This is a genomic window from Zobellia sp. B3R18 (assembly GCF_018860715.1).
Taxonomy (GTDB): domain Bacteria; phylum Bacteroidota; class Bacteroidia; order Flavobacteriales; family Flavobacteriaceae; genus Zobellia; species Zobellia russellii.
In genome coordinates this window covers 4,685-62,355 of the sequence record NZ_JAHKQG010000005.1, presented here as the reverse complement: position 1 = coordinate 62,355, position 57,671 = coordinate 4,685, and the positions used below count along the sequence as shown (strand labels likewise).

The window sequence follows — 57,671 nt, the reverse complement described above, 5'->3', positions numbered from 1 at the left end:
GAAGGTTGTTTGAGTTCAACTTCCAATTCGTCCAGTTCCGATTTTGCAATCGTAGCTGCAACATATTTCACAATCAGTTTATGTAATTTTTTCGCTTTCATTAATTAGGTAATTCATATTTATTACGAACCTATTTTAAGATACCCCTATTTTTTTCACATTTTTTTTTAATATTTGCCATAACACCCTACCAAGCCACAATATGAAAAAGAGTTTTAATAATAAGTCAAATTTGATTGAAGGTTTAAAAAGTGGCAATGAAAAGGCTTACGTATATCTTGTCGAAAACTACCATAATAGGCTATGTGCTTATGCCAACAGTCTTATTAGAGATGATTTATTGGCTGAAGATATAGTGCAAAATGTATTTGTACAGATTTGGGAAAAAAGAGCTAAGCTTAAAAATGAATTGTCTTTAGAAAGCTACCTATACAAATCAGTTCATAATAAATTTATTGATGAATATAGAAAGGGAAAGGCTGTTATGGCTTTAGAAAAAAAATACATGACTGCCCTAGAACTTGCCATAGAAGAAAAAGACGAGGCTCAAGAGCAAAAGATATTGAATATTCTTTTTGCTGCAATTCAGGAATTACCTCCAAAATGCAAGCAAATTTTTCTAATGAGTAAAAAAGAAGGGCTTACAAACATTGAGATTTCTCAATGCCTGAACCTATCCAAAAAAACAGTTGAGTCTCAAATAACCAAAGCCTTTCGAATTTTACGAAATAAAATGGGCGAGAAATATGAAACAATTTTGCTGTTGATTTTCGGGTCTAACTTTAAAAAACACGCAGCGGTTTCAAAGTAATAAAGAATAGGCTGATTGATTTTCTCTATTCTTATTGATGCCTAACTAACGTAATTTGCATTTTATAGACTTCCTTTTCTTTATAATTAGCTCATATTTCCCCTCTATGTAAAAACTATAAATAATTGCAAAAAGTTCTAAAAATGAAAATATTTTGATTTATTTGATTATCAATTGATTATGTTTTATATTTAAAAAAATATTAGTTTAACCAGAGTACACGGCGTAGTACAAAGGTTTAAGACGAATAGCGTGAAAAGCCCCTAAATACGGGCGTTCCGGCAAAATTCATAACCCGGAGGTCGGGGGATCGTGCCCCCCTCTCGCTACAAAGATTAAAATGCTGTAAACTAACGGATTGGGAACTACAATCCGTTTTTTTATGCCTTGTATTTCTTTTTTATTACGTTCCATAAACGAAAACGTAAACACGTTTAAAATGAAATTGAACTACACCGAACCTAAAATCTATACAGGTGGTGTTGATATCACACAGTGGTCGGCCCTTTCAAAAAACCAACGCAATGATGCCCTTTCTAAAGCTTGGTTCGTATATTTCTCTTTCAGGGACCCTGATACCGGAAAATTAAAAAAGCAACCCTTTATTAAGGCCGGAGCCAATCGCTTTAAAGGTAAAACCAAACGATTACAGTTCCTAAAAGTGCTACAGCGAAACCTCCTTCTATTGTTAGAAGCCGGGTTTGACCCTTACAAAGACAATTCAGAGTTGGAAGCAAAATTCAGAGGAAAATCAATAGAAAGAGAACACTCTATAAGTAAGGCTGGAGGAAATAATAAGGCAGACAAAGGGACTGCCGCAAAAGCAATACATAAAAGTATCACCACCGAAACCGCCAAACCCAAAATAGGGCCCATTCCCGAAATAGAAAACGATCCTTTAAAAAAACACAAAGTATCGGTTGCCGAAGCCTTGGAACTGGGGCTAAACATCAAAAAGAGCACCCTAAACGATAATTCGTTCAAGAAACAAAAAAGCCGAATCACGAAGTATCAAAGGTGGCTTACGGAAAATGATGTAGATGTCTCCGATATTAGGAATATTGATAAGAAAATCGTAGTACGCCACCTGAACGATGTATTGCGTACCTCCAGTCCTAGAAACAGAAACAATACTAGAACCGCCCTCAGTGCTCTATTTGGTACCTTGGAGAACAACGAATTGATAGATGACAACTTTATACGTAAAATAAACATTCTGAAATCCGTTCCGAAGAGAAACAAGACCTATACACCGAAACAGCTGGCGGAAATTGACGCCCACCTTAAAAAGAATGACCTTTTGATGCGTATGTTCGTTCAAATGGTAAGCTACAACATGTTGAGGCCCATAGAAATATGTCGCCTTAAAGTGGGTGATATTGACATAAACGACAAGAAAATATATGTCAAGGCCAAGAACAAACCTGTTAAGATAAAAATCATTCCAGATATAATGCTTGGGCAATTACCGGACCTTTCTCAAATGGACACTGAACATGCCCTGTTCACTCCACAAGGCTTTGGTGGAGAGTGGAACCTTGCCGATAATGATAAACGGAACTACTTTTCCAAACGATTTAAAAAAGTGAAGGACCATTTTAAGTTGGGCAATGAATATGGGCTGTACAGCTTTAGACATACTTATATTACCATGCTCTACCGCGAAATGATAAAGACGGGAACGCCTGAAGAGGTTAAAAGCAAATTAATGCTCATAACCGGCCATGCCACTCTTGACGCACTTGAAAAGTATCTTAGGGACATAGATGCAGAACTACCACAGGATTACTCAAATCTATTGAACCAATCCATCAACAAGACAGATAAATGAGCTATTTTGGGCTATTAAAGGACTTGCACTTGAACTCGTTGACAATGGACGAGCTCACTCGCCTGCAGGTCACAAGGGGAATACTCCAAGAGGTAACTAAGGTACCTCTCTCACTTGATGGAAAGCCTAATGCCATCACCAGTAAGAACAGTGAAACCCTTTATGTACCCAATGTAGAAATGACCAAGGAATTTTATGATTTTATCCTAGAGGTTTATGAGGATGTAATCGAAAATTCATTGATAGGGTTTTTCCATGCCTATGAAGAGGATATACTAGGACTGGACGAAATTGATAAGAGAAAGATTGCACTTGATTATTATAAAAAGGTGGCCCGACTTACGATAAAGGATGAATTTGATATATTAACTATTCGTAAATCCGCAACTGGACATCGACTCATAAACAGAGCAAAGAAATTGGAGCTTTTTAGTATGAGACAAGAAGTATTGCAAGAAAACCTTGCCGTTTAAAACCCAATGCCACTCACCTACTTCCTTATTGGAGATGCAGCCTATTTTGATGAACGGCTTATTGCCAAACTCCCCGTTCTGAACGAAGTACTGAAGTTTGAAGCCTCGTTAAGAATTCTACTGACCCTTAATGAGCAGTTCAATTTTGAAGAAGATGATTCCGGTTCAACTTCCAATAGCAAAAACTTGGATGCAACACAGCCGATACAAAAGAAGAATAAAGCACCAATGTTATCGGATGCCGAAGCCACTAACTTTTTGATAGATACCGTCTTTTCAAAACAATTGAAAAAGGACAGTAAGTTATAAGCAGGTGTCCTTTTAGGGTGTACGCAGATGTTGCACCCTATTCCTGACCACTTCTTGCACCGCACAAACACCGGAAATCACCATATATAACCTTTGACCCTAATGAAGGGTTTACAAAAAGTTACTACACCCTACTAACTGCATATCAGCACCACATAGAAATAAATTATCGAACAGATTGTCCTTGGACGAACGCACTTACCGTTAAACGTTTGTAAATGTATATTATACGTATAATAATTACTTATTTTCTGCATACATTGACAATATCCAAGATTTGAGTAAATTACCGTTAAAAGAGATATAAAGCAACCAGTTGTTTTATACAATTGTTACCATTTATTGTAGACAAACATTTTTAGAGACTTAAAGCGCCCGGTAAAAAATACAGCAGGAAAATATAATTGGAATTTGCAAATCCATAAAATTGCAACTCATGAAATTTATAGGAAAAACTATAAAGTTTAAATGCTTAAATCAAATAGACCTATAGAATCCAAAATAAGGATTAGATGAACAAACTTATCAATTTGATAATCTGCGTATTACCCTTATGGTTAGTTGGTTGTAAGAACAAAAAAGATATAGAAATATCACCAATCCTTATGGAGAAACTAGAGCTGATAATCGACAAATATCAGGCTCATTGTGAAGAGAATTTGAATATTAAACCCAATCCATCAGTATACATAGTAGATTTTAGAGAAGTCAAGGGAGATTGTTTCGTATTGATTGGAACCGATATAGTTTATTATGAAGCTGAAATGAACGGCTGTTTATTGTATAACGATATTTTAATATCATTCCAAGCTCTAAATGAGGATTGTAATAAATTCGTGGATTATAATCCTTCCACAAAATGTCAGGAAACGTCTGGTTTTGAAAAAGCTTTCGTAGGAATGGGGTCTTACAGGTCAACCAATTGGATATACAAGGTGGTCAATGATTCCTTAGTAATCTATGACCAAAAAGCTTTTCCCGTTGAATAGATAAAGTGATAACAAATTCAAATTTACAATGATTATTTACAGTAAATTTTAAAGAATACCAACTCTAAACAAGTAGCTATAAAAAACACATTTACTAAAATAACTCTGTTATTAAAATATATGAAATCTTAGTAAAAATGAAACACTCAGGCGGAAACAACAAATGGTAACAACGTATATAAAACATAGGGCTAGTCAGTGTCAGGCCCATTGGCCATTGCGTGTCGGCGGGGTCGCCGCACCTTTTGATTTGGCAACTGAAGAAAAAAGTTAGTCACAAAATGCAAAAGGTTCGGCTTGTGCAAGGCCGATAGGAAATCGCCCGTCCCCTGCCCTACGTTTCATATACAATCCCGTTGGGTGCAATTTTAAAAATACGTCTATAATGAAACAGAACATTTTTACAATCCTTTCTATCTTGCTTTTTACGAAGGCAGGAATTGCCCAATCAACTGGAACGTTTATTGACTCGCGAGATGGGCAAACATATAAAACTATCAGCTTCGAAAATACTAGAACTGGCACAACGGTTATCTGGCTAGCTCAAAACCTAAACTACAAAGTAGAGAACAGTTACGCTTATGATGACAACGAAAACAATCGCGATGAACTTGGCTTACTTTACACTTGGGAGGCTGCGAAAAAAGCTTGTCCCAAAGGTTGGCATTTGGCGTCGGATATCGAATGGTCTATGCTTGTGAGTGAATTTGGTGGAGCTGATAAGGCTGGGGAGGCCCTAAAAAGTGTCGAGAGCTGGAACGAAGATGGAAATGGAACTAATAGCAGCGGATTTAATGCGCTTGCAGGAGGTCAGCGCAAGCCCAATGGCACTTTTGGGCAACTGGGAATCTTCGCTGTCTGGTGGTCGTCAACTCCCACCAATGAAGAGAACAAAGCTTGGTTGTGGGACATTAGTTATGGTGGCCCCGACATGTCAATTAAATCAAAAGTGTGGCATTTTGATGCCGATATTCTTGGCGCAGTATCGGTTCGTTGCGTCTGTGATTGACTTATTTAATTTATCTAATATGTGCCGCGTAAGAGAAAACAATGGAAAGCATAATAAAACGGTACGCTCGAACGAAAAAACTGCACCCAACAAAACCTTAACGTAATGCGGACTTTAGAGCAAAACCGAAAGGTCTATGTATATTTATGATGTCGCTAAATCTTATGGATTTAGCTTTAAAATAAAAAAGTAAAAACAAAACATAAAAATTCGGCTCTGTGCTAAACTGAAACTTCCGTAGTTATTTATACGCTACGTTTCATGCACAAACACGTTGTGTGTCATTAAAACTGAACAAACATCAAAATGAAATTAAAAGAAAAAAATCCAGCTTTAATCCTTGTGGATGTTCAAAAAGCTTTTTTGGAAGAAGATTATTGGGGTGGAAATAGAAATAATAAAAACGCTGAAATCATTTGCGGAGAAATACTGGGGAAATGGCGTGAATTAAATTTGCCTATATTTCATATTAGGCACAGCTCTACAAATCCACAATCGAAACTCAATGAACAAAATAAAGGATTTGAATTTAACGAAAATGTCCTACCTGAGAAAAATGAACCCGTAATAACGAAAAATGTAAATAGTGCTTTTATCGGAACCAATTTAAAGGAGCAATTGGACGGATTAGGAATTAAAACCGTGGTAATAGTCGGAATTACTACAAATCACTGTGTATCGACCACAACACGAATGGCAGGTAACTTTGGCTATGAGACTTATTTAATTTCCGACGCAACAGCCACTTTTGACAGAATTGGAATTAACGGAGAAAAATACAGCTCTGAAATAATACATTTGACAACTCTTGCAAATTTGAGTGAGGAATTTGCAACTGTTTGGGATTCTGAAAAACTATTGAATGAAATATAAAAACGCCAAACAACAATATACAACCGCAATTACGGCGGATTCGACTTCGCCCGAATCCACTTGGAATTGCTAAAGTCTGTGCTAAACCGAAAATTAACATACACAAACTCGTAACTGACGGTTATACGAACCTTTATGTGCAACCTGAAAAACCAAAATGGAAAAAACTGAAATTAATACTATTTGGATTGACCTGAATGAAGAACTTTATAAGTTTATTTTGGAGAAAATAAAAGATGAACAAACGTCAAAAGATATTCATCAAGAGGTTTTTTTGAAAATTCAAACTAAAATTCATCAATTAAAACATACTTCTAAACTTACATCTTGGGTTTATCAAATCACCAGGAATACAATTATTGACTACTTTAGAAAAGTAAACCATAATAACATATCAATCAGTGATGTAGAAATTCCAGAATTGGAGGTTAATAGTTTTGATTACAAGAACTTAACTCAATGTATTAATCAAAAAATAGAAAGTCTTTCATCTCATCATAAAGAAGCAATTATTTTAACTTCATTTAAAAACTATTCACAAAAAGAGTTAGCAGAACATTTAAAAATCTCTTATTCGGGGACAAAATCAAGAGTTCAAAAAGCTAAAAAGATTTTAAAAGAAAACATTTTAGATTGCCCAAATGTAGAATCGGATAGTTCAGGTAAATTAATAGATTTTGAAAATAATTAAAATTTACAACGTCTTTTTCTAACTAATAGCGTCCATCTTATATAACATATAAAAAAATGAAAATGGACAGTTCAAAAAAAGTTATTAATGTACAAATTCTCAACGCTTTTGCAGAAAATGGCAAAGGCGGTAATCCAGCTGGTGTAGTTTTAAATGCAGATGACTTATCTGATAGAAATAAACTTGAGATTTCTAAAAAAGTAGGTTTATCAGAAACTGCTTTTGTTTCAAAATCTATGACGGATGATTTTAAGCTAGATTTCTTCACTCCAACTAAACAAATAGCGCATTGCGGGCATGCTACTGTAGCAACATTTTCTTATTTAAAACAAATAGGCGCCTTAAAAAATGATAATTCTTCAAAAGAAACTATTGATGGAAGTAGAAAAATAGAACTAATTGGTGATTTAGCATTCATGGAACAATTGGCTCCAAAATATACAGATGTAAGTAACAAAGAAAGTGTGGTTTTAAAATCATTAGGATTAAAGAAAACGGACTTGATTCCAAATGCACCAATTCAATTAGTAAATACAGGGAATTCATTTATACTTGTTCCGGTTAAAAGCAATGAAATTTTAAAGAATATAATTCCTGATTTTGATTTGATTAGTGAAGTAAGCGATGAGTGCGATTTAATCGGTTACTATGTATTCTCTACCGATACAGAATCTGACGCTACTTCGAGAATGTTTGGTCCTCGCTATGGAATATTAGAAGAATCAGGAACAGGAATGGCAGCTGGCCCTCTTGCTTGTTATTTATTTGACATTTTAAATATCAAGAAAAACTCTTTTCACATTCAACAAGGAAAATATATGAAAGAACCTTCACCTAGTTTAATCATTGTTAACTTACGAATCATAAATCAAGAAATTAAAGATTTGATGGCTGGCGGAAAAGGAATACTGAATAGACAATTAGAGATTGTAATTGACAATTAAAAGCCAGTTGACAAAACCATATATAATTTATTGCTAGTTCTAGCCTACTTACGAAAATCCTCGCGGATTTTCAGTTTGGTTTGTATTTGCTAAAATAGGTGCTTAAAACACGCAAGCAACTATATACAAAACCTTTACCAAACATTTGTTGAAATAGAATTAATAAAATTACATTAGAATAAATAGATGAATGTAATCAATTAGAAACCCAATATTAATAACAGTTTTGGATGACTTATTTTCAGGAACAACCCAATCAAAACCTTAAGGATTATGTAAGATGTTATTGGAAAATTGAAAACAAAAATAAAGATTTCCAATATTACACAATATTCCCTGATGGATTTTTCGATTTATTAATTTGTTACCATAATAACAATTTAGAAGACGTGTTTTTATCTGGTCTATGGAACCAAAAAACAAGTGTATTTATCGCGCCCGAAACCACAATATATGGTGTGCAGTTTAGGTTGCTTGCTATTGAGAATATAATTCGTGAAAATATTAGCGAAATACTCAATAATATAATAAGCATAGAAAAATCCTACACCCATCTTAATGACCTTAGTAAAAAAAAAGACACTAATGTTTTTGAGCACTTCAACCAATACTTACTATCATGTATTGAAAAACAAAGTTGTATTGACCCAAGAAAAGAACATCTTTTAAAAGCGATTAACCAAACAAAAGGTAACAATACCGTTCGGTACTATTCGGAAGAAGCTAATTGGTCTGACCGACAAATAAATCGCTATTTTCAATCCACTTTTGGCCTTTCATTAAAAGCTTATTGCAATATTAGAAAAGGAGCTTCCAACTTTAGTCAGATTAAAAAAGGAGAATTATATGCTCAAGAAGGTTATTTTGACCAACCCCATTTTATAAAAGGAATAAAGAAAATAACTGGATTTACACCAAAAGTATTATTGAAAAATGAAAACGACCGATTTTTACAATTTTCGATTATCAAAAATGAATAGATTACACTTCTAATAAAAATCTAATTCATTATGATATTACAAATAATCAAGTTGAAATCGAATTTACCGGAAGTTGAGTTATCAAAAAGAGCAAACGAAAGAGCATATAGTTTTAGAACCATTCCCGGGCTTTTACAAAAATATTACGTAAAAACAGGTAAAGAAGGAGAATATGGCGGAGTTTACATCTGGGATTCTATGGCATCTCTACAAAGTTACCAAAAGTCTGATTTAGCACAGAGCATCCCAGCCGCTTATGAAATTAAAGAAGCACCGAGTGTTGAGATTATGAATATTCTTTTCCAATTAAACAATTAACTCTAAGCTTTCCCCAACAGCTTAGACGTGTTGATATTCATAAACTTGTATATAGTTATATCTATATCTAGACGACTTGCACACAAATTAAAAAAATGAAAAAAACAATTCACCTAATGCTGTTTATTATTGGGACTTCTAATCTATTAAGTTGCCAAGAAAAACCATTAAGCCCAAAAAACAATCCTGCGAATATAAATTTACTCAAATCGGATACTTCGAAAATGTCATGGTTTATCATTAAGGATTCAATCGAGGTTAAAATAGGAGACATTCAGACTAAAATTAGTAAAGAAAAAGATAGAACTTCTATTATAACAACCGTAATGATCCAACAATCTGCAAGTAAATGGATTGATAGTACAATTGTTAGCACGAAAAACTTTGCCCCTATTTACCATTCTTCATTCAACCAACAAAGAGATATGGTTTTAAAATTTGACGAAAAAATAACGGGTTATTATTTAGATAAAATAACCAACACTAGAACTAAGATATCTGAAGAAGCTGATAAGCCATTTTTTGACAGTAATTTTTATCCTCAACTTATAAGGTTACTTCCTTTAAAAAATGGTTATTCTAACTCTATTTCTATATTTGATTATAATCCCAAATCAAAAATTGGAGTCATTACAGCAACAATCTTGAATACCGAAATGTCAGATATAAAACACCATGGAGAGTTAAAACAAATATGGAGGGTTGAAGCTACAGATGAGATTTCAAAAAATTCTACTATAAATACTTATTATATTGATATATCAACAAGAAAAACTTTAAAACAAGAAATTGAAGTTAGTGGTAGAAAAATGATTATGAAATTGGTTGAATAGAAAACACTATGTACAATAAAGTATTATAAATGATAGTGGTTTTGGTACTTCTTCGAAATCGCTTTGTTATATATAGGATATGTCTAAAATCAAAAAAAACAAGTACTTGTAAATTCGCTACTATTCTTTTACTAACAGTTGTGCTTGCTAACAAAAAATCACAGCTAAATCAAAAAATATGATAGAACCCTATTTTGTGAATGTGGACCAAGAAATTCTTGATGATTTAAACTTAAGAATTAAGAATAGTCGTTGGCCTGATGAAATTAATGATTCTGATTGGAATTATGGCGCCAATTTATCTTATATGAAAGAATTAAGTAGTTATTGGCTTAATGATTTTAGTTGGAAAAAGATTGAGAGTGAAATCAATTCATTCCCTAATTTTATGGCAGATATTGATGGCCATCAAATTCACTTTCTACATATTAGAGGTAAAAGTAAAAAATCTATACCATTAATTATAACACATGGATGGCCTGGATCATTTATAGAGATGTTAAAGCTCATACCACTATTAACCAATGATGAACAATTTTCTTTTGATTTAGTAATCCCTTCTGTTATTGGATTTGGATTTTCCAGCAAATGTGTAGAAAAAGGATGTGATAATGCTTACGTGGCTGATTTATGGCATAAATTAATGTTAGAGCTTGGTTATAATAAATATGGTGCACAAGGCGGGGATATAGGTTCAGGAATTAGTACTAGACTAGGTATGAAATATCCTGAGCATATAATAGGGATACATCTTAATTATGTCTCTGATTCTTTTACACCCTATCTTAAGGAAAAAGAAATTTCTGAGGATGTTATAAAATACAATCAAGGACTTAAAGAATGGTCGGCAAAAGAAGCAGGATATGCTTATATACAAAGCACAAAACCAATAACATTGGCCTATGGATTAAATGATTCTCCTATTGGATTATGCGCGTGGATAGTAGAAAAATTTAATAGTTGGAGTGATAATGAGGGTAACCTTGAAAACATATTTACAAAAGATGAAATATTAGCTAATATTACTCTCTATTGGGTAACACAATCCATTCATTCATCGGTAAGAATTTATAACGAAAACAGCAAAAACCCAATGAAGTTTGGCGTAAATGATTTCGTAAAACCTCCTGTTGCTTATGCTAATTTCCCTAAAGAATTATCAAAGCCTCCTAGGGCATACATGTCAAAAGGGTATAACGTAACACAATGGACAAACATGTCTAAAGGAGGGCATTTTGCAGCTATGGAAAAGCCATCATTATTGGCAGAAGATATTATAAAATTTTACAAAACTATTGATTCGTAGACTACTAAGAACAAACGAACAACAATGTATAAAAAAATATATAGGATTTTAGTATCTCAAAGGTCTGTAGTTATTGGCAAAGTCAACAATACAAAACATATCGTTTATCACCGGGGAGGTGCTTTCATACGAAGAAGAAACAGTAGAAGCTGGTACATTTATGGCCTATACTATTCAATACACCGGTAGAACTTCTAATTCTAGAGGTTACAACGCAGACGAAAAGGAGGTCTGGTTATATGCCCCTGCTGTATAAAATTTTGTCAAGCTCACTCAAGACCAAGGAGATTTCCATTATGTTGAAGAATTGATCGAATATTCAAAACCGTAAAATATTAATAGCTTAAAGCAGAATTTCTTTCGCCCACTTACAAGAAACAGAGGTGTACACTGCGATATGATCATCAAGCATAAAAAATGGACGAGCTTAGAAAGTTTATAGATGATATTTCCCCCATGAACGATGCCGATTGGAAGTTTTTTGCATCAAAACTTAAAGAAGTAAAGCTTGAAAAGAACACCGTCATCTTGCAAATGGGCAAAATTGAAAATCATATTTCCTTTATTGCTAAGGGAATGGTGAGATTCTATATACCGAGAGAGGAGTCCGACTTAACATTTGGATTTTTATTCGAAAAAGAGTTTGTAACAGGGTACGATTCTTTTTTGTCGCGACAGCCTTCAAAATATCAGATTGAAACCTTAGCGGAGAGTGTGCTTTGGAGAATTTCCAAAAACGACCTCGATGATGTCTATGAAAGAACCGCAAACGGAAACACTATTGGTCGTAAAATGGCCGAGAATATGTTTTTGATAAAGTCAAAAAGAGAAATTTCTTTATTGAACCAAACAGCGGAAGAACGCTATTTGAACCTATTCACTGACCGCCCAAAACTATTGCAACAAATTCCATTAAAATATATAGCCTCCTATATTGGCGTAACGCCACAAGCATTGAGTAGAATACGAAAACGTATTAATTAACCTAGGTTCATTCTTTTTGATTTTTCTTTTAAAACCTTTGTAGTCCATACAATTAAGAAAAATATGAAACCGCTCATTGTACTTGTGATAAGTTTTTCCATCTCTATTCTACTCATTAAAATGGTTCAAAAAGAATATGATTTTGCCTTATCGGCAAGAATTGCCATGTCCGTAATGCTAATATTTACGGCCATGGGGCATTTTGTGTTCACCAAGGGCATGACCATGATGATTCCAAAGTTCGTTCCCTTTAAAGAAGTTTTTGTTTACCTCACTGGAATCTTTGAAATTCTTCTCGCCGTAGGTCTATTGATTCCTAAGCTGAAAACTACTAGTGGTTGGGCACTGATTATTTTTTTATTGTTCATGTTGCCGGCGAATGTTTATGCCTCCATACATAATGTGAATTACCAAAAAGGAACCTTTGATGGAAATGGGCTTGCCTACCTATGGTTTCGTATACCCTTACAGATTTTATTTGTCATTTGGACCTATTTGAGTTCGATACGCGTTTAAAAGTATTATGCTTTTAACAATGAGAAGTAACCCTTAGCCAACAAAAGTTAATAAACATATCAATTTGATGGAGGTTTTAGTCAAAATTTTTAATTTAAGGTCCACCAAAACCAAATGAATATTGAAACCGGAAGGACCACAATTGCTAATTCTTAAAAATGTTGCCAGGTTCATTAACCTTACTCCTTTGGAAGAACAAAAATACCTCTCTTTACTTAGGGGAATAAAAGTAAAAAAGAGGGCATTCCTAATGCAGGCAGGCGATGTGGCTAAATATGAGTATTTTATTACCAAAGGTTGTTTAAAAGTGTATACGTTGGATGATACCGGCGCTCCCCATATATCGATGTTTGCAGTTGAGGATTATTGGACAGGAGACATGGCCAGTTTTATAACCAATAAACCTACCCGTTACTTTATTAAGGCTACCGAAGACTCGGAACTCTTAGGTATTTCCAGGGCAAACTACCAATTGCTTTTTCAGGAAATTCCAAAATTTGAAAGGTTCTATCGCATCCTGTATCAAAGGTCACTCATTAGCTATATCAAGCGCTCCAACCATGGCATCTCCTTAAGTGCCGAAGAACGTTATATCACCTTTAAAAAGAAATATCCCAACATCGTTCACAGAGTTACACAAAAAGACCTTGCGGCCTATATAGGCATTACCCCAGAGTTTATGAGCAAGATTATTACCAAAGTCAACAGAAGGTAAAAGTCTTAAACTAGTTCATTTTTTTTTATCTGCTCCTCACGCAATTTTGGGGCATGAAAAGAATACGACTCCTTTTATCCGTTGCAACTATTGCCTTTATAGGCAATCTGCATGCGCAAATTACCCAAGTAGAGTTGTTTAGTGGCTTTGATAAAACTGATTTCACTTTGTTCTCTAGCCAGCCTTTGAATATTAACCCGGCCCTTAGCATCAATACATTGGCTTTCTTTCAAAAATTCAGGCATGAAGAAAATCATGGTTTTGACGAACTAGGGGTTTTACCAACCTTATTCTGGAATTTTCATAAAAAAATTGCCGTTGGAGCCTCGTTATACTACAACAGTTTTGCCGGTTATTCCAAACGTTTGTCGGTCATGTACTCTCTTAAAAATTCACGATGGTTATTGGTTGTTATTCCTACGGTAGCTCATTCAGAGCAAAAGCACATCTTTCAGGGCGAATCGTTTGTACAGTTCCAGTTTCGTTCATCGCTAAACGATAAAATATCCATTTGGTTAAACGGTCAATTTTTGACCGTGTGGGACGAATTCAAGAGCCACTCAAGAAGCTTTCAGCAATTACGGGCCGGGGTATCATTCTACACCCATCAGTTTGGAGTTGGGGTAGATTTTGACCAATACGGACCCAATCTCATTAAAAAATCATCCTTCGGGATGTATTACCGAAAATCCATATAAACAATTTAATCTTAAAACGTATGAAACAGTTGACACAAAAACTTTTAAAAACACAGCCGAATATCGGATTTGGCATTTCGAGACTGACCCTTGGTCTAATCATGCTTCCACATGGGGCGCAAAAATTTTTAGGTCTCTTTGGAGGCTATGGCTATTCGGCCACAATGGATTCTTTAACGAATCAAATGGGACTGCCGAGTATAGTGGCATTTTCCATTGTTATGATTGAATTTTTTGGCTCCATTTCTCTGATCTTAGGATTTTTAAGCAGGTTCTGGGCATTATCAATTGCCGGAATGTTTGTAGGTATCATTTACTCCACTCAATGGCAACATGGTTTTTTCATGAATTGGTTCGGTAACCAAGCTGGCGAAGGCTATGAATATTCTCTTTTGATTATAGGCCTTGCATTGGCCACTTTGGTGAACGGCAGTGGGAACTGGTCATTGGATCATTTAATATCAAACAAAACAGCAGCATGAAAAAAGTAATCACTATGGCGGGTAGCAACAGCCAAAAATCAATCAACAAAAAATTACTTTCCTACACCTCTGGTTTATTGGAAAACACAAAAATCATTTCAATAGATCTAAACGATTATGTTTTACCCATATATGGGGTAGATTATGAGGAGGAAAATGGAATTCCCACTGCGGTTAGAAGATTAAACGAATTAATGGATGAGGCAGATGGCTTTATGATCTCCCTAGCAGAGCACAATGGGTCTTATACCGCTGTCTTAAAAAATACCATTGATTGGCTTTCTAGGGTAAACATAAAAATTTGGAGGGAAAAACCCTTACTCTTACTGGCAACTTCACCTGGAGGTAGGGGTGGCAAAACGGTATTGGAATCGGCCAAGGCCTATTTTCCTTTCTTGGGAGCGAAGGTGATAGCAGATTTTTCACTGCCTAATTTCTATGATAATTTTAAAGAGAAAAAAGTGGTAGCAGGTAATTTTAAAAAGGAAGTTGAAAAAAAATCAATAGAATTTTATAACCAACTCTAAATTTTCTTAAGGGTTAAGGGGGGATAGTATTCAAAAAATTTCCTCCCCCCTTAATTATAGTATCACTGAAAGGCTTAGACGAGTTGATTATATTATTTGTTCAAACCGAATTACTTATTTTATTTAACTTTAAGTTTTTGATTTAAATGATAACATGACACGTGATTTTATACATATCAATGATTTTATAATTTTGGTTGAAGAAGCTAATTCTACCAAAATAGAAGTTGATTCATGCCGATTTGATGAACCGATTGTAGGCGTTGCCTTTTATGGTTCTGGCAATGTGGACCTAACCGTAAAATATCATCAAAATCAAAAAAAATTTCAATACACCAAAGGACTTTCTCTATCCTTTTATGCAGACGAGCAAGTAGAGTTTGAACATACCGTAAGTCCAAATAAGAATTTAAAGTGCATCGTTGTAGCTACTAAGCTTAGTAATATGGAACTGTTGCCCAATCAAGAAGGCGAATTGTTTTCTGATTTATTGAAAGAATTGGTAAATCCTAAGGCTAGCTATGTAGAAGGGCCATGTTTCTATATGATCCCAGAGATGGAAAACATCGTGGATGCATTTTTCTCAAACAGTTACTCCGGTAAAACGAAAATGATGTTTTTTAGGAGCCATATAACCGCATTGTTATCGCACTTTTTTGGTCAGCTTGCCATCAAACAGGAAGAGGTCTCAAAACCAAAACATCGAAAGCAATTAGATAAGGCAAAAGACATTCTTTTGGAAAATTTGGATAATCCACCTTCACTTTCGGAGCTTTCCCAAGCTATTGGTTTTAATACTACCAGTCTTAAAAAAGAGTTTAAGGCCATTTTTGGAGTGCCCGTATTTAAATATCTTCAGAATGAAAGGCTTATTTCTGCCCATAAACTCATCAGTGAAAAAGAGGCTACAGTGCAAGAGGCCGCATGGCAAGTTGGATACGACAGCCTGAGCTCCTTCTCTAATGCCTTCGTGAAAAGGTTTGGTTACCGTCCTAGTCAAATTAAATAAACCTCCTTCTTCCATCCTGAAAATCATAGTAGGAAAAAAATTCCCGTAGAAATTTATTGACCATGAATTTGTTTGCCTCTCTTTTCTTGGGGCCACTTTTGGAACAAATCATACTTCTTTTGGAATAAGTGCTTAATTGGCCATAGACATAGATTTGTATCATAATTTAAACACTAAGATTATGACAACCAGCAGATTATTAAGTATTGTTATATGGCGCATTCGTATGGGTCTTGGGCGTAAGCGTTTACTTGTTTTCTTTTAGTTTCCAATTACTTGACAACGTAGAATTACAATCTAGCATAGCACTATTCTTAGGTATTATTCCCAGTGCGTGTCTAGGTACATATTTGTTTTACAAAAAGGGGCGAATGAGACCTAGTATATTGGCACTGACCTTTGTGCTCATCGCTACCATCTTGGATATATTCATTACGGTACCCGTGTTTATAATTCCTACAGGGGGTAGTTATGCAACCTTTTTTGGGGACCCCATGTTTTTTATCATTATTGTTGAATTCTTTTTCACTGTAGTGTACTTCAGAAAATATACGCTTCAAAAAACAGCATCGTGATAAGCTTAGTAAAATTCATTATTGCTTTAATTTTTGAATATATACTTGAATTATAGCTGTTTAATGGGAGGCTTTTAGAAAAATATATTTCCAAAGGCCGAAAAGTAAAACTCCCTTCTAATGAGTATCAAACATTGTTAATCTGGAGTTCATCCACAAAAAACCAACAAAATGGAAATAAAGTTTAAAATGATTGTTTTGATGCTGAGCATCTTGTATACGGGGCTCACCGCGGGATTGTGCTTCACATGGTCCAACGCCATCACACCGGGTATTGGTAGATTGGATGATTTGGGGTTCTTGCAATCCTTTCAAGCAATGAACCGTGCTATCATCAACCGTAGTTTTTTAGTAGTATTTTTTGCGCCCATAGTGCTGTTGTTCTTAAATGCCTTTCTGCACCGCAATGCATTTTCTATGACAATGTGGTCATTTACACTTGCTGCACTTTTATATTTCGTAGGTATCGGTTTGATTACGATTCTTAAAAATGTTCCCCTAAACGAAATACTTGATAAAACTACTTTGGAACAGCTTTCCGCTGCCGAACTCAAGGAACTGAGAACCAAATTTGAGCATCCATGGAATCGCTGGCATATACAGCGTACCATTGCTTCTTTCACATCTTTTGCCCTATTGCTGATAGGCCTCATTTACACAAAATAATACTGTAAAATTTATAAATCTTAAATCATGAAATCAGAAAACATTTTAGTTATCGGAGGAACCGGAAAAACCGGTCGTCGAGTCGCAGACAATTTGGCAAATACCGGACACAACGTTCGTGTTGCCGGCAGAAAAACAAGTCCTGCTTTTGATTGGGAGAATCCTGAAAGCTATACAGCCGCCTTAATAGGTATAGACAGGGCGTATATTGTGTATTATCCCGATTTGGCGGTGCCAGGTTCTAGAGATGCCATAAAAGCACTGACCGAAAAAGCTCTGGAAGCCGGTTTAAAGAAGGTAGTGTTACTTTCAGGCAAGGGAGAAGCCGAAGCGGAGGCTTGTGAGGCCATAGTAGCAAATTCTGGTCTTAACTATACTCTGGTTAGGGCCTCTTGGTTCAATCAAAATTTTAGCGAAGGTGCCTTTTTAGATTTTGTTTTGAATGGCACCGTTGCCCTGCCCATGCCAAAGGCTGAAATTCCTTTTGTAGATGTAAACGATATTGCAGATGTAGTGTCCAAAGTACTAATGGATGATTCCTATAACGGACAAACCATTACCGTAACGGGACCACAAAAGAGAACCTTTGCCGAGGTGGTAGAAATTATGGCCAAAGCCGCTGACAGATCCATTCAATATATTCCTATCTCTATTGAGGAATTTAAGGAAGGAATGCTCCAAGCCGGCCTACCCGATTCTTATGTATGGCTTTTGGGCTATCTGTTCAAAGAAGTATTGGGAAACCCTGATAACCAAGAAATTTCCAATGATGTGGCCAAAGTATTGGGAAGGCCCGCCATTGATTTCAAAAGCTACGCCTCGCAAACGGCAAAAAGCGGTATTTGGAACTAAAATTTAAATAGCAAAGACAAAATGAAAGATATGATTTTCCTTCTAATCTATATGATAGGATTTGCTTTTCAGGTTACAGCGCAAGAAATTCCATTAAGTCCTATGAACAATCCTGCAAATATTAATTTGCTTCAAACTGAAACCACAAAAATGTCTTGGACCATGCTTCAAGATTCAAAAGAAGTAAAAATCGGCGAAGTCGTAACGGATATCAAAAAAGGAGAAGACTCCGTTACTATTATAACGACGGCTGTTTTGAAACAGTCGCCCGTAACTTGGGTAGACAGTACTATAGTAAGAACTTATGATTTTGCACCTATTTATCATTCTTCATACAATCAACAAAGAAATTTGGTGTTAAGGTTTGGCGAAAAGATAACCGGTTTTTTTCTGGATAAAGATACTGGAGCAAAAACCCAATTAGAAGAAGAGGTCAGTATGCCTTTTTTTGATAGCAATTTTTATCCTCAATTGATTAGGTTGCTTCCTTTTGATGAGAACTTTTCAAAAACCATTTCCATTTTTGATTACAATCCTAAATCCAAAACGGGAGTCATAACGGCAACTATTAGGGGAGTTGAAGAAGTCAACTTTGAGCATGAGGGAAAGTCAGTGGCAGTTTGGAAGGTAGAGGTTACGGATGATATTTCGAACAATTTAACTACAAGTGTCTATTACCTAAATAAATACAACAGAAAAATATTAAGGCAAGAAATTCATTTGGGCGGTAAGATGATGGTAATGCGGATAGTAGGATAGACTATCTATTAACAAAAACAATTTATGAAAAATTGAACAACACAACTATTTCAAAAATCGCTCTAGGTGTCATATTTGTGAAACATTATTCTTACTTTCTAAGACTAGGTGATTCAAAGGTGGATGATTATGAAATTTTGATTAAATAGCTGTTCAAAATTTTGAATTAATTGTGAACACAAAACTGAACACGTTTTTGAACACGATTTTATAAGATAGCATCTCGGGAAGCCCTGTTTTCAAGCGTTCATGATTTTCAAAGTAGAATTATAACCCGGAGGTCGGGGGATCGTGCCCCCCTCTCGCCACAAAGATTAAAATGCTGTAAACTAACGGATTGGGAACTACAATCCGTTTTTTTATGCCTTTTATTTTTTTACGCTATTAGAATTGAACACGAAAGTGAACACGTTTTAGAACACGATTTGTCCTCTTTGGACAAATTATCCAACGGAAAGGTTAAAATTGTTCAATGTATTTTGCTATCGTTTTCACAATAAGAATATGTACACCCTACTCCTTAAGAAAGTACTGGAAGACTTGAGAATATACTATATGTAATGAAGTGCTTCCAACTATTTATTCGAAAGAAGAAAGGTGGGGAATGCGTTGTCCAGAATATACTGAAAATTGTAAAAGACATAGCTATTAAAGCAAAAGTAACACAAACTGTTATACCACATGTTTTGCGTCATAGTTTTGCCACCCATCTTCTGGAATCAGGTACCGATTTAAGACAGATTCAAGTGCTACTAGGCCATGTTCCATTAAAACAACAGAAATCTGCACTTATGCAGTTACAAACACTTTTTAAATAGTTAAAAATCATTTAGATTAGTAGGTACAAAGCTGAGAAACAAACTCTGAAATTTAAAATTGATGGAATAATGAATAGAAAGGAAATAGCAAAGCAATATATTACTCATCTTGAAAATGGAAATATTGAACAAGTAGTTGCATTATTCAATAAAAATGGAATGGTTGATTCACCACTATACGGAATAAAAAAAGCGAATGAATTTTATCGTGAATTAAATAGTGATACATCAAATTCTGAACTTCATTTAAAAGGAATTTTTGAAGAAAATGACTCAAACAATTTAGCTCTTTATTTTACTTATAAATGGACTTTAAAAAATAATCAAGAAGTGGAATTTGACGTAGTTGACATTATTGAATTCGATAATCAAAATAAGATTAGTAAACTGAAAATTATATATGATACTGTTACCGCCAGAAAACTAGTGGAACAGCTATAAAAGAACCTGCATACAATACTCTAAAAATAATTGAGGCTTAGTGCTTAATCAAAGGTCGTTGCGTGTTTGCTACTTCGGGTTTTTATTCGGAAAGTACTCGCACACAAATCCTCAACTATTCTTGTACGAAACCGCTAATAACAAAATAAATGAAGAATCTTATGAAAATAAAAAATTCAATTTTACTGTTGTTGATTTTTGTATCTACATCCGTATTTTCTCAGGATTCCGATTACAGTGTATCCTCATATCTTACCGAAGGAACAAAAGCTCCAAACACACATTATATTGGAGAAGCTTGGTTGAATGCTATTATTCACGATGACGCGGAATTGGGTTATAATATTACAAAAGCAACGTTTAAAGCTAACTCAACATTGGACTGGCATAAACATGCAACAGCACAAGTATTGATAATTGTAGATGGAGAGGCCTATTACCAGGAGAGAGGGAATGTGCCTGTAATTTTGAAAAAAGGCGATGTAATTAAATGTGAGAAAGATATTGAACATTGGCATTCCTCCACGAAGCTTAGTAATGTAACATATCTAGCTTTATATGGTGGCGGGCAGCCAACCACGTGGACTGAAGTGATTACACAAGAGTATTATGATGAAATAGCCGAAAAGCTAAAAAACAACTAATAAGAATCAGTGCTTATATATCAAGACAATCCAAGGAAAATCCTTGTACTTGGAGGAACGTTAAAATTACTTTGTTCGGTACTATTCATAGCTGTATCATTTATGGAAATTAAAGTAAAAAAAGAGCCGTAATTAACACAAGTAATTGATGAAAAAATTAATATGTACTACTATAATCTTATTCTCAATTCTAACTGTACAAGCGCAAACTACGCTTCCCAAAGTAATACATGGTAAGCTTGAACGTATTGAGAATTATGAGTCAAAGTTTATAACGTCCAGAAATATTGATGTATGGTTACCTGAAGGTTATTCTCCATTAAAAAAATATCCTGTATTATACATGCACGATGGACAAATGTTATTTGACCCTGAAAGCTCGTGGAACAAACAAGCTTGGAACGTAGATGATGTGGCTTCCAAATTATTTCAATCCAATAAAATTAAAAAATTTATAGTTGTTGGTATTTGGAATGGAGGAGAAACAAGACACTCTGATTACTTCCCACAAAAACCGTTTGAATCTTTGTTAGATAGGCAGAAGGACACGGTTAATACCCAACTTAAAAGCTCTCACGTTCCTATAGATGAAATGTTCAGTCCTCAATCTAATAACTACCTTAAGTTTATTATAGAAGAACTAAAACCATATATAGATAAAACCTACTCTGTTTACCCTGACAAAGAAAACACTTTTGTTATGGGCAGCAGTATGGGAGGATTAATCTCTATGTACGCTATTTGTGAATATCCCAACGTATTTGGAGGAGCCGCATGTTTATCAACACATTGGCCCGGTACTTTTACGCTTGAAAACAACCCGGTACCAGATGCATTTTTGAGATATCTAGATAAAAACCTTCCCAATCCAAAAAATCATAAATTTTACTTTGACTGTGGTGATGAAACTTTGGATAAGCTGTATCCGGAAATTCAAAAAAAAGTAGACCAGTTGATGGTCGAAAAAGGTTATAATGAAACTAATTGGTTCACTAAATTTTTTCCAGGGGAAAACCATAGTGAAAACGCTTGGAGTAAACGGCTCAATTTTCCTCTCGAATTTTTGTTTGAAAAGTAGTTCTTACCAGAATAAATGGTAACCATGCTATTTTAATGTTACGGTTTAAATTTTCATGGTTTTTAAGGGTGAGATTATAATATTTTTGTTCTTATTAAAAAAGGCAACAATTTCTTGTTGCCTTTAACATCACATAACTCAACTTTACAAACTACTGTTATCCAGTTTCTTTATAATTTCCTATTGAAGGTTTAGTTTTAAATCTACCTTCAAAAAATCATTTAATAATTGATTTATTACTCAACCTCTATAATCATCGCTGTTTTTCCTGAAACTTGCAGATGGTCTACGGCATTGTAAAGTTTTCCTGTTAAAATGTCCTTTCCGGAAAGCTTTCCTTTAAGTACTTCTTTATACTCTTGTATATCTACATTGATGGGGTCTTTATCTTTGTTCAATATCACCATAACCATTTCATCCTTTGTATACCTAAAGAAAACATAGGTGTTATTGACCGGGGCAAAATGAACGAGCTTACCGTTATGAATTGCCTTATTATCTTTTCGCCATTTAAAAAGTTGAGTGAGGTAATTCTTCGTTTCCACCTGTGACTCTGTAAGACCTTCTCCAGAAAAGGCATTTACCTTATCTTTTTTCCATCCGCCAGGATAATCCATACGGATAACTCCATGATCTTCTGTGCCTTTATTGCCCATTAATATTTCTGTTCCGTAATATATTTGTGGTATTCCACGAACAGTAGCTATATAGGTAAGGGCCAGCTTAACCAAATCTTCATCTTCATTCAATTGTGTATAAATACGGCTCATGTCATGATTATCAGGAAATACAACCAAGTTGTTAGGATCCGGGTACAAATAATCTTGACCTAATTCCTCGTAAACAGCATTCCATGAATTTGGGTCATTTAGTGAAGTGGTAAGTGCGTGTTGTACCGGGAAGTCCATAACACTTTTTAATTCTGATGTATAGCCATTGGCATTCTCTTTTCCCTTTTGCCAGTACGAAACAATCGTTGGACGTAATACCCACTCTTCTCCTACTATATTAAAATCAGGGTACTCGGTCATTACTGCTGCTGTCCAGTCTCGCATAAAATACATATCAGGATAAGGGTATGTATCCATACGGATGCCAGAAATACCTGAATACTCTATCCACCAAAGAGTATTTTGAATCAAATATGTGGCCATAGATTCATTACGCTGGTTTAAGTCTGGCATTGTTGGAACAAACCAGCCATCAAAAAATTCCTTCGTATCTTTTTTTGTTGCATATGGGTCCAGTACCACAGTTTTTTTATGGTTGGTTTGGGTATAAGTATCCCATTGATTTATCCAATCATCAGATGGCAAATCCTTCATCCACCAATGTTCTAGTCCACAATGGTTGGCAATCATATCCATAATTACCTTCATTCCCATTTCAGAAGCTTTATCACACATTGCCTTAAAGGATTCATTACTTCCGTAACGTGGGTCTACTTTATAAAAATCGGTGATTGCATAACCGTGATAGCTATAACTAGGCATGTTATTTTCTAGAATTGGGTTCGTCCAAATGGCGGTAAATCCCATATCCTTAATGTCTCCCAAATGATTTACAATTCCGGCTACATCACCCCCATGCCTTCCATCCTTATCATTTCGGTTAGGTTTTTCTACCATTCCTTTAACAGCATCGTTACTTGGGTCACCATTTACAAAACGGTCCGGTGTAATCAAATAGATGGCGTCCGAAGTATTGAAGCCTTCTATATTTCTACGGTTGTTTTCCCGCTCTTTTATTTCATAAGATTGTACAAAAATTGATGCTCCGTTTTTCTGGAAGTTTAACTGTAAATTTCCTGGCTTCGCAGTATTCCCGATATGTAACTTCAAAAATAAATAGTTTGGATTGGCTCCCTTTTTAGTGCTCAGCAATTGCACTTTTTCATAAGGTTTTAAGGTTACATCATGAGATGCAATATCATTACCATGAACCAACAATTCTATAGTATTATACTCCATCCCTACCCACCAGTTGGGCGGTTCTAATCTATCTATTGAATTTTGGGCTGTTAGTTGAGTAAAAGAAAATACCAAAGCCAACATTAAGGTTGTTGCAATTTTCATCTTATTTAGTTTTAGTTGAGAAAACTAAACTATAGAGAATTGGTTTCTATATCGACTTATATTATAACTTGGTCTATATATATTATAAAATGATACTTATTCTAAGTCTATAGACTAGTCCGCTTTCAGATCATTAAAATATTCTCTAGGCGATTTGTCGGTTACTTTTTTAAATGACCGGTTAAAGGATGATTTGGAATTGAAACCTACGGCCAAGGCTATCGCCAAGAAGGTCTGGTTCTTGTATTTTTGGTCTTGGGCGCGCTCTATAAAATCCTGAATTCTATAATAATTTACAAAATCCCTGAAATTTTTGGAATACCCCGCATTAATAGTTTTGGATAGGGTATGCACATTGGTATCCATTTTTTCGGCCAATTCCGGCAAACTTAATTCTGGATTTAAATAAACCTGTTCTTGAATCATTTTTAAATGCAATGCCTGCTTAAGTTCCTTCAACTCGCTTGTATTGATTTGCGAACGATTTTCTTCCGGTGTTGACACTTCTACTTCTACAACGGCCATTCTAAAAATTTCCGGTTGCTTTATAGCAAAATACCCCAATAAATAAACCACCACCGAAAAAACGGCCCATAATATATCTATCAATAAATTTGCTGTATAGTTTATGGGATAATTACTATAGGTACTATAGATATCAACTAGAACAATTACCGTCCATAATACTAAACACATCCCAAGCACCAACATAATCACATTCAAATATTTTATATTCTGATCCGTAGAATAATTGACTTCAATATTTCTAAAGTACATTTTAATTTTCCCTTTAATCCTAAACCAATACCATATATTAAACACTAATGCCAGCAGTACGATCACTTCGTAAAATGCGTATGGTGGAGATTCTAAAGATTGAAATAAATTTTGCTCAATAAAGGTATGTGTGGGATTAAAAGAAAAAGTGATGTATAAAGCAATCTGTACTAAAAAGGGTATAAAATGGGGCCAATAGGCCAAAAAGGACTTTTTACTATGTTGCAATAACCTTTCAATATATATAAGAAAAATGGGGCCGTATAAGAAAAACACCAAATCAGTCAATAGCGATAGTCTTGGATAATCTGTATAGATTACACGATCATATATTACTACTCTAGAAATTAATGTGAACGATATGATAAAAATGAGAACACTTAATGCCTGATTGGCCCACTTGTTATTGTTCCTACCGGAATTAATAATGAATATTAGAAAAAAGCCTTGTAAAGCCGTAAGAATTAAAAGTAAGGTATAAGGGTTAAATATACCATAAGACTGGTCTTCCCAATATGTTATTCTGTTTTTTATGGGCTGGTTCAGACTAATTTCTTTACTACTCAATATACGATTGGGTATAGGCCTGCCATAGCTATTACCCTCAACCGTTAACCAATTACCGCGGGTAAACTTATATTCCAACGGCGCTTTATAAACAGGAACTTCTATTTGATAGTTTCCGTTGGCAAGCTGTTTCATTTTGTAACGTTGATCTCCTGGTACCCAACCATTAAAATTACCACATATATATATTGAGGAATTTGGAGGAGTGTTTCGGGGTATTTCCGTTATAAGAATCGTTACTTTTTGAGGTTTGGTTAGTTCGTTAAAAGTGTCGGACCAACCCGCCACTTGTAAGACTAACGTTTCTTCTGTTGCATTGTTAAAAGAGTGTTTTCTTACCGTTAGCGGTGTTCCATCTTTTTTGACCTCTACAGTAGCCCAACTACCTCTAGTAATTTTATAGGATATCCAAGACCCATTAAAAAACTTATTTCTTAACTCATATGTTCCATCAGTTTTTCTTGTAAACTTGTAATTTACATCTGCAGGGTTCCAATTATTAAATGTTCCCGTTAAATACAGTATGTCTGATGGTTTGGTGTCTTTTGGCACATAATCTATCACAAAATTTGTTTGAGCGACCAAACTGCCTATGTTCAGATAAATTATGGCTATCCAAAAAAAATTGAAATAATTAGCCGTTAAAAAAATTTGTCCGAAAATTTTATTGAAAATCATTTAACCCAAAACTTTTAATAAATGTAAATGAACCGAGATTACCGTTCGTCCATATAAGTAGGTCAAAGCCATTAAGAACCTACTGCTCAAATATAGTATTTGGCTTGAAATAATATAGAAATAACGAATGACAATTGACAACCATAAATTTAATTTTTAAGATGGGGTAAACTAAAAAAATAAAGGTCGCCAAATGACAACCTTTATTAACTAATAAACTAACTAAACTAACTTCCTAATTCATATTAATAGTATACGTATTGGTCATAATATCTAAGTTGATTGTATAACTGCCTGCAGTTGATATCATAATATTATCTCCATCTTGACGTAATGAATTATCAGTTCCGGTATTACCTAAGTTTACATCCCACGTATCGTTAAACCTAAATTTCATTTCACCCGGCAACAAATCAGTAGTTATTGTCCATACATTATTGGTCATATCGTAAACCATATCCGTATCGGGGTCGTCCCATCCGTTAGGGGTTGCAGAACCTATAATTGCCCAAGTACCAAGACTAAAAGTTTTATTGACAACGTCCAAATCTATCTGATAACTACCGGCGGTTACAGGAATATTCCCACCTCCATCTTCTAACGAACCTTCAGCGCCAGCATCTCCAAGATTTACGTCCCAACCATTGTTGGCCCTAAACTTTAATTCTCCATCAGCAAGGTTCGCAGTAATTGTCCAAACATTTCTATCAAAATCATAAGACATGTCAGAATCTGGGTCATCCCAACCATTTGGCGTGGCAGAACCAATTATTGCCCAAGTGTTTGCAGAAAATGTATTATTAACTAAGTCTACATTGATTTCATAATCTTGAGGACCTGATAAAACAATATTATTTCCAGGAGAAACAAGTACACCCGAAGTACCGTCACCCTCATCACCATATATTCCATTGTCCCAGTTAGCTGCATCCGTAAGTTTAAATTCGTTACTCGCATCTGTAAATCTCACATGCCCCCTAAAGGTACCCGCTAGGTTTGGTAACTCTACCGCATTAAGCATTGGCGCAGAAACTGGATCCCAACCTTGATAGCCCCCAGGCACATATAACGCTTCGGGAAAAGCTAATTGTTCATCTTGCGTAGCCGCCCAGATTGCATACCCATTTGCAGGTGCTTTTAATGTTACCGTTCCATTAGCATCTGATTGCTCAAAAATTAAGTATTCTTCTGTGTAATCTTTGATGTTGGCATTGGCCCAATGGGTTTGAACCTCTCTTGTTACCTCTTCCCCACTAAGATTAATGTACAGTACCAAACCTGGCTTCTCTGCATCACCACCCCTAATCGCTACAAATTCCTCGTTAGAAACATGGTTTACAGCCCAAGCTCCTGCAGCTAGTTCTGAGCGAATCTGAATTAACTGATTGATTTTAGCTTTTTGTTCGTCTCCACTAGCCTCATAATGTGAATAAAAAACACATGGATATCCGGGAGCACTCATGATGTAGGCATAGGCATGCGTTTCAAACTCATCTGGAAATTCGTTACTACCATCCCTGGCTTCTGTATCATGATTACCTACAAAGGTCACTGCCTTGTCCGGTATGGTAGAAATTAAACTTGGTTTAACCAACTCATTTAAATTACCGTTCAAGAAAGCATTTCGCATGTTAAAGAAGTTAGGAAAATCAAAAGCATTGGCGCCCGTAGCTTCTATCCAAGGGCGTACAACGCCTTCAACATTTCCATCAAAATTCTCACCTACACTATACCCCCCTACGGTGGCTATCCAGTCTTTAACGACTTCAGTAGAAAACCCCTTTACAAAATCGAATCTCCAACCATCAATTTTTAGCGTATTCATATAGTAATTAGCAATGGACTCCTCCGAATTCCATAACCAATCTCGCACATACTCATTATTTAAATCTAAATCCGGGAAACCGCCAAAACGACCTTCGTCTTCCAAATTTTCTGCATTAGGCAAATAGTTTAACCAAGTTCTATTGAACAAACCTGATGCAGGCTCAAACAATGTATAGGTTTCAATTTGCCTAAACTCATTGTATTCTAACTGACCGCCCGAGTTATGGTTTAAAACAATATCCGCAATTACGGCAATGTTATTTTCGTGAGCCGTACCGATCATTTTTTCCAACTCTTTACGGTTACCAAAACGAGTCTCAACGGTACCGTGTTGCTGAAAATCACCAAAATCAAAGTAATCTGCAGGATCATACCCCATGGAGAAACCACCACTTTGACCTTTAGAAATAGGCGGTATCCAGATAGCATCAATACCATTAGCGGCCCAGCCATCCAATTTAGATTCAACATTGTCCCACCATATTCCTCCTTCGGTCACGTCCCAATAGAAGGCCTGCATCATAACGCCATTACCCGGCAATAATGCCTCCGTTCTACCGACTGCCGAACCAGAGGGTAAATCTTCGGTATCGTTAGCTTCCTTTACCTTTAGCTGTGAAAAATCATCATTAGTACAGGCTGCGAACAATATAGTTAGCGCAGCCAGACTTATTTTTATATAGTTTTTGATTTTCATAATTTTTTAATTTATTCGATAGTGTAGGTCGGGTTATCGGCATCTGCCAAGAAAAGTTTGATGGTGTAAGTACCTGCACTTACCGGAATATTAGCGCCATCTGATTCTAAGGTCCCGTCATTACCATCATCGCCATAATTTAAATCCCACGCATCATTAGTTCTGAACTTAATTTCACCATCTAAGACTGTCACGTTTTCTAGAATCCATACCCCTTCATTGGCATAATCTGGTGTAAAACGCATATTGGGACCATCCCACCCATTTGGTGCGGCATCACCTACCAATCCCCAAATATCCGTAGGCTCTATGGTATAAAGATTATTAGTAAAGTCTACAGAAACCAGATAGTTACCAGCCTCTACAAGAATGTTATCGCCATTTTCTTCTATGGTACCATCAGCCCCGGAATCCCCAAAGTTTACGGCCCAATCATTGTTCTGCCTAAACTTCATTTCACCATCGGTTAGAGTTACTACCGCTCTCCATTGGTCAGTAGAAGAGTCATATGTTAGTTCTGTATCCGGACCATCCCATCCAGTTGGCGTAGCATCACCCACCAATCCCCATGTAAACGGTTCAATGGCATAGCTAAAATCATTTAAGCTAAACATGACTTTATAAGTACCTGAGGTAACCTGAATATTATCACCATCTAGGTCTAGGGTACCGTCTGCCCCGGTATCTCCATAATTAACCGTCCAATCGTTGTCTCTTCTAATTTTTAGCTCGCCGTCCGTTAAGGTAACATATGCAACAAATTCATTTGCAATAGCCGTTGCATATACCGGCACATCTGGACCATCCCATCCGTTTGGCGTGGCCGAACCTATCAGTCCCCAAGGGGAACTTAGATCAAATGAGGTAGCATAACCTGTAATGGTCAATGCCCGCTCAGCCGAGGAAGCTACCACCTCCTTACCCAATAAAGCTTCTACCCAAATTTTAACTTCATTTTCCAAGCCTGCCAAAGCACCAGCATCCGAAATGGCTTCATTCAGTTCTTCCGCAAAGAAATTTTTGCTGAGTACATTGCCAACATTTATGCGCGCGGGCATTGCTTCCGTGTCCGTATCTACACCTAGAACTACGTTATAGGTAGGTACCGCTCCTGAGAAACCAAAATCAGGTGCCGACCAATTGAGGCTCAGTACAGTTTCACCCGTCATATCTCTCGTTAGATTAAGAGCGTCCGTGGAAGACAAAGTTAATTGGGTGCTAGCAGTATCGCTTACCCTAATATTTTCGTCATCATCGCTACAACCTGTCACTAAAAGTGCCATTGCTACGATGGATGTGTATATAAATACCAAATTTCTGTTCATCGTTTTAGTTTTTAGTTAGTATAGCCTGGGTTTTGTTCCAATAGCGGGTTTGCCTGTAAGGCTTCCAATGGAAACGGAAATAGATTGTAATGGTCCGGAATTGATGTTCCGTCTACCACATTACCTTTCCACGGCCAATTGTAAGTTCCTCCCGTAAAGCGATCAAAACGTATTAAATCCTGTCTTCTATGACCCTCATAATACAACTCTCGCGCACGCTCGTCTATCAAAAATTGCTCGGTAAGGTCTGCTTCGGTAATGTTACCGCTAGCATCTCCATATGCTCTTTCTCGCAGGACATTGATATAATCAACCGCCTGAACAGCAGAACCGCCGCCTCCCCTAAATTGGGCCTCCGCGTACATTAAATAGGCGTCTGCCAAACGGAATAAAGGAATGTCCGTATCCGAGAAATTACTTTGACCCGAACTACCATCCGAATATTGATTTTGAAACTTCGTAGTTGGGTAACCACTTTCCCAAGTACGATAATCATCCATCTCATAACTGTGGCCATCCGTCCAGAAGATAGCCCTGCTATCCGCAGTTGTTTCCAAATCCCCGAACAAACTGTAAATAGCTGGAGTACAACGGTGCCCGAACCAACTTTCAGAATTTCCAAATTCTGCAATTGGCATGGTCGTATCGCCTAAACTACCATTGGTAAGATAAGTTGCCGTACCAAAGGATTGTACGGAATTTCTATCTCCAATAATTGGAAAAATAATTTCTGGAGATGTAAAGTTATCTCCTTGAAAGATGGATTGGTAATCATCATCTAACGTAAACGACGACTCTAAAATTACCTTTTCACTATAGATCAAAGCATCTGAATACCTATCTGTGCCTGTGTATACTTGGGCATTCAAATAGATTTTAGCCAACAACATGTGTACCGCTGCTTTGTTTGCCCTACCATATTCATTACTCGCAGGAATAGTTTCTTCTACTGCCAATAGTTCGCTCTCCACAAACTCGAAAACTTCCGTTCGCGTACTCTTTGCTCTGCTCACACCTGTTACACCGTCTGCTTCCGTAATCATTACAACACCTCCAAAAGTGTCCATTAGATAGTAGTAGAACAAGGCACGTAAAAATCGAGCTTCAGCCACATATACATCTGCATTTGGCTCATCGGCTTTTTGCACTTCTATAATGAAGTTGTTTATCTGTGCAATGTTGAAATAACTTCTATTGTATAGATAGCCAAAGAATTTATTGGTAGGCACCCAGTTGGTTGCTGTAGTCAATGGGTCTAGCCCGCCGTCTCCCCATCGGTTTTTGGCAATATCGGTAGTGAGCTCTTGCATGTTCCAGATTGCCCTGAAGAATACGGTTTCCCCTGGGTCATCTCCAGCGATATCCGCTTGTTGGTTACTACTACCCGGTATACCAATACCGTGCAAGGCCAAGCCTCCATATAGTTTGCCAAGAATTCCTAAAGTGGCATTAGGGTCCGAATCCAATAAGTTATCCAAACTCTGCTCTACTCTTGGCTCTGTATTTAAATCGTCTGTACAGCCTACTAAAACCGTAGCTGTAAATAGTCCGAATATTATTTTTTTAATCATCTGTAGTTAGTTTTTAGAAGTCAAGATTTAATCCTAATGTGTAGGTACGTGGACGTGCATAGGGCGAAGTCTCTATACCATCAAAATTCTCAGGATCTAAACCATCATAATCCGTAATAACAAATACGTTGTTGGCCGAACCATAGAACCTTAGGCTCAACTTCTTATCTTCAAATGGTTTAAGACTATATCCAATGGTTATGTTATCCAATCTTAAAAATGAAGCGTCTGATAGGTAAAAGTCTGACAATGCTTGTGTATCCGAAGGAATTTCTGGAAACCCATTGTATTGCACACCATCGAACAAATCCAAAGTATTGTTGATAAAACCAGAATCTGTTTGTGGAATAGCCGCCTGTGCAAATCCTCTATTCAATAAGTTGGCATTGTAAACGTTACCCCCTAGTTGTCCTCTCAAATTTGCCGTTAAATCTAAGTTCTTATATTGCACAAAGGTTCCAAAGCCATACGTCCATTTAGGTTCAAAAGGAATAAATCTTCTATCGGTATCAGAGATAACTCCATCACCATTCTGATCTACAAAAGCATCCTCAATAACTTTTCCATTAGCATCATAAACCTGCTCATATAACCAAAACGTACGATTACGTTCACCAACCGCAGTTTGCCCAATATTTATACCGGTACCACGACCAATACCACCGCCGCTAGAAAACTGGGTGATATTATCCAAATCAGTTATATAGGTTTCATTAAAAGCTGCATTCGCATTGAACTCCAAAGAAAAATTATCTGTCTGAATAGGCCTGAACTGTAACGCAGCTTCAAAACCCTTACTCTCGGTCTCCCCAACATTACTAACAAATCTGTTTCTTAAGGCACCTTCGGACTGTGGTACCTCTGCTAACAAGTCAGTTGTATTACGGATATAACCATCCACACTACCACTCAAAATATTAGAGAAAAAATCAAAGTCAATACCAACGTTATAAGTGGAGGTTTTTTCCCAAGTTAAATCTGGGTTAAAAGCGTTAGCCCTGTAGGTGGTAACCACCTCATTTTCAAAAATATAACTTACTGTTGGGTCGCCATCATCATACAAAGCGGTATACGGAAAGTAACCCACCGGACCTGTAATATCCTGTTGTCCTGTGAGTCCCCAACCAATCCTTAATTTTAATTGATCTATCCAATTAGCTTCCTCTAAAAAACTCTCTTCATCTAATTTCCAAGCTAAAGCGGCGGCTGGAAAATATCCCCATCTATCGTCTTCCGAGAATAGAGACGAAGCATCTGCCCTCACAGAAGCCGTAAACAAGAAACTATCATAAAGAGTCAAATTTGCCCTGGCAAAAAACGATTGCAAATTTAATTCGGTGTAATATTTAAACGGTTGTTGTGGCTCACGAAAACCATTTTCTGTAGTTGTCGGAAAAGTAGTCCCCTGATTCGTAAAGTTTTGGTAAGCATAGCCCGCTTGCACATCTAATTTATTCAATGCCCCATTAAAATTCTTGGCATAGGATAAATACGCATCCAATAAGTGGTCTCTCTTTATTTGTTTTTCGCTGAAACTCTCACTAAAGTTGTTAAAAATTGGTAGACCATTAAATACCGTGTATGCCCCAACAGCACTTGGCAAAAAATATTCGTTTATACTAGATTCCGAGTAATCAATACCTGTGTTTATCACGGCCGTTAAATCTTCAAAACCATGTATCTTATACCTAAACTCAGCACTACCAATAAATCGGTCCGCGTCTTCGTTACGCTCACGTTGCTTCAACAAGGCCAATGGGTTTGCCGGACCAACAATACCTTGATCATCGGTCAACTGGTAATAACCGCCAAAAATTCCTCCCTGTGAGTCATAAATGGGCAAAGTAGGGTTCGAAGCCAATGCACTACCTATGGCACCCGAATCCGGTTGGTCTTTTTCAGTAGCAATACCCTTTGCGTTAATAGTAACTTTTAAATGTTCATTAAAAAACTCAGGAGCAATATTCAAAGAAACTGTATACCTGTCTAACTGGGATTCTTTTAAAATACCTGCAATTTCCGAATGCCCAAAAGAAGCTCTGATTGGAATTTTATTGAACAAATTTCCTCTAGCCGTTAGGTTGTTATTAATAGTGTAAGAGGTTCTATAAATCTCTTCCTGCCAATTGGTATTATAAACAGTACCATTTAACCCTAAAAATCCAGCACTATCCGGATAAGTCTTCTGAATAAAATCTACGTACCCGGCAGAATCAAAAATATCTATTTGATTACTCAACGTCCCCACCTGTACATTAGACGAGAAATTAAATTGAGGTGCTCCCTTAGTACCGGACTTTGTAGTGATTATAATCACCCCATTAGAAGCTCTAGACCCATAAATAGCGGTAGAAGAAGCATCTTTTAATACTGAGAAAGATTCAATATCATTAGGGTTTATTAAAGTTAAAGGATTTGCTTGCCCTGCAGGATTCTGATTGGATAACGGTACTCCATCAATCACTATCAATGGACTATTATTAGCGTTCAAGGAAGAACCCCCACGAATTCTAATGTTAATTTCCGCATCAGGGTCTCCACCATTGCTCACTACACGTACACCGGCAGATTTACCGGTAATCATTTGGTCTGCCGTGGTAATGGCACCCTTGTTCAAGTCGTCAGCGGTCAATAATTGTACTGCACCGGTGGCATCTTTTTTGGTTGTGGTACCATAACCAATGATTACGACTTCATCAAGTTGTGATATATCGCTCTCCATGGCCACATTTACCACCTCGGAGGTAACGATTACCTCTTTGTTCTTTAGACCTATGTACGAAAACACCAATACATCGCCTTCATTGGCTTTTATGGAAAATTTTCCGTCAAAATCTGTGGTAACACCATTTGTAGTTCCCTTTAAAACAATTGAAGCGCCGGGTAAAGGTAACCCCAGATCATCGATGACCGTACCGGTCACGTTTAGCTGCGCCAATGCAAAAAATGGTGCACAAAGTAACACCAAGAAAAACATTGTAATTTTCTTTCGCATAAGTGAGTTAAGTTTAAGTTAGTTGTCAAGAGTTGAGCACTCTTTAATTTACCTGATAAAACTACTTTACGATGGTCTTCATTTCGTTTCATTTTATAAAATGACCTAAATTGAGATTTGAAACGTTCTGTTCAACAAGTTATTCAAGACAACAAATTCAATATTAAATCACTCAAAATCAACATATTAAATTTGTTTTGATAAATATTTAATGAACCAAATCTGTATATTAAAAGTATTTTCAAAAATTGAGAACAGCATGAAAAGAAAGAAATGGATTGAGAATTTACCCAATCAATTATCAATAAATTCTATAATTGATAATAATACCTAATGTAAATAATGAATATCAAAAAGGTGATTTTCCTATCCGGTATCTCACCTCTTCTAATTAGAATTTAAAAAGGCCCCTGTTATTGAAAATATTAAGGCTGTAATATCTGACCTCAAGTAGTTTCAAATTGAGTTTAAATTAGTCTCAACTTTTTTTGAGAAATACCTATGTCTTCAATAATTCAAAAAAATGTTCAAAAGCACAATTTTAAAGAAGTGGATATAAATAAGCCGTACGAAATTGATGTATCAATGGTAATAGATTTTAATCAACTTCATAAAATTATTAGCATTTAAACGGGAAAGGCAAAAAAATTAGCCGCTCAATTGAGAGCGGCTAAATTCATATGCGGTTATCTAGTACAATTTGCACCCCACACCTCTCCATCTTTGGTATAGGCTATAGTAAGATTGCCTTCGTCTATTTGTATTCCTCCATCACTACTGATCAGGATATTCTCGTTCTTGTCAATTTTTATGCCTTTTAGACTTGGAATCCCATCTGAAAAATCAAAATTATACGAATCTCCAACTTTTACCAACGTTACACGCCCATCATCCGTAGAAATGCTTGTGTTTCCAGAAGTCTCGGAATAACTGATTGAACCTTTATAAGTTCCCACAAAGAAATCATCATCGGCAGGGTCATTGTCTTTGCTACAAGAAACAATAAGGGCCGTAACGAAGAATAAAACAGCTATTTTTTTTATATGCTTTTTCATAATTACATTTTTTAAAATTCATTGACGACCGAAATTAAACGTGATATTAATTATTCCAAACTCTGTTAAGGAATATTTGTGAGAGAAAAAGGTTTAGGGTTAAAAATCTAATCTTATAAGACTAAAACTAGAGAACTTTAAAAATTCTACAACAAAAAATGAATCAAAATTATTGATTCTGAATTTAGGTGAATGCCACATTAGATTACCTTAATGTCATACAGTTAATCATACCATGATTACGGTCAACTACTCTGCTAGGTAAGAGCTATTTTTGGTGTGAACCAAAATTTAATATATCATGTCTTTAATCACAATAATCTTAAATATAATATTACCACCATTGGCCGTATTTCTCAAACATGGTCTAGGCTCTACTTTTTTGATAAGCCTCTTGCTTACTATGTTGGCTTGGTTACCAGGTGTAATCCATGCCTTTATTGTAAACAATGATTAATGGCGTGCATCCTACAAACCTAATTTAATAACTACCGAACAACAGCTTGGTATATATTAATAGGTTGGACCTCTTACAACTAATAGAATTAATCTTTTAAGGTTATTAAAATTAGTTATTGCAATAATAGATGTTATCTAAAAAATGAAACTTTACCATTATTAACCCAAATAAAATAAGATTATCATGGAAACAAAATATGAAAAGTTAGTTGATCAATTAGAAGAGATACTGGAGAAAAATAGAGATGCCGAAAAAGGCTATAAGAAAGCTGCAGAAAATGCAGATAGCCCAAATCTAAAGGCTTATTTTGACAACAAATCACGCGAGCGTGCTCAATTCAACAATGCTTTAAGAACGGAAATGATAGCCAGTTATGATTCTATTGACGACAATAGTAGTTTTACAGGTAGTATCCATAGAGCTTGGATGGATATCAAAGCCCTCTTTTCAGCAGATAACGATGAGTCTATGTTGGAAGAAGCTATTAGAGGAGACAAAGCGGCCATAGAAGAATATGATGAAGTTCTGGATGATGCAACGCTACCCGCATCAATAGCTGCCCTTATACGTGATCAGAAATTAAAGATTAGAACAGATTTGAATAAGATTAAGTCTCTTGAAGATTTAGCTTAAGATTACTACGTACTAAATGATTGGGAGCTACTATACAGTAGCTCCTTTTTTTTGTCTATATAGATATTAAGTGGTGCTAAACCTTTTTCGTGACAAACTACTCTGCCCTACCCTTAAATTTTTTCGGTAATATGCTGTAACCATTAGACGCAGTACACAAGCTCATGTCAAAATTATATGTAAAAAAGAAGCCCGCCTTTATTCCGATAATGAGCTAACCTTCACAGGAAACTCCGTTTCGCCTCCATATAACTTTATCTCTTGTATATCGGCTGGCATATAGAAACCTGCTAATTCTAATTCTTCCTTTACATTCCGCACCACATTACCCTTAGTAATCAGGGCCATCCTTCTGAAATCTTTAGTATCCACCCAAAAAAACACCTTTAGGTTTACTGTGCTAGTGGCTAGTTCGTCCTCAATCACAAAATTTTCGTGTTCCTTATCCTCTATAACATTGGGCTCCTTTCTTAAAGCTTTTAAAACAGTCTCCTTTGCCCCTTCAATATTATCCTCATAGGCAATACCAATATTGAAGTCCCATCTAAAAAAGCCGTCCTCGGTATAATTCGTGACCGGCTTGGTCAAAACATCACTATTAGGAATGTAAACGTCCTTCCCGTCAAAAGTCTTTAATTTCGTATATCTAAACTCTAAAGCTTTTACCTTTCCAAAGTTATCATCTATTTGCACGGTATCGTCTACATCAAATGGTCTGCTGAAGGCCATTATGATTCCGGCGATAAAATTTTGACCAATATCCTTAAAGGCAAAACCCAGCACCACGGCACTTGCACCCGCCGCCGTTAATATTCCAGTTGCTATTGCACCTAGACCCGAAGCTTCCAATGCAAGCATTATGGCTACAATAACTAAAATGTATTTGATAGCTTGCCCCAGAAATTTACTCATTAAGGGATCACCTGTCCGGATGGCCAATCTTCTTTTTACAAAACCTCCTATCCATGAACCTATTAATAAACCAAGTATTATGATAAGGACACCTACGCCTATCCCGGGTAACCGCTCTATAAAATTATTATAGAACATGGTTATTGATTCTGATATAGTAGTAGCGCTTTCCTTCATAACACTTGGCTAGATTTAATAATAGTACAAATTCTGATGACCACTTATTTACTAGCGGACCAATTCATAATTTCATGCTGTATGGTTTCCGGAGTTTGCTGTCTTTTTTTCGCCAGACTATTGATCAAGACCCCTATGTTATCCTTTTCATTGTGGTCATCCACGCCATCCAATTCAGGAAAATTGGCCAAATATTCATCCCTTACCGCCAACCATTGTTTTCTTAGATGCTCTTCATCTACCGATATTGAAACACCACCGTTATCAACAGGTTTTCCAACTTCCTCGGAAGTATTTTCCTGTCTTTCATATTCATTACCAAGCCCTCGGTTTTGTTGAACTTCGTTATTTAATCCTTCTTTACTAGATTTAATTATTGTACTCATGACTAACATTTTAAATATTGAATGTTGAAGTTACCTACCTGAATCCCAATACAGTTGCTCTAACTCGTATTTAATTGACCGGATAAAATCTAAAAGAGACTTCAATTTATTATGGGCAAATTCCTATTGTAATTACATAAAAATTAGAGCCAAAAATACTTTAACATGGAATATATCCGTAATTTTGGATTAATTCCATATTATATAATAGTTGTCTTAAATCAATTAGCCTAACAAGTTAAAGTGTAATGGAACAGAAGATAAATCTGATAAAAAAATCCGAGAGAAATTTTAGGGTCGAAAGACCTGTACAAACTGGTTTTTCAAGCCCGGCAACACATTATAACGAACCTAGAATAGACTTGAACGAGATATTAGTCACGAACCCTTCCGCAACGTTTTTTATTAGGGTTGCCGACAACCATTTCCAAGAATTCAATATTGTTGAGAATGATGTGCTTATAGTTGATAAATCCATGACTCCAAAGAGCAATCAGCTCGTGTTGGCTACTATGGATGATACCTTTAATGTAGTGCACATGGATAAAAATCTTAACTCAGAGCTGAATATATGGGGAGTTATAACTTTTATTATTAAATCCGTTTTATGATTGCGTTGGTAGATTGCAATAGTTTTTATGCATCCTGTGAGCAAGTTTTCCGCCCAGACCTTAAAAATAAACCTGTGGTTGTTCTCAGCAACAATGATGGTTGCATTATTGCCGCAAATAAAGAGGCTAAGGCGTTAACTGAAATTCCTATGTTTCAACCTGTTTTTAAAATAAGAAAGTTGCTGGATCAGCATGATGTCACCTATTTTTCGTCTAACTATACGCTTTATAGTGATATGTCCCGAAGAGTTATGGATACCCTAAAATTGTTTTCGCCACAGGTAGAAGAATATAGTATTGACGAAAGCTTTATAGATTTGACACATTACCAAAAGGAAAACCTTCAAGAATTGGCCCATCATATTAAAAATACAATTGAAAAAAATACGGGAATACCAGTTGGTGTAGGAATTGCAACAACTAAATCCTTATCCAAACTCGCCAACAAATTAGCAAAAAAAATACCTTCAAATAATAATGTTTACATTGTTGATTCCGAAGAAAAAAGAAAATATCTGTTACAAAGTCTTAGGGTAAAGGATATTTGGGGAATAGGTAAAAAACATGCCATACGGCTTGAATCCAAGAATATTAAAACTGCCCTAGATTTTGCAAATATGCCGGTTGCGTGGGTTAGGAAAGAGATGACGGTAATTGGTGAACGCCTTTGGAGAGAATTGAACAATATGCCCTGTTTGCAGTTGACATCATTTCCCAATGAGAAAAAAGGAATTGGTACTGCAAAATCATTCGGTTTTAAACTAACGGATTTAGGATTAATAGAAGAAGCTTGTAGCTCATATGTAGCTGAAGTTGCCGACCTTCTGCGACAGCAGCACAGTGCTGCCTCAAAAATGGAAGTATTCTTACAGACCAATCAACATAGTGCCATAGACAAGCAGTACTATAATAAAATAGTTATTACACTAGACACCCCTACGGATAGTACGGCCAAGCTAACCAATGAAGCCCTTAAAGCCCTACGGAAGATTTATAAACCCGGTTATCGTTACAAGAAAGTAGGTGTCAACCTAACTCAATTGGTGCATAAAAATACTATCCAAACTAATCTGTTCAATAGCCCTCACAAAACTGAAAGTCCTGCAATAACGCATGTAATGGATTATCTTAACAGCAAGTACGGTAAGAATAAAATTAAACTTGCTACGGTGGGCAACCGCGACAAGGAGTGGGCGCTTATAAAAGAACACCGCAGTCCCAGATACACCACTCAATGGAATGAGCTCTTAACCATTGGCAATTGCTCAACGAAACAAATCGTACAATAGCAGAAAACCATAAACCAATTCTGTACACCCAAAATGTTTTGATTAAATTCACTCTTGGCATTAAATCTGGGTAATTAAACAAAGATAAGAAATCCGCAAAGCCCAAAGTTAGTTCTATAGATGCGTATTACTTTCGTAAATTTTAGTTGTTTCCCGTGTTTGGATGGTCCCTGTATTGTCTCCCGAAATTTGTGACAACCAAAAATCGACCAAGATTTCACTTGTAGCGCTACATGCCTGCAGCCCATAGGAATAAGGTCTTACCCCTAATGTGTGCGTAAAGGCAATATTGTTTATGTGATTGTTTGGATTTCCATTACCATCAATAATCCGGTATGCTGTATCTATGTCTATACCCCCGGTATACATGTAAGAGCAGCCATTTTCTGAGAATATTTTTTCCTTAGAAACGTATTCCTCCACTTCTTCTCTGCCCTTTTCAGATGAAAACTTGGCCCTAGCTTCCCGAACACTTTTTCCGGAAACGAGTGACGGAAAGGGATAGTCCGTCAACTCTATAGTACCATCCCCTCCACATTCAATAAACATCTTGTAAGCTATACTTCTAGTTTCTCCTTCCAAGTCTTTTACTTCAACATGAGTTGTCCCAGAGTTGGAATCGGAATTCAGTATTTTCACCTTCCCACTAATTAAATCTATACGACCCGCATCATAGAGTGCCAAAAGAATATTGGCGGATGAAAGGGGCATTGCAGCAATGACGTTCATTAAAAAAGGCTTTACCTTTTTTCTAAAAAAGAAATGATCTTCGGCAGGCAGTAGTTCTGCATGAAAATTGAGTCCATACATTAAATCATCAAGTGTTTCTTTCCAATGTACGGGTTTATTGTTTTCCACAGAATCTTTGGCAGCTACCATTTCCTGTTTCATTCCATTAAAGGAATTGGTGTATTCATGTTTTTTGGACATGACCTCAACAAAGTTAGCAAACCCGAAATCGGGAGAGTCCAATCTATGGGCAACCTTTTCTAAGCGATCTTTAAAAAGTGCTTCTTTTAATGCAGGTTTACAAACCTCATTAAAATAGATTTCCAATCTTAAGAAACCCAAATCATCAACTAAGGACAAAATCTCTTCCCTGCTGGTATGCCTGTAAATTTCCCGCATGCTTTTACGCTGTTCATATTGCAGGTGGGGCAACCATCCTTCGGCGGAATGCAGTACAATTTTAAAATCGGGAGCGTCCTTATGTGGTTTAAAAATCAGTTGACCAGCTTCTTTAACAAACTCTCCATGACGATGCGCAAGAGAAGTAACCACATCAAAAGCACTCAGCGAAGCTCCTAAAATACCAATCGTAAAATTATACAGGTGGCCTTGTTCAGGTAAAATTTTATGTATGGGCCATGGGCCGGAAAAATAGCCTGCTCCACTCTTTTCCTCATTCTTCCACTCATGGCCTGTAGCTATAACAATCTTGTCCAGGACATGCTTATGGTGGTCTTGGTCTACCACTCCTACTTCATCAGATCCAGGTAGAATATCTATAATTTTGTTTTCGGCAAATTCGGTAATGGAAACGCCCTTGGCCTTTAATTTATTAATTAATAGGATGTACTGCGACCGAAAATATTGTCCTAGCGCCAAACGACTATATACTTCAGAATCGTTGATAGGAAGCTCTGTAATGTTCAAAGATTTTAAAACAGACTTATCCTGCTTACGCAACCAATCTCCCAAAGTATCTGTAAGCTCAGGAATTTCTTCGGAAGATATATTGGATAGATTATAAACATCTGTAGTTTCTGGAGTATACGGCATACCCATGCCCATGTTCTTACCACTTTCAAAAATAAAAATGCTACCTATCTCTTGTTTGAGGATGTTTACACGGTCGTTTATATGTTTCAATAGATATATGGCCATTGGGCCAGAACCAATTATGGCCAATCTTTTTTTAGGTGTTTTTTGCATTTCCATTTACATCACATTTTAATCCTGTTATTTTTTAACAAACAAGATGTTAAGCAATATTAAATGTAGTTTTTGTATTTATCCGAAAGTGATGCAAAGCGATAATTTGATACTCCTAATACATAGTATCAAACCTTTCTTTTAGATTGAATAGAGTATAATTTTTACCTAAGTTTAAAATAAAAATTCCATTAACCTGGATTATTTTTCTTGAAATAGGATATAACACTAGGCCCTGTAATTCCATGAATTAAAATACTGAACATTACTACATAAGACACAAATGCATAAATTTCGTTAGTAGCAATAAAATTCCCTTCATGTAACGCAAATGCCAAATAGAAAAAAGAGCCTACCCCCTTAATTCCAAAGGATGAAACGGCCCATTTTTTAAGTTCCGTAAAGGGAGTTCCCATTAAAGCTATTCTACCGGTGAGAGGTCTAATGACAATAATTGTAACCAAAGCGATTACTATTCCTTGCCAAGTGGCAAAATTTAAAATTCCCGATGCTATAAAACCTCCAAAAAGAATAGTCCATACCATTATTAGAAACTCCTCTATCTTTTCGTTGAACAATAAAATCTCCTGTTTATCTTCATCGGAATTTATATTGTCCGTTTGCTCAGTTTGCTTCAGTTTTTTGTGAAAGTGATATTGTGCGAACAAGCCGGCAAAGAACGTGCTAAGGAATCCATAAGTACTCAATAGCTCTGCAAGGCTAAAAGAAAAAAATGCGAGACCTATTCCAACAAATCCGGAAAGAACCTTGTTTTTATGTATGGACTTTAGGTTACGAATCAAATAACTAAAGACAAAACCCAATAAGCTTCCAATAAGTACCCCTCCAAGAATCTTGAACACCATGTAATAACCAAACCAATAGGTGAGATCTATATTTTGAAATGAAGTGCTTTGAGACCATAAAATTGCCAAAAACACGAACGGAAACGCCATACCATCGTTCAAACCAGCTTCAGAAGTAAGTAAATAGCGCATTCCCGTATTTTTCTTATCATACATTTCGTCCTTTTTTAACTGGAGCTCCGCTGCCAATACAGGGTCCGTAGGTGCACAGACGGCAGCAATTAATAGCGAAGATGCTCCATCAAAACCTAAAAAATAATGACAGATAAGAAACAAAAACGAGATGTATAACGGCATGGTAATCAGTATGAGCCGCAATGTATTTTTCCAATGCCTAGGACTATATCTCATGCCTAGTTTTAAACCCGCCCCCATAAGGCTAATAATTACTATTATTTCCGTAATTATTGTTACCTGTTTATTGCCCCATATGGGTTCAGGCCAATTTACCGGTACCCCTAGGTAATAGGTTAAAAACCCAATAAGTAGCAACGGTACGGTAAAAGAAACTTTTATACGAGATAGTACTAATGGCAAAAAGGCCATTAGTACTATAACAAAGCTGAATACTAGGAGAATGTAATAATAGTCTTTAATAACTTTAATTTTAAGTACTATGAAACAAATAAGACCTTAATGAGTCTCCCCTTTTCCTAAAATGATCAGACCACAATATTAATTAATGCGGGGCCACTAATTGCATTTCTTTTTAATGAATCAAGCGTTCTTTCAAGAGACGACACAAGAGATTCAAACGACGCGGTTTTTCTTAGATATCTATTGGCTCCACATTCAAAAAGCTCTTCAATACGGTCTATATCAAATTCGGTTGAATATAAGACTATGGGAACATTCTGAAACAATGGATTCTTACGGATTTTAATTAGACAGTCGCTACCGTCCATTACAGGCATGTAAAGATCCAAAAAAATAACATCAGGTAAAGCAGTGCCGGTCTCAAGTTCCTTAAGTAATTCTAAAGCATTGTTAAAAGTGCGTAAGGAAATTGGAGTGTTAATTTCAGCCAAGGCATCACTAAATATTTCTTGATCAGTGGCATCATCGTCCGCCAAGAATACGGACCATTTTTTGTCGGTAGTGATATTTGAAGTAATCATTGAGTAAATCTTTTATGTTAACGAATGCCCTTACGGGTTTTATAAAATAACCACCACTACTGATGCAGTAGTTTAAGAGAGTTAACAAACGAAGATATAATCAACAGGCGATGAAAATGGAACCAATAAAAATTTTAATTAATCGATTTGAAATACTAGCATAAGAATATCTTTACCCGGAACCGAACTAAATGATAAACCGAATCAAACCGATGATAGGTTCTTAAAGACCAATTAATCAATACAGGCTACACTGAGTTGAAGTTATTATAAGACAAAATTAAAGTTAAGGTAATATATGCCTTAACTTATCTAGGTATCATTGCAGGTGTTAGACCACACCTATGAAAATCTCAGATGCCAATTTGTTTTTGCTCACTCTCAAAGACAACGAGGTTGCTTTTAAGCAACTCTATGACCGGCTCTGGAAAGGCCTTTATCTATTCTCTTTAAAGCTGTTACAGAACGAAACGGAAGCCAAAGATGTAGTTCAAGATGTTTTCTGTAATCTCTGGACCAAAAGGAAGGAACTAGAAATCAAAAATGTAAAATCCTATTTATTTTCTGCTACTAAATACAAGTGTTTGGAATATATCAGGAAAAACAAAAATTATACTCATTTACTAACTCAGGTAAATCTTGTCCATATAGAAAACAACACAGAGAGAGAATTGGACTTTAAAGAAACCAAATTCAAAATTGAAAGTTGCATTAATACCTTGCCATTAAAGACCAAGCAAATTTTCACTATGAGCAGATATGACGATCTGTCTAACAAAGAAATTGCTCATGAATTGAATATTTCTATAAAAACCGTTGAATACCATATAACCCAATCAATCAAACAGTTAACACCTGTTATTGCCTCATAAAATTATTTTTTTCAAAAAAGACTCCTTTTTCTTTAGGGTTACCCCTCTTTTTTCACTCTTACTTATAGAGCACCATAGTAATGACGGAAAAAGAATTTCAAAATTTAATAGATAAGTACATTTCAGGTAACTGTTCCCAAGAGGAAAAAGAGCTTTTGGATAAAGTTCTTGATAGTTATACTAATACGGACGATACAATGCAGATGCAAGACGAAGAGTCCCGCATTCAATCCGAAATATACTCCAACATTATCAAAAAGGGAATAACCCCTACCCAAAACCAATCTCCCAATACTTATAAATGGTTGAAAATTGCAGCCGCAATGATTCTGCTTTTATTCAGTTTAAGTGCTGCTTTTTATACCATCAATCCGCTTGAAAAAGAAGATGTAGTTGCACAAGAATTTATAACTAAATCTACTAAATGGGGGCAGCGTTCCACCTTAACACTACAAGATGGAACAAAAATTACCTTAAACGCTGGCAGTAGTGTTGAGTTTCCCGAAAGTTTCAATAATCTATCCAAAAGAGAGGTAAAACTCAACGGTGAAGCGTTTTTTGAAGTAGCAAAAAATCCCTCCAAACCGTTTATTATACATACCGAAAACGTAACAACCCAAGTATTGGGAACCTCGTTCAATGTAAACGCTTACGATTTTAGTGAAAATATATCTGTTACGGTCAGGACAGGAAAAGTACGCGTACAATCAGAAAATAAGGATGGTGACATTAATACGGTATATCTAACGCCAAATCAGATGGCAGAGTACAGTAAAAAAGGGGATGAACTTATTACATCTACCGTTGCCAATGAGAACTATCTAGATTGGAAAAATGGAATTATCAGATTTAACGACATCACTTTCCTAGAAGCCTCAAAAATGCTAACCAGATGGTATGGTATTGAAGTAGACTTCCAGTCTCCATCTCTTAAAAACTGCCATGTTACGGCTCGTTACGAAAAAGCAAAACTTCACGTAGTCTTAGAGAGTATAAAATTTGCCACCAAAGGTATGGACTACGAGTATTTAGAAAATAACACCATTTTATTTAAAGGATCATGCAACCATTAAAACCCTAAACCACCATGTAAGATAGACTCAAAACAAAAAAAGCAGCCTGTGACACTTTGGCGAGGATCAACAGACTGCATAGCATTTAACGATTAAATAGATAACCATTAAACATTCTGTGAAGTTATGAATTCACTAAGTATTAAACAATTTATTGCGTTGACAATGAAAATTACCGTTCTACTTGTGATTGTTGCGCTAATGAACCCTCTTTTTGCATCGACGGTTGAAGCACAACGATTAGACCAAGTTTCCGTAGAACTATCCCTAAGGAATGCCTCTATTGAAGAGGTCATCTCAACTATTGAGGAACAAACTGCATTTAACTTTGTTTATGGGCGTTCCATTACCAATTTAAAAAATAGGTACAACTTTAATTACAGTGGGGTTTCCTTAAAATCGGTTTTGGAGATTCTGGCCAAAGACGCTGGTCTTGCATTCAGGCGAATTGATGAGAACATTTCCATAGATAGACGAAAGCAAACCGAAAAAAAAGTTGTTGACCTAATTTTTCAACAAGTTGAAGGAAGGGTCCTAGACGAAACCGGCCAACCCTTACCCGGAGCCTCTATTGTAGAAAAAGGAACTACTAATGGTACAGCTACGGATTTTGATGGCAATTACAGTATTAATGTGGGACCGGATGCGGTACTGGTTGTATCCTATATTGGTTACGACACAGAATATATTCCCGTAGGAAACGAGACACAGATAGACATTAAATTATCCATGGCTTCCTCTGCCTTACAAGAAGTTGTGCTTATTGGCTATGGCCAACAGGCCAGGGCCAAAGTTGTTGGATCAGTTTCAGAAATAAAAAACAGCGAACTTGAAAATGTTACAGCTGCTACGGTTGACCAGCAACTGGCAGGTAAAATTTCAGGGGTAATTATTAATCAATCTAACGGACAACCGGGTACAGATTCGCAAATTATTATTAGAGGTACAGGAACGCTAACTGCAGGTACCAACCCTTTAATCGTAGTTGATGGTTTTCCGCTTACGGAAGGCAGTTCACTAAGTTCTGTAAACCCTAACGATATTGCGGAAATCAATATTTTAAAAGATGCCGCTTCTGCATCTATCTATGGTTCAAGAGCAGCGAATGGAGTAATATTGATTACTACCAAATCCGGTACCCGTAATCAAAAAACAACGGTAACACTAGAAACTTATGGCGGCGTGCAACAGCAAAGTTCCGGAGTGGAATTGGTAGATGGTTATGAATTTGCTCAATTCCTAACGGAAGCTAGAAACTGGGGCTATGTTTCCAAAGACCCAGCTAATAGAAGCGAAACGGATCCAAATTCGGTAAGGGTCACAAAACTAATTGATGGAAAACAGATTGACGGCCGTGAACTTTTCTTGCCGGAATTGACTCCCTACTTAAATGGTGAGCCCGGTCTTGTTAATACTGACTGGATCAATGAGGGCTTTAGAAATGCCGCTTTATCAAATTATGCACTTTCTGTTTCCGGAGGAAATGAAAAAACAACGTACTATACATCTTTAGGATATTATGATCAAGAAGGTGTTGTTGTTGGTACGGATTTTAAACGCTACTCAGGATCTATAAACCTTCAGAGCCAAATTTCGGAAAAGGTGAAATTTGGCATTAACTTAAAGCCTACGTATTCCATTGAAAATTCGGTTGACCAAGGTAGCCGTAGTAATGGTGTACTTGGGCTCTCTGTCCTTAATTTCCCATTCTATAGTCCATACAATTCAGATGGAAGCATTAATATCAGTGATCAACTTGTACACGAACAGCATGAAGTTGAAGGCGTTCGTATTAACGGTACGCCGGTTGAAAACCTAATTGCCACAGCCAATTTAATTACGGACGTTAAAAAACGTTTTAGGATTTTTGGTAATGCCTTTATAGATGCAGAAATTCTAGAGGGACTAACCTATAAATTCTCATTAGGCGGAGATTATGATTCCTATGTACGGGATTACTACTACCCTATTGGTGTGGGATCATACCGAACTCCAGCCCCAAGAGCAGATGCCAATGGAGAACAACGCAAACAGAACAAAATCAACTATTTGCTAGAGAATACCTTAACGTATGACAAGAGTTTTGGGAAACACCACCTTAACCTTTTAGGTGGTTATACTTTTCAAAAGGAAAATACGGATTATACAAGGGTAATAGGTACCGGATATGCAGATGATAACATTCAGAATATTGCGGGTGCTAGTGCTTTTACGGCATCGGCGGATGTAGGTATATGGACGTTAGAGTCTTACCTGGCTCGTTTGCAATATGATTTTGATTCTAAATATTTAATATCGGCAGCCATTCGTCGCGACGGTTCTTCAAGATTCGGAATCAACAATAGATGGGGTAACTTTCCATCCGTTGCAGCCGGTTGGGTATTTACCAGAGAAGACTTTTTTCCTCAAAATGATGTAGTAAGTTTTGGTAAGATATCCGCCAGTTGGGGGCAAACAGGAAACAACCAGATTGGCACCTATGCTTCTAAAGCATTGGTAACGGATTCCAACTACGTATTTGATGGTGGCATTGCACCAGGATATATTACCACATCTGCCCCTAATCCAGATTTGGGATGGGAAGTAGCTTCTTCCTTTAACATTGGCCTAGACCTTGGTTTGTTCAACAATAAATTGAACTTTAATATGGCCTATTACAAGACCAACACCAAAGATTTGCTATTGGATGTTCCTGTTCCACAGCAAACTGGTTATGATAATGTATTGGCCAATATTGGAGAGATGGAAAACCAAGGCTGGGAGTTTCAGATATCAGGGAACAATTTTAAAGTAGGAGAATTGGGTATTGGATTTAACGCCAACCTAACCTCCTATGAAAACAAAGTTATTGCTCTTGGACCAGGTCAAGATAAAATTGCTACAGGTAGGGACCAACTTTTTACAACCCAGATTGGTAGACCTATAGCCGAAATCTATGGCTACACCTTAGATGGTGTATTCAAGACACAAGAAGAAATTGATTCTACACCACATTTGGACGGTACGCTTACGGGCGATTTAAAAGTAGTTGACATTAATAATGACGGTGTTATAGATGATGAGGACAAGAGTTCCAAAGGCACTTATGCTCCGGATTTTACTTATGGCTTTGGTGTAAACTTGGATTATAAGGGTTTTACTTTAAGCGCCAATTTTGCAGGTGTTGAAGGAAGAACATTATTGGATGGAGACTTAAGCTCTATAACTGAATCCGGAGAAGGTTTTGGGGTTCCTACCAAATATTATTTTGATAATAGGTATCACCCTGTCAACAATCCTGACGGATTTTTGGGACAACCCAACTTCGGAAATTTCTCCAACTCAAGAAAAATTCTGCGTAGCTCTGTTACCGTAGAAGAGAACAATGGGGATTATTTCAGATTTAGAGACTTACGAGTAGGTTATAATTTTCAAGAAAACCTTTTGGAGAGAATTAAACTTTCCGGCTTGCAGGTTTATTTTTCTGGAAACAACCTGTTCACCTCAACCAAGTGGAGAGGCTGGAACCCTGATGGAACTTCTAGTGACATACTCACGTCCGGCTACAATTCCGGTGGCAACTACCCTATTTCCAAGACCTATACAATTGGTTTAAAAATCTCATACTAAAAAGCTATTCAAATGAAAAAGTATATATCCTTAACTCTTGCCGTTCTTGTATTGGGACTGGTAAGCTGCGAAAAAGAATTAATACAAAACCCGACCACCACCAAGGTTGCCGATAACTTTTACGCCAATGAGGCCGAAATGGAAGAAGCCGTAAATGCGGTGTTCGCTACTTTGCAATTTACAGGGGTTTATGACACGGCAATGCCCGCTGTGGGAGAACTGCCCGGTGAAGATGCCTATGATGAAACTCCTGCCAATGATGGTGGCAATTACGGAATGTTGGACGATTTTATAGTAATTCCACAAAGCAGCCTTATTGCTAACGTTTGGGAGGATACCTACAAAGGCATCCAAAGAGCCAATATTGTGCTCAGTAGAATTCAAGAAGTAGAGTTTGAAGACGCAGAGTTAAAACAGGCACGTACCGGAGAAATGCTGTTTATTAGAGCTTTGCTTTATTTTAATTTGGTGAGAACTTTTGGAGACGTTCCCCTTATTATAGACGAAGTTGGTAATCCACAGGAATATTTTGGCCAGTCTAGAACACCTGTTGCGGAAGTCTACACCCAGATTATTTCAGATTTGGAAGCTGCAGAAAGTGCTCTCCCCTCTCGCAATGACAGCAACAGAGGACGCGTTGTAAAGACGGCAGCACAGACCCTTTTGGGTAAAGTACACCTTACCCTAGGAGATTACTCTGCCGCAAAGGAAAGTTTATTAAAAGTGGTGAACTCTAACGCACATGATTTAATTGCAGTAGATGAAGTTTTTTCAGTTGATAACGAACTTAATGAAGAACTCATATTTGTGGTTCAATACGCTTCAGGAATAAACTCTAATGGCGAAGGTTCTGATGCTTATAGAATGTTCAACCCAACCGGAAGACAGGATGGCGGTATGGCCGGTACCAAAGGGCATGGCGTACTTAAACCTGATTTCTTCGCATTGTACGATGATGCAGATACCCGAAAAGGAGTGTTTGTAGGACAATTGGAATCCGGTTTAGCTTATAATAATAAAATTGCCGTTCCCACAACCGTGATTGGTGACTCCCCTAGTGACTGGGTGGTATTGCGTTACGCCGATGTGCTTCTTATGTTGGCCGAGATAGAAAACGAATTGGGTAACACCGTGGAAGCTACCACTTTCTTGAATGAAATTCGTAACAGAGCTGATCTTGGGGATTATAGCGGTGGTACGGATAAGGCCTCATTGTTTGCTGAAATTGATTTACAAAGACGTTTAGAGTTGGTTTGGGAAGGTCACCGTTGGTTCGATTTATTACGCCAAGGTCGTGCACAGTCCGTTTTGGGTATCACGGATGCCAACAAGTTACTGCTACCGCTGCCTGCAAGTCAGATTGCCGCAGACCCGGCATTAGTTCAAAATCCAGGATATTAAAAATAAAATATGAAGAAACAAATAAAACACACCGTTAAAGGGTTTTTGTTTTTGATATTTGGAATGCAAATGGTTGTGGGACAGGAGTCCCACAACATATCCAAAAGCAAAGCCGCACAAATTTTACATCAGCTTAAAAATCCGTCTGCGGAATATATCGTTGCCATTTCCCACAGAGGAGATTGGCGCTATGCACCTGAAAATTCATTAATGGCCGTTCAAAGGTGTATTGATTTGGGTATTGATGTAATTGAATTGGATTTTAGGCTTACTAAAGATGGTCACTTAGTGGCTATGCATGACACTACGGTTGATAGAACAACTAACGGAAGTGGAAAAGTAAGTGAGTTGACCTTGGCGGAGATAAAACAATTTCGGCTTAAAAATGCTGCTGGAGTTAGGCATTCCAACCAACAGGTGCCCACACTAGAGGAGGTCATGAACTTGGTAAAAGGTAAGGTCATGGTAAACTTGGACAAGACCGAAAGTAAATGGGTAAGGGAGTCGTATGAAGTTTTAAAGAAGACCGGAACCGTAGACCATGCTATTTTTAAAGGTAATGATGACATTAAGGTGATGCGCCAAAAATACGGTTCCCTTATGGATAGCATTATATACATGCCCAAACTTTGGTACAAGAATCCAAAAGTAAAGGAGCTTTACCAGGGTTTTGAAAAAGACATTAATCCGTTCTACTACGAAACTATTTTTGACACTGAAGAAGCTGAACCGCTTTTAATAGCCAAATCACAAATAAAAACTAATGGAGATGGTTTTTTAGCAATTGCTCTCTGGGATGAATTATGTGCCGGTAGAACAGATGAAATGGCTCTATTGCAAGGTCCTGACAAAGCATGGGGCTGGTTAGTGGAACAAGGTGCCAACGCGATCATGACGGATAGACCTGAAGAATTGCTTCGCTATCTTGAAAGCAAAGGTTTAAGAACCATGAAAACAGTGAATTAAAATTGATAAAATGAATCTAAAAATAAACCTGAGTACTATTGTTTTTGCTTTTTTGTGCTTTAACCTAGGTTTCTGTCAAACAACTAAGGCAGATAGTATTTTATATGATTTTAATCACCGACCCGAAAAGATTCTAGTGGCGGCCCATAGGGCCGCTCACCAGAATTATCCAGAAAACTCAATTGCTGGCATCCGTGAAAGCATTCGTTTGGGAGTAGAAATTGTTGAATTGGACATCAGGGTTACCAAAGATGACAAATTAGTGGTAATGCACGACCGTACCGTAGACCGAACCACCAATGGTACTGGTAAAGTTGAGATGCTCAGTTATGAGCAAATACAGCAACTTCACCTTAAACATAATAACCACTTGACCGAAGAACAGGTTCCTACTTTTGAAGAAGTGCTTTTGGAAACAAAAGGGAAAATTTTAATTGATGTGGACTTTAAAGCTGCTCCTAAACATATTGATAAAGCCCTTACGATAATCAAAAAACATAATATGGAAGAGCAGATTATCTTCTTTTTGTACGATCATAAACTATCTCCAAAACTTCATAAGAAAAGTCCTGACATTAAAATTATGCCTAGGGCCCATAGCCAGGATGAAGTAGAAGAAATTCTAAAGTGGGATTACATTAAAGTCATCCACGTTGATGAAAGTTATTATGATGATGCACTTATGAAGCATATTTTAGATGCTAACGTTCGAGTATGGATGAATGCTTTGGGCAAATATGACAGCATGGAAAAAAACGAGAAGAATTCCGGTTTTAAAGCCTTATTAAAGCAAAAAAACATTAATATCATTCAAACAGACCTTCCAGAGGAATTAAATGAATTTCTTTTAATCGAAAAGTAACCTATTCCATAATGCCGCATCAGATGAAACTAAAACCATTTACCCTCATTTTAAGCCTTCTAACTTTGTCAATCGTAAATGTTGGTTACGCTCAAGACAACGAAGAGCTTAATACCCATGGTCACAGCCACTACAAATCTTTTTCTAAGATAGCCGGTCATAAATTAATATTTCCCTCTGAAGTTCCTGATCGCATTATTGTTAACCTAACTGCGGACCCTGCCCACAGTTTTGCCGTAAACTGGCGCACCCAGCAATCCGTAGATTCCTCTTTTGTAGAAGTTGCCCTAGAATCCCACGGACCGGAATTAAGACTATCCGGTAATTCTAGGAGAATATTGGCCGAAACACAACTGTTCGAGAACGAAAATATACGGGACAAAGAACCCAAAGTGCTTGCTGCTTACCACTCGGCTTTGGTAGACGGTCTAGAAACTGGTAAAACTTACGTATACCGTGTTGGATATGGAACACCGAATGCGAATACTTGGAGCGAATGGTTTCAAATAGAAATGCCTGATGCAGATATAAATACCCCTTTTAGCTTTGTATATTTTGGAGATGCGCAGAACGATGTAAAATCCATGTGGTCCCGAGTCATTCGTAAATCTTACAAAATGGTGCCGGATGTTGATTTTATGCTACATGCCGGTGATTTGATCAATCACAGTGAATCCAATGAAGAATGGGGTGAATGGTTTTACGCAGGCAGCTACATTCACGCCACAGTACCAAGCGTAATGACGCCCGGTAATCATGAGTATAAGGATGGGGAGCTTTCCAAACTGTGGAAACCCCAGTTCAACCTGCCGCAAAACGGACCTCATTTGGAGGATATGGAAACCTACTATACGCTGGATTACCAAAATATGAAGTTGATTTCCTTTGATGCGGAACAGTTTGATGAGCACCCTAAATCTCGTAAAAAAGTATTGGAATGGCTTGAAAAAACCCTATCCACAAATACCCGTCAATGGATAACGCTTTTTATGCACTACCCTATTTATTCTACCGCTAAGGGGCGTGATAACAAAGTATTACGGGAAGCGTTAAAACCCTTAATTGACAAGTACAAGGTGGATTTGGTATTGCAAGGCCATGACCACACCTATGCCCGTGGAAACGACTTAAACAAAGACCAAGGAAAAACCATTATTTCAGATGTTGGGACTATCTATGCCGTATCCGTTAGTGGACCTAAAATGTATGAATCCCAAGATCAGGATTGGATGGCACGCCGTGGTGAATTCACTCAATTGTTCCAGATTATTACGGTTTCTAAAAACACCATAAAATACCAAGCCTTTACACCTTTAGGAGGATTGTACGATAGTTATGAATTACAAAAAGATGATACCGGAGCAAAAAAACTCATCAATCAAGAAGTAGAACTTCCTTTACGGTTGAAAAAGGATTTGATTGGGGAGTAAATCTTATAGTGGTCTTATACCCTTACAACACTTTAATAGAAAATAAAATTCCGTAGTAATGTATATGTGAATCCTCATCTTCATTATGCAATGGAACATGCTTTCGTATAATGTATGGTGTTTTCGCCTTTAAGGTTTTTTCAGTTATATGCTATAATCCCATTCATAAAAAACAACAAAGAGCCTTACCTACCCTACTTTCACTTGTACATTAGAATTTATGACACTCCTTTACCTAATCATTATTGCATCTTAATTGCATTATAATCGCAATTCAGTTGCATTAATGTTTTTTATTATTAATTTTGCCGACGTAACGAATTTGTTACACAGCCATTGAACATAAGAGAATCCAATAGTAAAGTATCCATTGGACAATATGTTAATGAGCGTTTATAGTGAACAACAAAAGTTTACAAGCTACAGTCAATTGCAGGCAATAGCTTCATTAAAGGTTAGATTCATAATATTTTTAGTTCAGTAGTTTTACTAATGAAGATTGGTCGTTTAAGAAATAGTATAACGTTTCTCCTCCTTGCCCTATTTATTACAACAAAAATGGCGGGCCTTCATGTATTTTCACATACAGATGAAGATGACCATGGTGTGGAATGCTCTATTTGTCTCCATGTAAACACCATTAATTTAACTCCAGCTATTACTCCTGAATCTCCGAATTCGGCAATTGAGAATACAACATACTTACTTCGAGAAACGGCAACCGAAATTTATAGCTTTGTCGGTTCCTGTTCTATTGCCACGGACCAGCTTTTTTCACGGCCGCCGCCATTTCAACACTAAGCACTCCTATACGCTATCATTGCTGGTTTGGTTCCATACAAAAGTTCAGTTTTTTTTGCTCTAGTACTATGGTGGTGATTCCATATACCAAGTAATTGACTACTTACCTCAACAGCTCTAAGTATAGGCTCACCTAGCCCCTTTCCTGGGACAACAGATTATTATCTTTTAGTACACCATTATGTTTCATAAAATACTGGGCATATGGCTATTCTTTAGTCTATGCGCCACAGCTTTTGCACAAGAAACTTTTCAAATTAAAGGGATTGTGTTGCACGCAAAAGACTTATCGCCCGCACAGGGCGCTACAATTGCAGGTAAAAACTTGTATGCCGTTTCCACGGAAAATGGTGCTTTTGCCATAAACAATGTGGCTAAGGGCACGTACACTTTTACGATATCTCACATTGGTTGCCAACCTAAAACCATTAGTGTTGATGTAAGACAAAATATGGGAGAACTAAAGGTTTTTTTGCATGAATCCGCTACCGTACTAGACGAAGTAAAAGTCAATGGAAAAACCAAAAAAAGAGAAGCTTTAGAAGTTCCCATAGTCACTAGGTCGGTATCCAAGGAATTTCTTGATCAGAACAGGGAAAACACGCTAATGCAGACCTTGAGCAAAATAGCTGGGGTCAGCACTATAAATATTGGTTCGGGGCAATCCAAACCCGTAATTCGCGGACTGGGTTTTAACCGCGTTGCCGTGGTACAGAACGGCATAAAGCACGAAGCACAGCAATGGGGCAATGACCACGGCTTGGAAATTGACCAGCACGGTATCGAAAACATACAGATTATTAAAGGTCCGGCTTCTTTATTATACGGATCTGATGCTATAGCAGGTGTTGTAGATATACAGCCAAACCAAACACCGTTACCCAATTCTTTTGATGGCGAAGTGAATATCCTAGGCGAAAGCAACAATGATCTGCTGGGTGTTTCTGCAGGTGTTACGGCTAGAAAAGACAAATGGTTTTATCGCGGGCGCCTAACGTATAGAGATTATGGCGACTATAAGGTACCGGCTGACCAGATCAATTATGAGAATTACATATTTGAATTGCATGAAAATAATTTAAGGAATACGGCCGGAAACGAAGCGGATGCAAGTCTAGGAATCGGTTTTGTTTCTAATAGCCTAAAATCTGAAACCGTATTTAGTAATGTTAACGCCAAAAACGGATTCTTTGCAAATGCACATGGTTTAGAAGTTAGAACTTCCAGTATAGATTATGACAGCTCTAGCAGAGATATAGACCTTCCCTATCACAAGGTCAATCACTTTAAAATCACGAACAATACTTCAATAAGTGTTGGGGAGCATCATCTACACCTAGACCTTGGTTATCAGAACAACAACCGGGAAGAACATTCTGAGCCTGTTCCTCATGGCTATATGCCAACACCTCCGGAAACCAAAGAAAGATTATTTATTAAAAATACCTACTCGTTAAATTTTCGGGATGCCTTTCAACCCGCTGACCAACATGACATGGTGGTAGGTTTAAATACGGAGTACCAGAACAACAATATAGGCGGATGGGGATTTTTAATTCCCGAATACAACCGCTTCACCGCTGGTCTTTTCGCTTACGATCAGTTTGAGGTCAATTCTGATTTTCATGTTCTAGCAGGCCTACGTTATGATGTTGGTCGTGTAGATACCAAAGCGTATTATGATTGGTTCCCTTCCACCGTAAATAACGAGGATGGCTCTACATCATATATTTTCCTGCAACGGTCAAAAGACAAAACACTGGATTTTGGCAGCCTCAGTGCCTCTCTAGGCCTCAGCTACATCAAAAATAAAACCAGTTACAAAATAAACCTAGGTCGAAGCTTTAGAATGCCATTGGCCAATGAATTGGCATCGGACGGTGTTAACTATCACATGTACCGTTATGAAAAAGGGAATATTAGTTTGAACCCGGAAATATCGTATCAGCTAGATTTGGCCGTAGACCATACAGAGAAATCATTTACCGTAGGTGTGAGTCCTTTTGTAAACCTATTTCAAAATTACATTTACCTCAACCCAACATCGAGCTATTACGAAACCATACAAATCTATGAGTATACGCAAGCCAAGGTATTTAGAATTGGTGGCGAGTTTAACGCAAGTACTACCATTACTAAAAGCCTACAGGTAGATGCCTCTGTTGAATACGTGCATTCCAGGCAGATCAGTGGCGCGAAGGAAGGATTTACATTGCCGTTTTCCCCTCCATTATCCGGCTTGCTCTCCGCTAGATATGAATTCAACAAGCTACTATTTTTTAAGAAGCCGCAATTGATCGCCGATTTTAGAATTACAGCGGCCCAGGAAGAAATTGTACCTCCGGAGGAAAAGACGGACGGCTATCAGGTGTTGAACATGTCTTTTTTAACGCAAGTAGATGTTTTTAAGAACGATCTGCCTCTAGAAATGCGTGTAAAACTGAACAACGTATTCGATACCAAATATTTTAATCACACCAGCTTCTACAGACTCATAGATGTTCCAGAAGCCGGTAGAAACATCTCATTATCCCTAACAATACCTTTTTAAAATCAGTAATCAGTAATCAGT

Annotated in this window: 55 protein-coding genes (1 of these 55 cut by a window edge); 42 read left to right on the top strand and 13 right to left on the bottom strand. The window is 36.9% G+C overall.

Annotation, left to right across the window (positions count from 1 at the left end; all coding sequences use genetic code 11):
• Positions 1-101, bottom strand: partial view of a FecR family protein gene (locus KO513_RS02675; RefSeq protein WP_215912188.1) — the start only. It extends 1,063 nt beyond the left edge of the window; the window shows 101 of its 1,164 coding nt (coding positions 1-101); it begins with the start codon at positions 99-101; the stop codon falls past the left edge of the window.
• 101 nt (positions 102-202) lie between these two features.
• Here KO513_RS02675 and KO513_RS02670 point away from each other — a divergent pair, with 101 nt between their 5' ends.
• The 29 genes from KO513_RS02670 (at position 203) to KO513_RS02530 (ending at position 22,131) form a co-directional block, all read left to right on the top strand.
• A complete protein-coding gene (locus KO513_RS02670; protein ID WP_215912187.1) occupies positions 203-811 on the top strand; it encodes an RNA polymerase sigma factor in 609 nt (202 codons plus the stop codon).
• A 439-nt stretch (positions 812-1,250) separates the two neighbouring features.
• A complete protein-coding gene (locus KO513_RS02665; protein WP_252735653.1) occupies positions 1,251-2,642 on the top strand; it encodes a tyrosine-type recombinase/integrase in 1,392 nt (463 codons plus the stop codon).
• The gene (locus tag KO513_RS02660; RefSeq protein ID WP_215912185.1) at positions 2,639-3,115 is read left to right on the top strand and encodes a hypothetical protein; all 477 of its coding nucleotides are present in this window, start codon (positions 2,639-2,641) and stop codon (positions 3,113-3,115) included. The genes KO513_RS02665 and KO513_RS02660 overlap by 4 nt, the downstream gene beginning before the upstream one ends.
• A gap of 6 nt (positions 3,116-3,121) precedes the next feature.
• Positions 3,122-3,424, top strand: a complete 303-nt coding sequence (locus KO513_RS02655; protein ID WP_215912184.1) for a hypothetical protein — start codon at positions 3,122-3,124, stop codon at positions 3,422-3,424.
• Between the two features lie 512 nt (positions 3,425-3,936).
• Positions 3,937-4,413: a hypothetical protein gene (locus KO513_RS02650; protein WP_215442011.1), complete on the top strand. Its 477-nt coding sequence runs from the start codon at positions 3,937-3,939 to the stop codon at positions 4,411-4,413.
• 385 nt (positions 4,414-4,798) lie between these two features.
• Entirely contained in the window at positions 4,799-5,422 is a 624-nt protein-coding gene (locus KO513_RS02645; RefSeq protein WP_215442012.1) for an FISUMP domain-containing protein, read from the top strand.
• A gap of 306 nt (positions 5,423-5,728) precedes the next feature.
• A complete protein-coding gene (locus KO513_RS02640; protein WP_215442013.1) occupies positions 5,729-6,295 on the top strand; it encodes a cysteine hydrolase family protein in 567 nt (188 codons plus the stop codon).
• A gap of 157 nt (positions 6,296-6,452) precedes the next feature.
• On the top strand, positions 6,453-6,986 hold the full coding sequence (locus tag KO513_RS02635) for a sigma-70 family RNA polymerase sigma factor (RefSeq protein ID WP_215912183.1): 534 nt from the start codon (positions 6,453-6,455) through the stop codon (positions 6,984-6,986).
• Positions 6,987-7,042: 56 nt separating this feature from the next.
• The gene (locus tag KO513_RS02630; protein ID WP_252735652.1) at positions 7,043-7,930 is read left to right on the top strand and encodes a PhzF family phenazine biosynthesis protein; all 888 of its coding nucleotides are present in this window, start codon (positions 7,043-7,045) and stop codon (positions 7,928-7,930) included.
• A gap of 230 nt (positions 7,931-8,160) precedes the next feature.
• A complete protein-coding gene (locus KO513_RS02625) occupies positions 8,161-8,910 on the top strand; it encodes a DUF6597 domain-containing transcriptional factor (protein ID WP_215912182.1) in 750 nt (249 codons plus the stop codon).
• 30 nt (positions 8,911-8,940) lie between these two features.
• Positions 8,941-9,228: a YdhR family protein gene (locus KO513_RS02620; protein WP_215912181.1), complete on the top strand. Its 288-nt coding sequence runs from the start codon at positions 8,941-8,943 to the stop codon at positions 9,226-9,228.
• Between the two features lie 95 nt (positions 9,229-9,323).
• Complete coding sequence (locus tag KO513_RS02615; RefSeq protein WP_215912180.1) at positions 9,324-10,061, top strand: DUF3108 domain-containing protein; 738 nt, start codon at positions 9,324-9,326, stop codon at positions 10,059-10,061.
• Between the two features lie 178 nt (positions 10,062-10,239).
• A complete protein-coding gene (locus tag KO513_RS02610) occupies positions 10,240-11,367 on the top strand; it encodes an epoxide hydrolase family protein (protein ID WP_215912179.1) in 1,128 nt (375 codons plus the stop codon).
• A 73-nt stretch (positions 11,368-11,440) separates the two neighbouring features.
• Positions 11,441-11,623: a hypothetical protein gene (locus tag KO513_RS02605; RefSeq protein ID WP_252735651.1), complete on the top strand. Its 183-nt coding sequence runs from the start codon at positions 11,441-11,443 to the stop codon at positions 11,621-11,623.
• Positions 11,624-11,784: 161 nt separating this feature from the next.
• Entirely contained in the window at positions 11,785-12,351 is a 567-nt protein-coding gene (locus KO513_RS02600) for a Crp/Fnr family transcriptional regulator (protein ID WP_215912178.1), read from the top strand.
• A 63-nt stretch (positions 12,352-12,414) separates the two neighbouring features.
• Positions 12,415-12,867, top strand: coding sequence for a DoxX family protein (locus KO513_RS02595; protein ID WP_215912177.1), 453 nt, complete (start codon positions 12,415-12,417; stop codon positions 12,865-12,867).
• Positions 12,868-12,988: 121 nt separating this feature from the next.
• A complete protein-coding gene (locus KO513_RS02590) occupies positions 12,989-13,582 on the top strand; it encodes a Crp/Fnr family transcriptional regulator (RefSeq protein ID WP_215912176.1) in 594 nt (197 codons plus the stop codon).
• Between the two features lie 53 nt (positions 13,583-13,635).
• Positions 13,636-14,280 carry a hypothetical protein gene (locus KO513_RS02585; RefSeq protein ID WP_215912175.1) on the top strand — a complete coding sequence of 215 codons (645 nt, stop codon included), beginning with the start codon at positions 13,636-13,638 and terminating at the stop codon, positions 14,278-14,280.
• A 20-nt stretch (positions 14,281-14,300) separates the two neighbouring features.
• Positions 14,301-14,762: a DoxX family protein gene (locus tag KO513_RS02580; protein ID WP_215912174.1), complete on the top strand. Its 462-nt coding sequence runs from the start codon at positions 14,301-14,303 to the stop codon at positions 14,760-14,762.
• Positions 14,759-15,289, top strand: coding sequence for an NADPH-dependent FMN reductase (locus tag KO513_RS02575; protein WP_215912173.1), 531 nt, complete (start codon positions 14,759-14,761; stop codon positions 15,287-15,289). The genes KO513_RS02580 and KO513_RS02575 overlap by 4 nt, the downstream gene beginning before the upstream one ends.
• Before the next feature lie 154 nt (positions 15,290-15,443).
• Complete coding sequence (locus KO513_RS02570) at positions 15,444-16,298, top strand: helix-turn-helix domain-containing protein (RefSeq protein ID WP_215912172.1); 855 nt, start codon at positions 15,444-15,446, stop codon at positions 16,296-16,298.
• Positions 16,299-16,504: 206 nt separating this feature from the next.
• On the top strand, positions 16,505-16,873 hold the full coding sequence (locus KO513_RS19800) for a DUF5367 family protein (RefSeq protein ID WP_371735264.1): 369 nt from the start codon (positions 16,505-16,507) through the stop codon (positions 16,871-16,873).
• 171 nt (positions 16,874-17,044) lie between these two features.
• Positions 17,045-17,539, top strand: coding sequence for an anthrone oxygenase family protein (locus KO513_RS02560; RefSeq protein ID WP_215912170.1), 495 nt, complete (start codon positions 17,045-17,047; stop codon positions 17,537-17,539).
• Between the two features lie 27 nt (positions 17,540-17,566).
• Positions 17,567-18,391: an NmrA family NAD(P)-binding protein gene (locus tag KO513_RS02555; protein ID WP_215912169.1), complete on the top strand. Its 825-nt coding sequence runs from the start codon at positions 17,567-17,569 to the stop codon at positions 18,389-18,391.
• Positions 18,392-18,421: 30 nt separating this feature from the next.
• Positions 18,422-19,150: a DUF3108 domain-containing protein gene (locus KO513_RS02550; protein WP_215912168.1), complete on the top strand. Its 729-nt coding sequence runs from the start codon at positions 18,422-18,424 to the stop codon at positions 19,148-19,150.
• Positions 19,151-19,710: 560 nt separating this feature from the next.
• On the top strand, positions 19,711-19,968 hold the full coding sequence (locus tag KO513_RS19795) for a tyrosine-type recombinase/integrase (protein WP_215912167.1): 258 nt from the start codon (positions 19,711-19,713) through the stop codon (positions 19,966-19,968).
• A gap of 69 nt (positions 19,969-20,037) precedes the next feature.
• Complete coding sequence (locus KO513_RS02540) at positions 20,038-20,409, top strand: nuclear transport factor 2 family protein (RefSeq protein ID WP_215912166.1); 372 nt, start codon at positions 20,038-20,040, stop codon at positions 20,407-20,409.
• Between the two features lie 167 nt (positions 20,410-20,576).
• Entirely contained in the window at positions 20,577-21,053 is a 477-nt protein-coding gene (locus KO513_RS02535) for a cupin domain-containing protein (protein ID WP_215442067.1), read from the top strand.
• A 148-nt stretch (positions 21,054-21,201) separates the two neighbouring features.
• Positions 21,202-22,131 (top strand): alpha/beta hydrolase, encoded by a 930-nt coding sequence (locus tag KO513_RS02530; protein WP_215912165.1) that lies wholly within the window; start codon positions 21,202-21,204, stop codon positions 22,129-22,131.
• Between the two features lie 236 nt (positions 22,132-22,367).
• Here the strand turns inward: KO513_RS02530 and KO513_RS02525 are convergent, their stop codons facing one another.
• The 7 genes from KO513_RS02525 to KO513_RS02495 form a co-directional block, all read right to left on the bottom strand.
• On the bottom strand, positions 22,368-24,206 hold the full coding sequence (locus KO513_RS02525; protein WP_215912164.1) for a glycoside hydrolase family 13 protein: 1,839 nt from the start codon (positions 24,204-24,206) through the stop codon (positions 22,368-22,370).
• A 114-nt stretch (positions 24,207-24,320) separates the two neighbouring features.
• Positions 24,321-26,114, bottom strand: coding sequence for a helix-turn-helix domain-containing protein (locus KO513_RS19790; RefSeq protein WP_215912163.1), 1,794 nt, complete (start codon positions 26,112-26,114; stop codon positions 24,321-24,323).
• A gap of 349 nt (positions 26,115-26,463) precedes the next feature.
• Entirely contained in the window at positions 26,464-28,752 is a 2,289-nt protein-coding gene (locus KO513_RS02515; protein ID WP_215912162.1) for an alpha-amylase domain-containing protein, read from the bottom strand.
• Positions 28,753-28,763: 11 nt separating this feature from the next.
• Positions 28,764-30,077, bottom strand: coding sequence for a SusF/SusE family outer membrane protein (locus KO513_RS02510; RefSeq protein ID WP_252735649.1), 1,314 nt, complete (start codon positions 30,075-30,077; stop codon positions 28,764-28,766).
• Between the two features lie 11 nt (positions 30,078-30,088).
• Positions 30,089-31,648, bottom strand: a complete 1,560-nt coding sequence (locus KO513_RS02505) for a RagB/SusD family nutrient uptake outer membrane protein (RefSeq protein ID WP_215912161.1) — start codon at positions 31,646-31,648, stop codon at positions 30,089-30,091.
• A 13-nt stretch (positions 31,649-31,661) separates the two neighbouring features.
• The gene (locus KO513_RS02500) at positions 31,662-34,643 is read right to left on the bottom strand and encodes a SusC/RagA family TonB-linked outer membrane protein (RefSeq protein ID WP_215912160.1); all 2,982 of its coding nucleotides are present in this window, start codon (positions 34,641-34,643) and stop codon (positions 31,662-31,664) included.
• Positions 34,644-35,329: 686 nt separating this feature from the next.
• A complete protein-coding gene (locus KO513_RS02495) occupies positions 35,330-35,698 on the bottom strand; it encodes a hypothetical protein (protein WP_215912159.1) in 369 nt (122 codons plus the stop codon).
• 301 nt (positions 35,699-35,999) lie between these two features.
• On the opposite strand from KO513_RS02495, the gene KO513_RS02490 reads away from it, so the two are divergent.
• Positions 36,000-36,155 (top strand): YqaE/Pmp3 family membrane protein, encoded by a 156-nt coding sequence (locus KO513_RS02490; protein WP_215442039.1) that lies wholly within the window; start codon positions 36,000-36,002, stop codon positions 36,153-36,155.
• Between the two features lie 186 nt (positions 36,156-36,341).
• Complete coding sequence (locus KO513_RS02485; protein ID WP_215912158.1) at positions 36,342-36,791, top strand: ferritin-like domain-containing protein; 450 nt, start codon at positions 36,342-36,344, stop codon at positions 36,789-36,791.
• A 198-nt stretch (positions 36,792-36,989) separates the two neighbouring features.
• Here the strand turns inward: KO513_RS02485 and KO513_RS02480 are convergent, their stop codons facing one another.
• Both KO513_RS02480 and KO513_RS02475 read right to left on the bottom strand, forming a co-directional pair.
• Positions 36,990-37,880: a mechanosensitive ion channel family protein gene (locus KO513_RS02480; RefSeq protein WP_215912157.1), complete on the bottom strand. Its 891-nt coding sequence runs from the start codon at positions 37,878-37,880 to the stop codon at positions 36,990-36,992.
• A gap of 44 nt (positions 37,881-37,924) precedes the next feature.
• Complete coding sequence (locus KO513_RS02475; RefSeq protein ID WP_215442042.1) at positions 37,925-38,266, bottom strand: hypothetical protein; 342 nt, start codon at positions 38,264-38,266, stop codon at positions 37,925-37,927.
• A gap of 248 nt (positions 38,267-38,514) precedes the next feature.
• Between KO513_RS02475 and KO513_RS02470 the strand changes: the two genes are divergently transcribed.
• Positions 38,515-38,877: a S24 family peptidase gene (locus KO513_RS02470; protein WP_215912156.1), complete on the top strand. Its 363-nt coding sequence runs from the start codon at positions 38,515-38,517 to the stop codon at positions 38,875-38,877.
• Positions 38,874-40,166: a Y-family DNA polymerase gene (locus tag KO513_RS02465; RefSeq protein WP_215912155.1), complete on the top strand. Its 1,293-nt coding sequence runs from the start codon at positions 38,874-38,876 to the stop codon at positions 40,164-40,166. Before KO513_RS02470 ends, KO513_RS02465 begins: the two co-directional genes overlap by 4 nt.
• A 114-nt stretch (positions 40,167-40,280) precedes the next feature.
• Here KO513_RS02465 and KO513_RS02460 read toward each other — a convergent pair whose 3' ends face one another.
• The 3 genes from KO513_RS02460 to KO513_RS02450 form a co-directional block, all read right to left on the bottom strand.
• Positions 40,281-42,107: an FAD/NAD(P)-binding protein gene (locus tag KO513_RS02460; protein WP_252735648.1), complete on the bottom strand. Its 1,827-nt coding sequence runs from the start codon at positions 42,105-42,107 to the stop codon at positions 40,281-40,283.
• Positions 42,108-42,292: 185 nt separating this feature from the next.
• Positions 42,293-43,513 carry a cation:proton antiporter gene (locus KO513_RS02455; protein ID WP_371735261.1) on the bottom strand — a complete coding sequence of 407 codons (1,221 nt, stop codon included), beginning with the start codon at positions 43,511-43,513 and terminating at the stop codon, positions 42,293-42,295.
• A 116-nt stretch (positions 43,514-43,629) separates the two neighbouring features.
• Positions 43,630-44,085 carry a response regulator gene (locus tag KO513_RS02450; protein WP_215912153.1) on the bottom strand — a complete coding sequence of 152 codons (456 nt, stop codon included), beginning with the start codon at positions 44,083-44,085 and terminating at the stop codon, positions 43,630-43,632.
• Positions 44,086-44,429: 344 nt separating this feature from the next.
• Between KO513_RS02450 and KO513_RS02445 the strand changes: the two genes are divergently transcribed.
• The 9 genes from KO513_RS02445 to KO513_RS02405 all read left to right on the top strand — a co-directional run bounded on the left by KO513_RS02445 (position 44,430) and on the right by KO513_RS02405 (position 57,650).
• Complete coding sequence (locus KO513_RS02445) at positions 44,430-44,957, top strand: RNA polymerase sigma-70 factor (RefSeq protein ID WP_215912152.1); 528 nt, start codon at positions 44,430-44,432, stop codon at positions 44,955-44,957.
• Positions 44,958-45,037: 80 nt separating this feature from the next.
• Positions 45,038-46,030 (top strand): FecR family protein, encoded by a 993-nt coding sequence (locus KO513_RS02440; RefSeq protein WP_215912151.1) that lies wholly within the window; start codon positions 45,038-45,040, stop codon positions 46,028-46,030.
• A 126-nt stretch (positions 46,031-46,156) separates the two neighbouring features.
• Positions 46,157-49,639, top strand: a complete 3,483-nt coding sequence (locus KO513_RS02435) for a SusC/RagA family TonB-linked outer membrane protein (protein ID WP_215912150.1) — start codon at positions 46,157-46,159, stop codon at positions 49,637-49,639.
• A gap of 12 nt (positions 49,640-49,651) precedes the next feature.
• On the top strand, positions 49,652-51,040 hold the full coding sequence (locus KO513_RS02430) for a RagB/SusD family nutrient uptake outer membrane protein (protein WP_215912149.1): 1,389 nt from the start codon (positions 49,652-49,654) through the stop codon (positions 51,038-51,040).
• A gap of 9 nt (positions 51,041-51,049) precedes the next feature.
• Positions 51,050-52,006 (top strand): glycerophosphodiester phosphodiesterase family protein, encoded by a 957-nt coding sequence (locus tag KO513_RS02425; protein ID WP_252735647.1) that lies wholly within the window; start codon positions 51,050-51,052, stop codon positions 52,004-52,006.
• A 10-nt stretch (positions 52,007-52,016) separates the two neighbouring features.
• On the top strand, positions 52,017-52,868 hold the full coding sequence (locus KO513_RS02420; protein ID WP_215912148.1) for a glycerophosphodiester phosphodiesterase family protein: 852 nt from the start codon (positions 52,017-52,019) through the stop codon (positions 52,866-52,868).
• Positions 52,869-52,891: 23 nt separating this feature from the next.
• Entirely contained in the window at positions 52,892-54,298 is a 1,407-nt protein-coding gene (locus KO513_RS02415; protein ID WP_215912147.1) for a purple acid phosphatase family protein, read from the top strand.
• 558 nt (positions 54,299-54,856) lie between these two features.
• Positions 54,857-55,099 (top strand): hypothetical protein, encoded by a 243-nt coding sequence (locus tag KO513_RS02410; RefSeq protein ID WP_215912146.1) that lies wholly within the window; start codon positions 54,857-54,859, stop codon positions 55,097-55,099.
• Between the two features lie 181 nt (positions 55,100-55,280).
• Positions 55,281-57,650, top strand: coding sequence for a TonB-dependent receptor (locus KO513_RS02405; RefSeq protein ID WP_215912145.1), 2,370 nt, complete (start codon positions 55,281-55,283; stop codon positions 57,648-57,650).
• Positions 57,651-57,671 lie beyond the last annotated feature (21 nt).

Bases quoted from the DNA above. Each gene is read 5' to 3' on its own strand.
- KO513_RS02670 (WP_215912187.1), top strand. From the start codon at position 203: ATGAAAAAGAGTTTTAATAATAAGTCAAATTTGATTGAAGGTTTAAAA.
- KO513_RS02665 (WP_252735653.1), top strand. From the start codon at position 1,251: ATGAAATTGAACTACACCGAACCTAAAATCTATACAGGTGGTGTTGAT.
- KO513_RS02660 (WP_215912185.1), top strand. From the start codon at position 2,639: ATGAGCTATTTTGGGCTATTAAAGGACTTGCACTTGAACTCGTTGACA.
- KO513_RS02655 (WP_215912184.1), top strand. From the start codon at position 3,122: ATGCCACTCACCTACTTCCTTATTGGAGATGCAGCCTATTTTGATGAA.
- KO513_RS02650 (WP_215442011.1), top strand. From the start codon at position 3,937: ATGAACAAACTTATCAATTTGATAATCTGCGTATTACCCTTATGGTTA.
- KO513_RS02645 (WP_215442012.1), top strand. From the start codon at position 4,799: ATGAAACAGAACATTTTTACAATCCTTTCTATCTTGCTTTTTACGAAG.
- KO513_RS02640 (WP_215442013.1), top strand. From the start codon at position 5,729: ATGAAATTAAAAGAAAAAAATCCAGCTTTAATCCTTGTGGATGTTCAA.
- KO513_RS02635 (WP_215912183.1), top strand. From the start codon at position 6,453: ATGGAAAAAACTGAAATTAATACTATTTGGATTGACCTGAATGAAGAA.
- KO513_RS02630 (WP_252735652.1), top strand. From the start codon at position 7,043: ATGAAAATGGACAGTTCAAAAAAAGTTATTAATGTACAAATTCTCAAC.
- KO513_RS02625 (WP_215912182.1), top strand. From the start codon at position 8,161: ATGACTTATTTTCAGGAACAACCCAATCAAAACCTTAAGGATTATGTA.
- KO513_RS02620 (WP_215912181.1), top strand. From the start codon at position 8,941: ATGATATTACAAATAATCAAGTTGAAATCGAATTTACCGGAAGTTGAG.
- KO513_RS02615 (WP_215912180.1), top strand. From the start codon at position 9,324: ATGAAAAAAACAATTCACCTAATGCTGTTTATTATTGGGACTTCTAAT.
- KO513_RS02610 (WP_215912179.1), top strand. From the start codon at position 10,240: ATGATAGAACCCTATTTTGTGAATGTGGACCAAGAAATTCTTGATGAT.
- KO513_RS02600 (WP_215912178.1), top strand. From the start codon at position 11,785: ATGGACGAGCTTAGAAAGTTTATAGATGATATTTCCCCCATGAACGAT.
- KO513_RS02595 (WP_215912177.1), top strand. From the start codon at position 12,415: ATGAAACCGCTCATTGTACTTGTGATAAGTTTTTCCATCTCTATTCTA.
- KO513_RS02585 (WP_215912175.1), top strand. From the start codon at position 13,636: ATGAAAAGAATACGACTCCTTTTATCCGTTGCAACTATTGCCTTTATA.
- KO513_RS02580 (WP_215912174.1), top strand. From the start codon at position 14,301: ATGAAACAGTTGACACAAAAACTTTTAAAAACACAGCCGAATATCGGA.
- KO513_RS02575 (WP_215912173.1), top strand. From the start codon at position 14,759: ATGAAAAAAGTAATCACTATGGCGGGTAGCAACAGCCAAAAATCAATC.
- KO513_RS02570 (WP_215912172.1), top strand. From the start codon at position 15,444: ATGACACGTGATTTTATACATATCAATGATTTTATAATTTTGGTTGAA.
- KO513_RS02560 (WP_215912170.1), top strand. From the start codon at position 17,045: ATGGAAATAAAGTTTAAAATGATTGTTTTGATGCTGAGCATCTTGTAT.
- KO513_RS02555 (WP_215912169.1), top strand. From the start codon at position 17,567: ATGAAATCAGAAAACATTTTAGTTATCGGAGGAACCGGAAAAACCGGT.
- KO513_RS02550 (WP_215912168.1), top strand. From the start codon at position 18,422: ATGATTTTCCTTCTAATCTATATGATAGGATTTGCTTTTCAGGTTACA.
- KO513_RS19795 (WP_215912167.1), top strand. From the start codon at position 19,711: ATGAAGTGCTTCCAACTATTTATTCGAAAGAAGAAAGGTGGGGAATGC.
- KO513_RS02540 (WP_215912166.1), top strand. From the start codon at position 20,038: ATGAATAGAAAGGAAATAGCAAAGCAATATATTACTCATCTTGAAAAT.
- KO513_RS02530 (WP_215912165.1), top strand. From the start codon at position 21,202: ATGAAAAAATTAATATGTACTACTATAATCTTATTCTCAATTCTAACT.
- KO513_RS02525 (WP_215912164.1), bottom strand. From the start codon at position 24,206: ATGAAAATTGCAACAACCTTAATGTTGGCTTTGGTATTTTCTTTTACT.
- KO513_RS02515 (WP_215912162.1), bottom strand. From the start codon at position 28,752: ATGAAAATCAAAAACTATATAAAAATAAGTCTGGCTGCGCTAACTATA.
- KO513_RS02510 (WP_252735649.1), bottom strand. From the start codon at position 30,077: ATGAACAGAAATTTGGTATTTATATACACATCCATCGTAGCAATGGCA.
- KO513_RS02505 (WP_215912161.1), bottom strand. From the start codon at position 31,648: ATGATTAAAAAAATAATATTCGGACTATTTACAGCTACGGTTTTAGTA.
- KO513_RS02500 (WP_215912160.1), bottom strand. From the start codon at position 34,643: ATGCGAAAGAAAATTACAATGTTTTTCTTGGTGTTACTTTGTGCACCA.
- KO513_RS02495 (WP_215912159.1), bottom strand. From the start codon at position 35,698: ATGAAAAAGCATATAAAAAAAATAGCTGTTTTATTCTTCGTTACGGCC.
- KO513_RS02490 (WP_215442039.1), top strand. From the start codon at position 36,000: ATGTCTTTAATCACAATAATCTTAAATATAATATTACCACCATTGGCC.
- KO513_RS02485 (WP_215912158.1), top strand. From the start codon at position 36,342: ATGGAAACAAAATATGAAAAGTTAGTTGATCAATTAGAAGAGATACTG.
- KO513_RS02480 (WP_215912157.1), bottom strand. From the start codon at position 37,880: ATGAAGGAAAGCGCTACTACTATATCAGAATCAATAACCATGTTCTAT.
- KO513_RS02475 (WP_215442042.1), bottom strand. From the start codon at position 38,266: ATGAGTACAATAATTAAATCTAGTAAAGAAGGATTAAATAACGAAGTT.
- KO513_RS02470 (WP_215912156.1), top strand. From the start codon at position 38,515: ATGGAACAGAAGATAAATCTGATAAAAAAATCCGAGAGAAATTTTAGG.
- KO513_RS02465 (WP_215912155.1), top strand. From the start codon at position 38,874: ATGATTGCGTTGGTAGATTGCAATAGTTTTTATGCATCCTGTGAGCAA.
- KO513_RS02460 (WP_252735648.1), bottom strand. From the start codon at position 42,107: ATGGAAATGCAAAAAACACCTAAAAAAAGATTGGCCATAATTGGTTCT.
- KO513_RS02455 (WP_371735261.1), bottom strand. From the start codon at position 43,513: ATGGCCTTTTTGCCATTAGTACTATCTCGTATAAAAGTTTCTTTTACC.
- KO513_RS02450 (WP_215912153.1), bottom strand. From the start codon at position 44,085: ATGATTACTTCAAATATCACTACCGACAAAAAATGGTCCGTATTCTTG.
- KO513_RS02445 (WP_215912152.1), top strand. From the start codon at position 44,430: ATGAAAATCTCAGATGCCAATTTGTTTTTGCTCACTCTCAAAGACAAC.
- KO513_RS02440 (WP_215912151.1), top strand. From the start codon at position 45,038: ATGACGGAAAAAGAATTTCAAAATTTAATAGATAAGTACATTTCAGGT.
- KO513_RS02435 (WP_215912150.1), top strand. From the start codon at position 46,157: ATGAATTCACTAAGTATTAAACAATTTATTGCGTTGACAATGAAAATT.
- KO513_RS02430 (WP_215912149.1), top strand. From the start codon at position 49,652: ATGAAAAAGTATATATCCTTAACTCTTGCCGTTCTTGTATTGGGACTG.
- KO513_RS02425 (WP_252735647.1), top strand. From the start codon at position 51,050: ATGAAGAAACAAATAAAACACACCGTTAAAGGGTTTTTGTTTTTGATA.
- KO513_RS02420 (WP_215912148.1), top strand. From the start codon at position 52,017: ATGAATCTAAAAATAAACCTGAGTACTATTGTTTTTGCTTTTTTGTGC.
- KO513_RS02415 (WP_215912147.1), top strand. From the start codon at position 52,892: ATGAAACTAAAACCATTTACCCTCATTTTAAGCCTTCTAACTTTGTCA.
- KO513_RS02410 (WP_215912146.1), top strand. From the start codon at position 54,857: ATGGCGGGCCTTCATGTATTTTCACATACAGATGAAGATGACCATGGT.
- KO513_RS02405 (WP_215912145.1), top strand. From the start codon at position 55,281: ATGTTTCATAAAATACTGGGCATATGGCTATTCTTTAGTCTATGCGCC.